A 57,671-nucleotide genomic window follows, 5' to 3' on the forward strand; every position below is an offset into this window, starting at 1 on the left:
TTGTATCGTGATCTTATCAAAATTATCAGCTATTACTGAATTATGAGTCGCTACTCCAGCAGTGACAGTATACGCTCCATTATGATCTGCATCATAAGCAGAATAGACTCCATAAATTGATGAAACTGGATTTAACGGTATTTGTGACTCGTAAAATCTTTTCCAAAGCGCAGGTAACTTTGCTGTTTCGGGATTAAATTCATTGGAATTTTTTGTGCGTTCACTCAATCCCATCACGGTAAATGCCTCTACTTTAACAAGTTGTGGTGTGTTGTCCATTATCATTCTCTCTTTTGGAGCTTATAGCCATGAGTCGGCATGGCAGCAGTTGTCATAAACGAGTTTTGAGTATAATCCGCTTTAGTGACAGTTTTTGTCAGCAGGAACTAGGTTTGCCCTTTATTAATTTCCTCTATGAGTTTTAATGAGTCTAATGAAAGTTCAAAAGAATCAACATCCAAATCTTCCTGCATATGTTGTTTATTACTTGTACCAGTCAATGGCAGCATGCCAATTTGCAATGCAAAACGGAAAATAATTTGTGGGATTGTTTTTTTATATTGCTTTGCAAGTTCATGCATCCTATCCGTATGTAAGTAGGATAAGTTTGCAGTCAGCAAAGAAAATCCTTGATAAATTATTCCATTTTTTTTACAAAACTCTCGAATTGAAAAATCCCATTGCTTGCTGGCGAAACAGCGATTTTGCACAAATGAAGGTTTCACATAAGCAATGTTAAAAAGCGCTTCGAGCTGCTCCAGAGTTACATTAGAAATACCAAGTGCTCTGATTTTTCCTTCATTATATATCTCTTCCATCGCCGACCAAATATCTAAATCATTTTGAACAAGGCCAGAAGTATAAGAAGGTCCGTGAAGAATATAGGAATCAAGATAGTCTGTTTGTAAGTGATTGAGAGAGCTTAAAAACGATTGTCTTACCTGGTTTTTATATGAATCAGATTCATCATAGGGTTTGCGATGATCCTGCCCAAAAGCAGATGTAAACTTTGTTTGTAAAAATAAGTCATCGCGACTTTTCCCCGTAGCTTTTAAAAATTGTTGAATCCCTTGCCCAACACCCTCTTCAAAATAGTGTTTACGCTGATTTGCGGTGTCAATCCCAACAAATCCGCTGTTTAATGCCTGAAAGGTTAATTCTTGAGTAGCCTCTTCTTTCCAGGCAGTACCGTATATAAAGGACGGGATATCAATCTGATGTAATTTTCGCTTAAATGCTCCAAGCATAATATGTCCATTAAATATATGATTATAAGTAGTGTTTTATAGTATCCTTTAAAAAATAAATCAATTAGTTAAGGAGTAACTTATGAACATTACGTTGATTGGCCTCGGCAAAATGGGATCCGTTTTAGCTCAAAGATTATTAGCAGCCAAATACAATCTAACCGTGTTCAATCGCACCCCTGAAAAAATGCAACCTTTAATTAATGCTGGTGCTAAAGGGGCCAATAGCCTTGAAGATGCAGTAAAAGATGCAACAATCATTATTACATGTCTTCTAGATGACCATGCTGTTTTAGAAACGGTGAATCATTTTGTGCATTTAATGCAACCTAAAGCCATTCATGTTGGTACATCAACCATACTACCTGAAACGTCAAAGAAATTGGCAGAACTTCATCAAAAGCATAACAGTACCTATATTGCAGCTAATGTTTTGGGCGTTCCTAAAGCGGCAGCACGAGGAGAACTCACAACACTTGTTGCAGGCCAAGAAGATGCAATCGCACAGTGCAAACCCATATTTTCTGCTTACTCTATAAAAATAATTCATGCCGGCTCACAACCATTTCAAGCCAATGTTATTAAAATATGCATGAACTACTTCCTAGTTACTGCCATTGAAGCTATGGGAGAGCTCTATGCATTTGCAGAGAAAAGTCAGGTTGATATCAGTATACTAAATACCCTTTTCCACTCTATTTTTGCACACCCTGCATTCCAGCTTTATGTCGATAAGATTAAAGAACGTGATTTTGATGACGTAAATTTTGATATGAAGGGTGGATTTAAAGATTTAAATCTATTCCAACAAGCTTTTGCTCAGGCGGGCGTAGTTCCAGATATAGCCAATATTATCAAGGATAAGTTCATAATCGCCTTGGCACACCATATGGAAAACAAGGATTGGAGCGCTGTCACAGAGATAACACGTTTAGAATCGAATCTAGATTAAATTATGAACAGACGTTATAAAATAAATTGATACTCTTGTAGTCCTGTCATGTGTTAGGTAATTCGTTGAAAAAAGCTAAATACCGTAGGCTGGCTGCTAAGCCCAGCATGTAACAAGACACTGAAGTATTTCTTTCTTAGAAATAGCATGGATAAGATACGTGTTAATTGGACTTTGGAGAGTACGAATGAACTCCGCAGATGCTGGGCTTACAGCCCAGCCTACACTGCCCATTTTTGTTAACGAATTACCCTAACATGCATAGGGATGAAGACAAAAAAACCAGATTTACCCTGCACTCATCCGCTTACAAATTACCTAAGCTTTCACGACTTATTCATGGCAAGCTTCTTCCATTTTTTCAAAAGAGCCTGGCGACGCTCAGGATAACCTATTTCAAGTAAACTTATTTCAACAATACGATCAGTGCGAAAATGTCGGAAATCTTGTCTTAACTCACACCAAGCAATAAGAATACGGACCTGATCAAAAAATCCCAGCGCTAATGGCCAAATCATTCGTTGTGATGCATGTTCATTGACATCTTGATAGCCTAATTGAAGTTTTTTTTCCAATCGCATCGCTTTTCTAATTAAAATCAAATCAGAATCTTTACTTTCCGCAACCTGGCCTGGTGCAATAAGTAGCCCTGGGAGCTCTAACTGCTCACGTAATTCATTTGGAAGCACCGCTGCGATTTTAGCCAAAGCATTTTGTGCAGCAAATTGAAGTTGGGTGTCAGCTCGGTCTATTACCCACCGCGACCCAAGTACGATTGCCTCAATTTCTTCGGCTGTAAACATCAGTGGCGGGAGAGTAAATCCAGGACGCAGTACAAATCCTATACCAGCCTCCCCTTCGATTGGAGCTCCTTGCCCTTTCAGCATAGAGATATCTCGATATAAAGTACGGAGACTAATTCCTAATTCTTGAGCAAGTGCTATGCCGCTTACGGGAAAACGGTGGCGTCTTAATATCTGAATTAAGTCTAATAATCGCTCAGTTCGTGACATAGCTAGTTAAGTCAGCAGAAAAATTTACTCATATCTTATTCAAGATGAGTTTTAAATGCCAACATTTTAAAAACCAATATTCCACCTGCATCACCAAGATTAGCCAGATACCCAAATAACTTATTAATTTGGCTATGTTAAAATCTAGTTTTTTCGCGTAGAAACGCTTTGCTGCCGTAACTAGGTATATACCTTATCTAAACCTCTAGTAGAAATTACTCTAAATAACGAATATGCTTAGTTTCTGTGGGGTAGTTTACAATTTGCTAGTTTGATTACATGCTCAGGATGGCGAGTGTGTCAGTACTCCAAAATCACAACATTTTGGCTCCAGCGAATAGAGTTTTAGATGCCCTAATAAAACTTAAGAAAATAGTCCTTAACCATTGAATGCATGATGCTAAAAAATATTTACAATTCTCAGTATAAAAAAAATCACCCACTTACTTTATTCTGTTTGATTTCATTTTTATTCTCATTTTCTACCTTTGCAGCACATAAAGTCGTCAATTTAGAAATTGCTTATAAAACAGTGCACTTCTCTAATAAATCAGCAAAAGCTATTGCGGTAAATAATCAAATTCCTGCACCCACATTACATTTTAAAGAAGGGGATCAGGTGACCATCAATGTGTACAACCATCTTGATAAAGGGACAGCCATACATTGGCATGGTGTTTTGGTTCCTTGGCAAATGGATGGTGTAGAAGGTGTTGCGCAAACGGAAATTCCACCAGGTGGTGTTTTTCATTACAAATTTACTTTAAAACAATCAGGTACCTATTGGTATCATGCACATTCCGGTTTAGAGGAACAGCAAGGTTTGTATGGTGCTTTTTTGATTGATCCTAAAAAGCCTGCTCATTACCCTTACACTAAAGATTATGTCGTCGTTTTATCAGATTGGATTAATACCAAACCAGAACAAGTTTTAGCTAATCTTAAAAAATCCGGGGATTTTTATGCACCTCGTTTCCCACTACAACCATCTTTGGCAAAATTTATCCATGATTACCAAAAGGCGTCAAAAAGTGAACGAAAAAGTCTTCTTACTGATTATAAGAGCATGCAACAAATGCGTATGAGCATTTACGATATAAGCGACGTCGCTTTTGATGCATTTTTAATGAATGGCCATCCTAATGACACCCCATGGACAGCTCCAGTCAAAGTGGGCGACATCGTTCGCTTACGATTTATTGATGCAGGAAGCAGTACGATTTTCCGCATTAAAATATCGGATGCTGCCATGAGCGTTATCCAGGCTGATGGCAACGACGTCAAACCTTACTCTGTTAAAGAGTTATCCATTTCCCCTGCAGAAACCTATGACGTTTTGGTAAAAATAGAAAGAGATCAACCTTATATCATTTATGCAGGCTCAAAAGATACTGTAGGTGTTGCCTACGGTGCGTTAAAAACAACACCCAATCAAACTGTCGATTACACACAAGTAAAACCACTTACTGAGCCCATCCCGGTGACTAGAGAAATGATGAACATCATGATGGGTGGCATGCATCAAGGCAGCCTACCTGTAAGCCAACAACAGCAAAGCACTTCGCAGCCTTCAATGAACATGCACTCAATGCAAATGGATCACAGCATGCATATGGACCACTCCATGAATATGCAAATGCCTACTGAGCCAACTCGACTTAAAGATACTATAGCCCCATCCAGCTCATCCTATAAAACCTCGTTGGAAACCAAGTATCGCGATTTAACCGCTGCGATTCCGACTAATGATCCCAATATACCTGTAGAGGGGTTAATTAATTTAGAGTTGTTTGGCTATATGGGGCAGTTTATTTGGTTTGTCAATGGAGTACCTGGTTATAAAGCGAAACCGATTCCTTTAAAACCAGGTAAACGTTATCGTTTTGTATTTACTAATCCATCAATGATGCATCATCCCATGCACATACACGGCCATTGGTTTATTTTACGTACAGGAAAAGATGCTTTTGATCCGCTGAAACATACGCTGGACATCCCCCCAGGAGGAACCATAACTGCAGATGTAGATACCGATGCGAGTGGTCAATGGTTTTTTCATTGTCATATGCTTTATCATATGATGACTGGAATGAACCGAGTATTTCAATACACAACCATCATCGAAATAGCGGAAGGCAAAACCAAACCAGAAGATATTGTTAAAAACACTCCTTATTACAATCGCCCCATAATGCGGGTCGACGAGGCAATTAAGCCGATTAACTTGCATTTAGTAAAGCACCCCATGGCTCATGGCGCAGGTTTTTGGTTAGCAACTTATCTAGATGTAGGCGCTGATCCTATCCACAATTCGCAACGCCTTACCTATAAAGGCCTATATGGTCCCGATTATAATAAACTAGAACTATTTACCAAGGATGCTGAAATTTATAAAGGCGTAGTAGAAAACGCAGATATTGATATCTTTTACTGGCATTTAATCAGTCAATTTTGGGCTATTAAAGGCGGAGCAAACTATTTTAACCGGCCTGCCAGTCAGCCGTATTGGCAGGCCGGTATTGGTCTGGAAGGATTAATGCCATTTTTTATTGATACCGATATCAGGACCTACTTTTATGGTGGTAATGTTAAATTTGATATCGAATTATCGCGAGATACACAAATTACCAATAATTTTTTAATCAGAACAGGAGTTCGCAGCATTTTAGCAACTAAAACCATCCTTAACGCGCAGATTGGTAGTGGTTTAAATCAAATGCGCTATACCATACGACCTTATTATCGCCTTATACCTGGAGTGAGTATGTATGTTGAATATGAAAACGAGCACAATTATGGGGCGTTTAGAATACTAGAGGATGAAAGTACTACGCCAGATATATCTAATACCGTTTCATTAGGCTTAACGTTACTTTTCTAATTTTAACCGTTAACGACAATACCCTAGGCTATGTATTGAACATATAGAGTAATCCCCTAAGCACCAACTTACCCTCTAATTAAAAAATAAGTTACACTACCCTAAAATTTAAACTAGGGAATGCTTAATTGAGCCATACACCAAGGACAATTGTACTTAGAAAAACAAATATGCTCTTTGATTTTCTAAGTAAGCTGATGCTGCTACTCATTATCATGTGTATGTTCATCCCTTTCTCTCCTAAAATGCCGGCACCAGGAATTGATCCTTCATGGGCTCTTGGTCTAAATCAAGCAGTGGCTCAAGGGTTAGCATTTGGTAAGGACATTATATTTACCCTAGGTCCCTATTCGTCTTTATACACAAAAGCGTATCATCCAGCTACGGATTTTTTAATGATTTCTGGCTGTCTTAGCCTAGCAATTTCTTACTGGATTTGCCTACTTTTTTTAATGAGAAGAAAACCATGGTACTGGTTTCTTATTTATTGCGTTCCGTTTCTGGGTATGATTTATGCTCGTGACTCTTTATTTTTTTCATACCCATTACTTGCAGGACTAATAAGTTATCAAATTATATTCATTGAAAATCGCGCTATGCTCGCCAATATTTATCTTTTATTGCTTGTTTTTTTTCTGTTCGCTCCATTCGGCTTACTTGTGCTCATCAAGGGCTCCATGCTCATTCTGTGTATGCTCATGCTCATTTTGTGTTTTATCTTTTTCCTCACCAATAATGAAAAAAAACTAGCATTCATTTGTCTCGCATCTCCTACAGTGTCAATCATTTTTTTTTGGCTTATGGCAGGACAACACCTCTCCTCCTTACCTGCCTACCTAATAAGCACAGTGTGGATAGCATCAGGTTTTACAGAAGCGATGTCTACTAATGGAAATGCGAATGAGGTCATTTTATATTTATTTACTTGCTTATTAATTCTCCTAGCCATTTCATGGCAAAAAAAAATAACAATTGGTGCGAAAATATTCTTACTGGGAATTTATTTTGTGTTTTTGTTTGTTTCTTTTAAAACCGGTTTTACCCGTCATGTGGGACATGCCTTTATACCTGGCACCTCTGCTTTGCTCGCAACGCTATTTTTACCCTTTATTTTTAACTCCCGGGTCAATGCGCTACTTATTCTTGTCTCATTAAATAGTTGGTATTACATTAATAGTCACTATACAGGTATATCACTTCGAGATAACTTCATCTCTTCTTATTCCTCAGCATGGCATGGTCTAAAAAGTAGAATACAGGATCCTGATTGGCTTAAAAAAAACTTTCTGTTTACGGTGAACTTCTTACGCGATCAAACAGCCTTTCCTCGGTTACAAGGTACTACTGACATTTACTCATATGATCAATCGTACTTAATCTCTTCGCAAAATATTTGGTCCCCACGTCCAATATTTCAGAGTTATTCTGTTTTTAATCCAGGCTTAGCTGAAAAAAATAAAAAGCATCTTCAAGGGACAAATAATCCGGATAACATTATTTTCAAAATCGAACCAATTGATCAACGCGTTCCTTCATTAGAGGATGGGGCAAGCTGGCCCTTATTACTGGTTAATTATAAGCCAACTCTGTTGACGAGTAATTTTCTGTTCCTTCATAAAAAGAAACATCCTCATCAAGTCAACTTAACGTTATTAAAAAAAGAATTTCACGTTTTAGGTGAGCATGTAAGACTACCGAAAAAACAACTGCTCTTTGTTGAGATTAATTTGAAACCAACTATATGGGGGGCTCTAGCAACTATTTTCTTTAGGCCACAACAATTACAAATTACTTTGCAACTAAAAAATGGAACTACAAAACAATATCGGCTCGTTGCAAATATGGCGAGATCTACTTTTCTTCTCACACCACTCATTGAAAATACTGATGAATTTTCAATGCTCTATGAGAAGGATAACAAATTAAATGATAAAACTGTGAGCTCTATTATCATCACAACAAGTCAGGAAATAAATTGGCATTGGAATAATACTTATACGATTAACTTTAAATATATTGATACTGGGAAAATATTTTCTTAATGAATAATGGGATCAATCAGGATGCATATGTAGTTGGTGCATTTGAAAGTCAAAATGGAGTTGTTTTAAAGGAATTAGGTAAGGAATTTATCGATGAATCATCATCGCTTTCTTCTAAAAGTCTAATAACTTCACTATCACTTGTAGAGTCCAATGGCCTAGGACTCTTGGGCTCTATGGGAGCTGGCGAAGAAGAATCCATCTCGCCGAATAAACCCAGTATTTTTGTATAGGAGCGTTTTGGTTGCGCTGATTCGGGAGCAATTTGCAGTTTGGGTAAAACTTTATAAAGACCATAAAGAAATGAAAGCTCCCCATCATTCAATGCTGATTGATAGAGCTTTAAATCCTGCTCATCGCCATTAAGATTGGCAAGAAAGGCTTTTGCTGCTGCAATTTTTTGGCTCCTGGGAACTCCTAAGCTTAATATATTTCCATATTCAGCCTGGCCTTCGCGCTCACGAATATAGATTGTCAGCGCCTTTTTAAGAAAATCAGTTTGCACATTACAGTCATAAGAGCTAATTAATTTTGCTAAGGGAGCGTTGGATTTAATATCATCACTTGTTAACTCCGTATGAGTAAGCAAGGTAGGAAGCAATTCGAGATGATTGTGCTTACAAATCAAATCCAAAGGCCTTAAACCTTCTTTTGTGCGAAGATTACAATCTGCCCCACTCTCAAGAAGCATTTCCACTAGTGCTTTATGGCCCTTCATGCAGGCAAGATGGAAAGGAGTTATACTATTCGCCAGTTGGTTGCAATCTGCACCTCTATTTAGCAATGCTCCTACTACTTCTTTATTTCCGTTGGCACAGGCAAAATGCAAAGGAGTTTCTTTACTTGTTGTCTGCTGATTAAAATTTGCCCCAGATTTGAGTAATAGTTCTACCACTTCGAATTGGCCGTTTACGCAAGCACTATGTAAAGGGGTTTCTTGCGAGGTCGACCGCTGATTGCAGTCCAATCCCTTTTCCAGAAATAATTGTACTAGTTCTATGTTACCGCTGCATGCTGCTGCATGGAGAACACTAAAGTTTTTTGCATTTAGCAAGTCTAAACGAGCATTATTCTTCAAAAATAGCTTAGCCAATTGCTTGTTTCCATTAATACAAGCTTCATAAAGAGGCGTATTTCCCTCTTTGTTTTGTTGATTGATATCAGCACCTTTGTCAATTAAGTATTGGGCAAATTCTACAATTTCAGGAGGAGGGTTTTTAGTTGCGGCTATGGCGTGCAGCACATTCCCTAATTCGATGGCATTATTTTTTATATTAAAACTTGGATGCTCAGCAATTTTATAGGCTAACTCATAATTTTTAACCCAAATAGCATGAAAAATTGGGCCAAAAATTTCAGGCCTGTTGACGTCTATCGATGGAATAGTTAATAAAAATTCTGCAGCCTCATTACTGCTCGATATAGCAGCCAGTGCTAAGGCAGTACCATTTGCTTGACCAGGTAAGTTCACATCGATTGTGCTAAAATCCATGCGCCGTAAAGTATCAACATCATTTCTTTCAGCCGCTATGTGTAACAGTGTAGGGCTAGATTTACTTGCTACTAATGCCTGTATTGGTTCTGTTTTCTTTAACCCCGTAAGATCTAGGGGATTATTTTGATGAGTAAATACAGAGGTTGTCATAACAATTGGCGTAGGCTCTCGAAACCAATCAAGAAAAGAAGAGTTTGAGAAATAAGAATTTAATTCATTTGCAAGTTCTTCACTGGTATAGATCTTATTTATTTCATCTAAATGATTCGTATCAATTATTTGAAACCGATTAGGTCCTATAACTCGAACATTTATTGCATGACCATTTGCACCAAATTCAATTGCTACATCAGGTATTCCTTGTAGTTTTTGGCTTATCTTTTGGAGATACTTAGTTAATTCCGTTAGCTTATATTGATCATTTGTATGGAAGGCACGCTCTAAACCGCCTAATTCCTCTAATGCCTCCGACTGAACATATTCGGAGATTTCAACTTCATGAAATTGGCGAAGAAATTTATTAAATACCTCTTTACTTTGTGGTGATAAATAAAGTGCCATACCTTCATAAAAAACAGGAACTTCTAGTAAAGCTTTTTGCGCATCGGTGAGCTCATTGAATGTTTTCTGATGGTACTTAGGATCTTCTTTTGCCCGTTGTTCGTCTTTAACTAATAATTTTTTTACATTGGTAATATCTTGTGCAAGTTTTTCAGGTTTATCTGCATATTGCTCAAGGAGCTTTAATCTTTGCATAAAAGTCTTTTCTTCTCCTGAACATACAGCCTGAATCCACATGCTGGAGAAACCTTTGCACAATCCCCTTTGAGATAGAGAGTAACCAAGATGTATCCCTATCATGATGAGCTGAGAATGACGCATATTCAGTACTCCTACGGCATATTTTTTAATTATAGGTTAAATTTTAGACTCCAGAACAAATAGTCCGTGGCAATGATGACTTGTACTCGGTAAAGTGGGTAAGTTGATCAAAACGATTTTTTATGTGCCAGAAACGTGCCACCAGTGTAAGAAGTGATTTAAAGCTGCAACAACTTACTTTACTATCCTTTGTTTCAAGATGGTCAACTTACTGACCGGGAGAAGTTGTCCATGAGATAGATCAGACCATTGATTAGGCTAATGCCCACTCCCCCTCTCCCACTCGTGGGAGAGGAGATTTCTTAATGGCAGTAAGAAAAAAGCTCAAAACAAATTTATTTTTGTAGAGAATACCCATCATCGAGCCAGCCTTGTAGCCCAGTTTCTAATGAATAAACATCGGTGTATCCCATTTTTTGTAAATTGTCGGCAACCAACGCAGATCGAAATCCCCCGCTGCAATAAACAATAACTTGCTCATCTAAATTAGGAATTGTTTTTTCAATATCTCGTTCAATAACGCCCTTACTCAAGTGTATTGCTGTTGCAATATACCCTGTTTCCCTTTCATTAAGTTCGCGTACATCAATAAGGGACATATGCTCTTTAGATTCAATTTTTTCTTTTAATATTTTAGGACTTATTTCTTTAATACGTTTTTTAGATTCAGTTACCAACGATAAAAATCCCGGTGCATGTTGCTTTTTCATCAAGTTCTCCCATGTTTTTATTGCATATTATTTTTTTTCACAAGGCACTTTCATATTTCATCGATGTCCGCAAATTCATTTTGTTTAAATTTAACTCCATATTTTGTAATTATGATCATATAATCCACTAAATCAACTTAACGCATCAAAAGTTTCCGGAGTGGTTGTAATGAAATCAAAAACGTTTTTTAACCATGTACCTAAACGTGAGCACGTAGGTCATAAGCATCAAAATGAATATTCTAGAAGAGTATTAGACTTTGTTTTAAAAGAAAAGTGGCATACTGAAATAACCTCTTCAATTCCAAAATACGTTCAAAACTTCAAAAAAATGTACTCAACGAAGTTTGATACATTTCCCAAAATTGCGGAATCAATAGAAAAACAGAATAAGGGACGATTTATTTACAGAGGCATGAGCCTTAGGGAGTTAGTAGATGTCCTAAGTCATACAAAATTCATATGCGCACCCAAGCAAAAACAAGACCACTATGATATTGCTGAGCACGTTGTAGCGAATAATACATCAAGATTTCTCTCTTTAACGCCATCATTAATCCTTGGTAGTCGATACGCCAGTATAAGCAGCATAATTCCCAGTAATGGGGCAATAATGCAAACCAATCTACCACCCTTTTTTATTGATCCTAAAGAGCTGCTAGGCACGCATCCAGAGTTATATCAGCGCTACCATCAACGTAAAGAAAATGATGAACGCGCAACTGACACCGCGAATTTTCAAGGAGTATCCGATGTGATGGAAACAACCTCAGGAAACTCAGAAATCACAATGATTAGGAATTTTGGCAAAACTTATGTCGGATTAGGAATGCACGATGTAAAATCAATTCATTTATTAACCGTTCCCGGTCAAATATTGTGGCAATGGACAAGCATAAAAACGCCTTTACATGAAATTACCTTTGAAAATCCAGAGTATAAGCCTAGAGTTTGTGTGATTAAAACTGGCTTTGTAGCCCATGATAATTATCTTAAAGATGAGTTTGATTTAGTTAACAAAAGAAATAGAGGTATGGGGCTCATTCCTCCTGAAGGTAGAGTGATTACATTGCATGAAGCAAAAAAAATAGCAGAATCAGGTTTATTGGAGCAAATTAACAAGGCATACGAGAGTGAGGATACCTATGTTTTTTCACATGTTCCAACATACATTCCAATTAATGATATAGACGCAATTATGGAATATATAAATCAAACCATTAGATCATTGCCTAACCTGAAAAAAATAATGCAAGGGCCTACAATAGAAGAAATCCCAGACTCAGAACCAGAAAGACCTAAAACAGTATAAATTACATCGATAAAAATCAGACTGTCAATTTATTGACATGGTAAATGCAGGCGATTTGGTACAGCAGCTATCAAATCGCCCTTTTTTAGTGATGACCTTTTCTAATGCGCTTATACCAACCTTTTAACTCAGGCCAAAATGCAATGATGAAGATTATAAGGGTAAACAAAATCACTGAAATGACCATTTGCACAATAGGAAACTTCAGCTCATCATGTGCAACAAACCAACTTGTAATCGATCCTGAGACCACAAAAAGTAATCTTAAAAGCCAAAAAAACATAAATAACACTCCAGATAATTTATGTGCTTACATGCTATTTGAGTATGGTTAAAATTAAGCCTGAAATAGACTACGTCCATGACCGGAACTGTTCACCAGATTTTCTTAATTCCATTATTATTTTCTGCGTACGTACAATAAAGCCATAACACATGAAGCTTTGCGCGATAACTCATCACTACCGCGGCTAGTAAGGATAATAGGCACATGAGCTCCTAATACTATTCCCGCCGCTTCAATACCGGATAAATAAGTCATTTGCTTGTAAAGCATATTACCCGACTCAACATCAGGAACAACCAAAATATCCGCATTACCAGCAACTGGAGAACAAATACCCTTTTCACGCGCTGACTCCATGGATACAGCATTATCAAATGCCAAAGGGCCATCTAAAACTCCACCAGTTATCTGTCCACGCTCAGCCATTTTACACAAAGCGGTTGCATCGAGAGTCGATGGAATTTTTTCATTTACAGTTTCAACTGCAGAAAGAATAGCAACATTAGGAGTACCTAGTTTAAGCGCATGGAATAAATCAATGGCATTTTGCACAATGTCACATTTTTCTTTTAAATTAGGAAAAAGATTAATTGCTGCGTCAGTTAAAAAAATTGGCTTTGGATATCCAGGTACATCCAAAGCGAATACATGACTCATCCGACGCCCTGTTCGCAAGCCATTTTCTTTAACAACAACAGGCTTCATCAGCTCCTCAGTATGAATTTTCCCCTTCATAATCGCTTCAACTTTTTTTGTTGCAGCGAGTTTCACTGCTATTTCAGCGGCTTCGTTGCTGTGTTCTGTAGCAATAAGTTCATAAGCAGAAATATCAACTAAGGCCTCCTTTGCGGCATCAAGAATTTTTTGTTTCGGTCCAACAAGAATAGGAGTAATTAAACCTGCTTCAGCAGAGGCAACAGCACCTTTTAGAGACAGCACATCAACTGGATGCACTACTGCAGTTTTAAGGGGTTTTAAGGAGTTTTTTGCTGTAATTAAGCGCTGATACCAATGTTCTTGCTTCGGCTTCAACTCTACTGCAGGAAGTTCAACACGTTTCCTTCTCACCTTTGCTGTTGGGGCGATAACCGTTGCAAGGCCACTAATGACCGTTTTTCCTAACTGATTCACACACTTACAATCAAGTTCAACAATGTGTTGTTCGGGTATTTTATTGACTACTACAAGTGTAACGGTGACTGTATCACCTAAAGCAACTGGATGTTCAAACTTTAAAGTTTGATCTAAATAAATAGTTCCAGGACCAGGCAGCTCTGTTCCTAGGACTGTAGATAAAAGAGACGCACCCCACATCCCATGAGCAATGATTTTATGAAACATATCATTTTGAGCATACTCTGCATCAACATGTGCGGGATTTACATCTCCAGACATAACCGCAAAAAGCTCAATGTCTTCCTTGGTTAATGTTCGTATTAAACTTGCTGACTCACCGATTGCTAATTCATCAAAGACATGGTTTTCAATATAACTCATTTGTATGCCTATTATTATAAAGGTTTATGTAAATCTGCCAAAATAAGTTTGATATACAAAAGTAATTTGTCAAGCAAAATAGTTTTCGCTATATAGTCTACAGTTTAATAAATACCCATCATTATGTAACGTAAAACATTTAGGAATAATGATTATGATGCATGCTATGGTTTTGGAAAAGCCAGGACACAAACTAATCTACAAACAGGTAAAAAAGCCAACTCCTAAAGAAGAAGAAGTACTCATCAAAGTGCATGCCTGTGGTATTTGTCGAACCGATTTACATGTTGTAGACGGGGAATTAAAAAATCCCACGCTTCCACTGATTCCAGGTCACCAAATTGTTGGTACCATCGAAAAAATCGGCTCTTCAGTCCCCCATTTTGAGATCGGTCAACGAATTGGAGTTCCTTGGTTAGGCGGAAGTTGTGGGACGTGCTCATTTTGCTTGTCTGGGCGCGAAAATCTTTGTGATAACGCTCGTTTTACTGGCTATCAAATAGACGGTGGATTCGCAGAATATTGTGTTGCGAACCACCGGTTTTGCTTTCCCATACCCGATGGATATTCTGATTATCAAGCTGCACCACTCTTTTGTGCCGGGTTAATTGGCTATCGTGCTTTATTAAAAACCAATAATGCCGAGCACTTAGGATTATATGGTTTTGGCGCTGCAGCGCATATTCTTATTCAAGTAGCACAAAAGCAAAAACGAAAAGTATATGCTTTCACTAGCCCCGGCGACACCCATGCTCAGGAGTTTGCTTATAAGCTAGGAGCTACATGGGCTGGAGACTCAGATAAATCGCCACCACATCTTCTTGATGCTGCAATCATTTTTGCACCTGTTGGCACGCTTGTCCCACTTGCACTTCGCAATACAACAAAAGGTGGTATTGTTGTTTGTGCAGGAATCCACATGAGTGACATCCCCAGTTTTCCTTATAATATTCTCTGGGGTGAACGAACTCTTTGCTCTGTTGCCAACCTCACGCGCAAAGATGGAGAAGATTTTTTATCATTAGCACCAAATGTACCCGTTAAAACAGAAACTCATACTTATCCATTGACCGAAGTCAATCAGGCGCTTGAGGATCTTCGTCATGGAAGGTTTACAGGTGCTGCAGTTATCACTATCTAAAGTCTGAGTAACCAAATCTGTGGTATATCCCCTCCCCTAACCCACTCCCCAAAGGGACGCAGGAGAGGGCATTAAATAATTTTCCGTAATCAGGAGTCAATACAAGCCCTGGGTTCCGCTAACGTCGCACTCATGTTACAAAAACGAGACAACTTTTTATTGTTAATGCCTCTTGATTTGGTGCATGAGATTTGGGAGTATCGGCATATGACATCTGTGCCATTTTATTTATCAAAGGGAATTATTATGTTTCAACAAGCAATAGTACGTACACCATCACCCAACCTAATTCATGGCTTAACATCAACTACGGGATTAGGTCGTCCAGATTATGTCAAAGCCCTTGAGCAACATCAAAATTACATTAAAGCATTATCCAGCTGTGGTGTGGAAGTTACTGTCTTACCTGCTACAAACGATTTCCCTGATTCATGTTTTGTCGAAGATCCAGCCCTTCTTACAGATAAAGTTGCAATTCTGACTCGACCAGGAGCTCTATCAAGACAAGGCGAAGTTGATTTAATTGAACCATGCATTCAATCTTTTTATAAAGGACGCACCTATAGAATAGAAGCCCCAGGAACGTTAGAAGCGGGGGATGTCATGCAAGTAGAGGATGTTTTTTACATAGGAATTTCACAGCGCACCAATCTTGATGGCGCGCAACAATTGACTTCAATATTGGCACAATTTGGCTATAAAAGTACGTTAATCGAACTTAAAAAATTCCTTCATTTAAAAACAGGCATTTCCTATCTTGGGAATGGTCACGTGCTAGTCAATGGTGAATTAGTGAATCATCCTGCCTTGATGTCATTGAAACAATTAATTGTTGATGATAACGAAGCTTATGCAGCAAATTGTATTAGGGTGAATAATGCAGTCATTATGCCTCAAGGTTTTCACCACACCACAGAAATGGTACGTAATTCAGGTTGTGACGTCATTTCTGTGGATGTAAGTGAATTTCGTAAAATTGATGGTGGTTTAAGCTGTTTATCATTGAGATTTTAATGAATAAAAAGCTAACTGTTTTTAGTTTAACATTGATGACCGTTGGTTCAGTTGATAGCATACGCAATTTACCTGCTGCGGCATTAGTTGGCACAGATATTTTCTGGTATTTTGGACTGGCGTTATGCTTCTTTTTGCTGCCCAGCGCAATTATTGCAGGATGGTTTTCTTCTCAGTCTCATGAGGGAATCTACGGATGGGTCAAAAAAAGTCTAGGCCCAAAAGCAGGCTTTATCGCCATTTGGTTCCAATGGATGCAAAACATCCTTATTTATCCCACATTTTTCAGCTTTATCGCGGGAACACTTTTATATTGTATCAATCCGAATTACATTGAGAATAAAGTACTTCTTTTTATCCTAATCAATCTTTTTATTTGGTGTTTGACTTGGGTTAACATAAAAGGCATTTACTTGTCTCATCGAGTGACTGTTTTTTGCTCCATATTTGGATTATTGCTTCCATTTATCTTAATTTTGGCTATAGGGACTATTTGGATGATCTTTTATCCTCAATCCCTAAACCATATTTCCCCATCCAATCAGGATTCATGGGCATCTCTAACCGCGATTATTCTTTCTTTTTGTGGGATTGAGATTGCTGGTGTTTATACCCAGGAAAGTAAGCCAGGCGCTTTACCTGTTGCCATTGTGCTTTCAGTAATTATTATTTTTGTTACGATGCTCTTTGGTTCACTGACTTTAGCATTCATCCTTTCTCCAAAACAATTGAATCTTATTGGTGGCATTCCCGAACTATTTCAAGTATTTTTTACGCAAATTCAATTTGCTAACCTAAGTTTGGTTGTCAATATTTTAATTGTTTTGGGCTGTGTTGGTTGCGCTAATAATTGGCTTATCTCTCCACTGAAAGGCCTTTTGTTTGCGAGCAATGATCTCCACCATTCAGCACATCAATCCCCATCCAAATTCTTGCTGATCCAAGCATGTGGCGTGTCGTTTATAAGCACCCTTTTTTTATTATTTCCAAGCATTAACGCCTCATACTGGTTTATGATTACTTTAGCAACGCAAATGTATTTATTCATGTATGCGTTTATGTTTGCAGGGGCAATACGATTAGCATGGCAAGAAAAAAAACGCTTTTATTGGTTAATTACCACATGCTCTATTTTTGGATTCATAGGTATTACCATTTCTCTTGTAGTTAGTTTTACACCACCTAGTTCGTTAAAATATGGATCGTTATTACGCTATGATTTATTGATTATTGCATGTTTGTTACTCATTGGTTTTTCATCTATTTTATGGAAAAAAGTGCTAAAAGGGTCCGCAAACAATGCACAGCAATTTGGGCTATTGATAGATCAACAACCTCAAGATTAACATATTGATTTATCTGTTTATTAGGAAACTAGCTACTTTACTTTAAACCTTAAAAAGTTTATAATTTGAACAGATGTTTAATATTGGAGTCTCTTCCGTGCCTACTACTTCATTGCCCACCCGATCTGTACCAATGACTTTAAGTGAAAGTCAACTAGAACGATTGTTTGCATCCATAGAACGAAATGGCAATCCTCATACCGCACAAACAGATTCTTATTTAGCAATTCAGCTTCTTTCTCGTTTTGGACTACAGAATGCGAAACAAGTAGCTGAGTTTCTTAAAACAGCTGGTGGTCACGAAACCATCAACATGATAGTTCAAGAGCTTGTGAAAGAAGAGGCACAAATTCAATATATCAGAGAGCAAACCGCAGAAGAAATGCTCAAGCAAGAAGGCTTGCTTCTTCGCCTTCTTGCATTCATTGCAAAAGATAAAGAGCTTGCGAAACACGTCAATCAAATTATTCAACAACAAATCGATCAAAAACTTAAAGAAACAAAAACTGTTGAAGGAAGTAGTGCTAACTCTATTGCGATACAAATCTTGGACGCTAATATTCGAGCCTATAGCAACGTACTTAACGCTCTTAATGAAGAACAAGAAGCTCTGGAAGAAGAATTAGAGGAAATAGAAGAAGCGCTGAATGCTCTTGAAGAAGAAGCCTTATTAATGGAAGAAGAGCATGCCCATATGACTGACCATTTGGATGCGCTTAATGCGTTTCTTCAAGCACCCCTGTTCAACAATCAACCAATTACTCAATTTGCTAGTTATTCAAGCCAACAAATAGCTTCTTTAAGTGCACAACTTGCAGCGCTTAGAGCGCAACATACTGCACAGGTTGTCCCCTCAATTGATGTCAGTAGAGCACAAACCATTGAATCACCTATCGACAGAAAAATTCGCATGCTGCAAGAGCGACTTGACTTTTATCAAAATCAATTTGCACAACCTCCACATAGTCATGAACAAGTAGTTCAACGATTAATCGATCAGGTACGTGCTCGATTAGCCGAAATGCAACATCACGATGAAATGCAAGTGCCTCTGATGTCCCGTCAACGTGAATTGGATGGATTAAGATTACAAGAACGTGGATTCCTGCAAGCACAGCAGTTTTTGAAAAAAGAAAAAATTCTCCTTAATGCCCATTTGGAACCTGTTAATGATTTTAATCAGGCTTACTTAATTATTGATCCGAGTCATAAAGCACGTTATCAAAAACACGGTGATTCCTATGTCGTTCTTTCTGAGGGCCTTGATCCACAGCGTTTGAGCGAAGATGACTGGTTGCAAGCAAAACTAAACTATGAGCGCGCAAAAGCCGATGTTTGTTGTGTTAATGCCGATTACCATGCGAGAAGACAGCAACGATTTGACTCACTGAATCAACGTATGGAACCTCTTCAACTTAAGAAAAACAATTTCATTGATCGTCTTGATCAAGTTAAGGCAAATAAGGTTGAGATACTTCATGCATTATCCAGTGCTAAAGCACAACGTGCGTTACTAAACCAACCTCGTGAGGAAGTTACGCCTTTGGCAATGTCTCCCAGACCAACTCCCAAAGCAACGCCTAAACCCGCTCCCAAATGCAGCTACTCACTGATGATGCGCAATTTAGAGTGCTTGGTACCAACCCATGCACCTGCGCCACGCCCTACAGACATTAGAAATGTGAGAGATGTACTTGAAGCAGTGGTTTCACCTGCTCGAAAAAATGAATTGGATGAACTCATCAATGAAGTCAGACCTGGTGAAATTATGCAGCCAGAAGTAAGACTTGGTTGGCTCTATAGAATCAAAAAACTCATACCGGATATCCCTGTACCCGAGTTGGACTCTCAATTAAAATTTAAAAAATAACAATACACTCACGTACTCGTGAGTGTCATAGAAGATAAGTGTAGGCAGGGCATAGCAGCCCAGTCTACGTTTGTCACGAAAAGCTAAGGCAATGAGGCAGTAGAAATGAGCACAGAGCCTAATTCTTTTGATAATCTATTTGACAAGATCGAAGACAAATTGGTACCATCAAAAAATAAATAATTTATTCCACACTCTGTAATATATATGAACAACAACGCGCATCATCAATGTTATTTAAGCAACTCTTTTGGGTTGGTGCGTGCTATTGCTTCTGTCGCGTCTGTGGTGGTGGTCGTCGTGGTCTTTCTCTCCTCACCCTAGAGTTGCGTTTTCGATTATTTAGCCTCTCTAGGGAGAAGGCAAAATAATCAAACGATACGACTAACTATCTTGAGGAAATTCACTATGGGAAACACACTCGATGCAGAGGCATCGCAGAAACAAATCACTTATCGCGCCATCTTTATCATTAGTTTATGTGCTGCATTTTTATTTTATAAATATATCCTCCAAAATTTTCCAAGCGTAATGCCTCAACAATTGATGGATACATTTAACCTACAAGGACTAGGTCTTGGTGTTTTATCAGGAGTATATTTCTGGACCTATCTGATTGTGCCTTTATTTGTAGGAATTATTCTCGATCATTATGGAACACGCTGGGTTACAACAGGGGCCATTTTTTGCTGCGCTATCGGAATTTATATTTTCTCCCAAGCCCAGGAGTTAAATACCGCGATTTTAGGGCGTGCTTTAACAGGAGTTGGTGTTTCCTTTGCTTCCATCGCTTATTTCAAATTAGCAGCAGTATGGTTTCCAAACAAATATTATGCATTGCTTACCTCGTTCCTTGTTACCGCTGCCATGGTTGGTGCAATATTTGGACAAATGCCGCTAGCATGGTTAGTCAGTCAGATCGGATGGAGAGCCAGTTTAGTTGATGTAGCTTGGATGGGGATCATTTTAGCCTTCTTGTTCCTGTTTGTTGTTCAAGACAAACCATCCTATTCCATTGAATCATCAAAATCTGAAACTCATGCTTCTAAAAACCCGCATTTATGGCAAGATATTTTGTTAATAGTAAAAAATAAACAAAACTGGCTATTAACCGGATACAGTGGTTTAGCATTCTCTCCCATAGTTATTTTTTGTGGCTTATGGGGAAATCCTTTTTTGCAACAAGCATATCATTTAGACAAATTAGTTGCCCCATCTCTCATTTCTCTGGTTTTTGTAGGATTAGCTCTTGCATGTCCTGTATTTGCTTTATTTACTAACCGCATACAAAATCGTTGTGCTTTTATGTTTTACAGTACTTTAGTGTCTGCTTTATCCATTAGTTTGGTAATCTACGCACATCCTATGCCACTCTGGTTACTGAGCATATTGCTCTTCCTTTTTGGGTTTAGTTTAGGGGCATTTCCAATCGTATTTGTAATTGGAAAAGAATCAAATCCATTATACCTGGCAGGTACAGTAACCTCTTTAATCAATGCCAGCGATGCATTTCTGGATGCAGTTACTGAGCCAGCAATAGGAAAACTTCTTGATGTCTTTAGTAATGCCAGTACTTCTCATGAGTTTTCACTATTTAGTTATCATATCGCTCTCGCTATTTTGCCGTTATACCAGATAATCGGAGCATTTTTGATGCGATGGGTTAAAGATGAGCATCGTGCGGTACATTAAGGAGCATGTTGTACGTCGTAGACTCCTCAGCAAGGTAGGCTGGGCTGTTAAGTCCAGCACTTTAATATTTCGCTAAAATTCCCTTAAAAATAAGATCAATGCTAAACGCTGGGCTTAACAGCCTAGCCGACAATCACTACTATTCCTTTTCCTGCTTCATGATAACAACTCAATACTCTCAACATGAACATATACCCAGGCAAATATGCCCGAAGTAAGTTTCACTTGAATCCGTTTGTAATCTTCCACCTCATAAGAATCAGCTTTTTTTAACTCTTCGGGACTTATCTCAAACACCATCCCATCCACACTATCCGTTGATTTTCCAGTATATGTAATAATTGGATGTTCATCTTCACCGCTTGCAGCAATGACGCTGGAATCTTTTATCTTAACTTTAGACATGCCAAAACCAGGAAGGCTATCTACTGCTCCATGTAACTTTCTTCCAAAATTACTTAATTGAACCGATTCATAACGTAATGTTCCATAAGAAAATAGCTTTTCAGTATTCACAACAATCTACCTCTAAATAATCGAATTGTGGCCGATTATCCAGGTTTTTTTATCAATCACAAGATTGCTGGCTTTAGAATAGTTTAAATATTTATGATCAAATAAATAACTCATTTTTTAATTGAAAGCTTTGTTATACTGTAATTATGTGCACATACTTTTAGGGACAAAATAAATGCGCTTATTACCAATTTTTTGTATTCTATATGTATGTACTAATTCATCTGTTTTGGCAGCAAAACAACACACTTATCGTGATGCGGTAGGTCTTCGTCATAGTTTGTCAAAGCAAGAACTTTCTATTTATATCGATCAAAACAAAATATTAAAAAATATCCCCTACTTACAAAAAACAGGTATCGTTGATACAAATCTTTCCAATACAGAGGCGGGTTTCTATGCCACTGAACTCGCAGCACAAGTATCCATACCGTATGTCACTAAAATTATTCAAAAACTGTATTCTTCGAATGTAAAAGCAGATCAAATTTATATTAAGTCCTACCTTCTTGCTACGGACTCATATGGTAATAACACGCCATCCTTTTGTTATTCATTTACTTTTAACCGTCAGCTGTATCAAAAAATTAATTGGAAAAATTTTCAAGCAAATAATATTGTAAAAATTGTCCCTGATTTCAAAGTATCAGACATGTGCAAAGCACTTGCTGAAACAAGTCCTCTTAGTATTTGAAAGTATTAACGATTTATTCGAATGCATGCTTGAACTTGCTACGACTTTATTACGACCCATCTTTTTGGCTTCCTAAAGTGCTTCGTCAGCTTGGGATATTAAAGCATCTATTCTTTCGCCGTCATAAGGATAAAAAGATATCCCAATGGAGATAGTCACTGAAAAACGATAAGTGGCGGTACGTAAACGATTATGAATTAAGTCTGACTACCTTCTAAGCTGTATTTATCTAAAGCCAATAATATCTTTTCTTCAAGTGACTTGGCTTTTTCTAAGGGTTGATTCACCCCATTGATAATAATAGAAAAAATAAATGTTTTTTCATTTGGATTAATCATAAAACCCGATAGTGAAGAAATATCATGCATTGAACCCGTTTTTGCGTATACTTTTTTCTCAAGTATTGTTTTCTTCATTCTATCTTTGAGTGTTCCTGAAACACCTGCTTGTGGTAAGGCCTTGAAGAAAATCGTATTCATGTCTTTATCATGATAAAGATCGCTAAGTAGGTTGACCATTTGTTCCGCCGTCACCAAATTATAACGAGTGCCTTCACCATCCACGATCTCCATTTGCGTCATATTAAGATGTGTATGCTCAGATAATATTTTTTTAATCGCAAAAGCACCTTCTTTATGAGTTCCCTTTCCGGTGAGTGAATAACCTAATTTTTTAGTTAAACTGTTTGCATAAAGATTATCAGATTGCTGTAACATATGTGTTATTAATTTACTAAGGGGTTTAGATTGGAAACTGGCAACAAAAGCAGTATCTGATGGAGATACTCCCGTAGTGATCGTTCCTTTCACGGCAATATTGCTTTGATTAAGGGTCTTTTTGACTACTTGTTTTACTAATAAAATGGGATCAGGAATAGCAAGTTCGATTAATTTTGGGTTTTTATCCTGAATCATGCAACCATATAAGCGCACAGTATTATTGGGTTTCGTTTCAAGATTCAGACTACAATGATTTTTTTCCTCTTCTTTACTCACTGTCACTACTTCATTAATAAGAGTTAAAGCTTTGGGAAGAGTTTTGGGCTTCGCCTTGGCGAGTTGGCCTAATTCATTTGCACTAATTAATTCATAAACCACTTTATTATCATTCAAAATTGCTGCGGTATCTGGTGCCGCGTAATACCATCCTAAATCGTCATAAGAGGTTCCACTTGGATAATATGGGGATTGATATTGTGAGCTATCAATTATCACATTGCCGTTTACTGTGTTTACATTATTTTTTTGCAAACTCAGTACTAAAGAAGTCAAATTATCTACAGTAAAAGACGGTGACCCAGTAAATTGAAGATAGTAATCCTGATTTTTTCGTGACAGTGTGGTTATAAAACGGTAGTCTGGTTTTAATTGATAAAGCGCAGCTGCTGCTGTAAGCACTTTCATACCACTGGCTGGAGACAATAGTTTATCCGCATTTCTGCTGTAAACAACTTGCCCGGTCTGAGCATCTTTAATCAATACGCCAACGGTTGCATGGGGCAATTGTTGTGCAATAATCCCATCTATTTTTTCTGAAAGCGTTTGAGAATTGCCAAGTTGGCTGACGAATAAAGCTGCGAAAGCCCATAAATAATTAGAATAGCGCACGACAAATACCCTAATAAGATACGTAGAGTATAGCTTTACCCATTCAGAGACGAAGTGCAACCCCTAATCTAAGTATTTTGCAGCTGCATCAGTCCCAGACACATCTCTTTCATAATGACACCGAACTTGATATGTATATAAAAGGATGTTGTTTCTTATCCAGCCAATAAAGTAGTTTTAACAAATGAGGTTTATCCAGAGCAAGACATCCATGTGTTCCTACATTAATCGATTGCCAAAGATGTATGAAAATAGCACTACCGGCTCCAGGGACCACTGGATTCATATTGTAATTGATGACTGCACCCATTTTATATGCGTCAATAAGCATCAATTCATAGCTTTTGGCGTTTGTATCGCCGCTGACCCACGTGTTATAACGCTCATGAGAAACATCATCTATAAATTTATCATCCGCAGTGATGTATTTAAAATCCATTTTAAGCGCTAAAGGTTCTGATCCAAATGCAGTACCCAGGGAATATAAACCAGCTGGGGTTTTCATATCCCCTTCCTTCTTTTTCCCTATAGGCGCTATACCCTCTTTCCCCACAACGGCAGGAAAAGAATCCAATGCCTGTATCCATGAATTTTTTCGTTTCTTACATGCTGTCACTTTTACTTCAAAGCCCTTGATGAGCTGTACTACAATCACTTGTAATGATGAGTTTGGAACATCTTGTAACGCGGCTACATCACAAGGCTCAGCAGCTTGTTTAGTCATTGGCATAAAGAGACAAACTAAAATGAGTAAAAGTACCAAAAAAACATATGTAATTTTTGATTTTACCATTTTAGAAGCTCAAATTAGGGCTAGCTGGTTTCATAAAGGTATGTGAAAACGCTTCTGGTGTTGGGCCCTTTGTGTTTAACTCATCAAGATAAATCATTTTAAAGTAAGATTTATTAGCCAATGAACTTATGTCTGGATTTTCAGGGTAATATTTAAGCAAGGGAAAAAACAATGCTTGCCCAATAACATAACGTTTGTCTCTGCTTGCGGGGCTAAGCCCCCAAATGTTTTGATAGGTCATTGCCGCTTCTTCATGATTTATAGATCTGTTTCCTAAATAAAGCATCACGTGGCCGCCTATATAAATCAGTGTCATGAGTGGATGACCTTGTGTTTTCAAAGTACGAATACGTTCATCAACTGTGTTTTTAGTTAAATCAACTCCTGAACTTATTTTTGCCTGTTGTGCCGAATTACGTGGTAACCAAATACCAAACGGAGTAAATAGACTCTTTAATTCTTGTGAGCAATCATTAAAAAAGAAAGCTCCGCCCCATCCATAAGGACGATTTTGTAATTGTTTCAGGATCTTGGCCATATTTTTTTTTGAAGCCTCAAGCGGCATCACACTTGCAGAATGCGACGACACAACCCCAATCTGAGTCACTGCTTGATGATGCTCATTTTTTACTGGAATCAAGATAGATATATCATTATCATCTCGACCAACAAATGGAAATACAGCGCCAATATAGCCTGTCAATTCGAAGTGATGATGTTGATTCATAACGCTTGTTTCTGTTTCCGTAATTGCAACAAGTCCCTTCTTCGCTGCGTTTTTCCATTGCTCAATAAATTGAGTTGAGGCATAAGCAATATCCGAGCTTTTTACCCAAGCAAAATAAGCATCAGGTGTTAAGACCAAAGACCACGATTTATCCTGTGACATAGTAAAAACATAGAGCGGTGTTCCTGCCCAAATCACTGACTCTTGCAGGTTATCAAATGGAAATCCTTGGCCAGGTATTGTGAAATGATAAAAATCTGGAGCATGCTCAGGAAGCGCACGCGCAAATGTATTATTTACGGCAATAGCCTTATTTTTTTCGTTAAAAGCTAGTGTTTCAATAGCTGGCAAATCCATATTGCGTTGGATGCGATTAAGCCATAGTGCATCATGCTCTTTAAAATTTTCCGCGTAGTGTCGCTCTTCATTGGCTTTATTTTGATTGTCGTATTCTTTTAATATCTCCAATTCAATTTTCTTTACTGTAGGAAGAGTAGCAACAACCATCCTCTCACTCCAAGGAGAGAGGCCTTCGGGGCTGTCAGCATAGTAATGATTATAAAACTGCAGCAGTTGTGCCGCTTGATATTCAGGTTTTAATAAAGGAAGCTCATAGTCATCGCTGTCTGAGGGGAAATAATCATTAATATTTTGGGAATAAGGTTTTATCGAAAAATCATAAATAGGGACTTCTGTTGCACAAGCAGCTGATAAAAAGAAAATTCCTAATAATAAAAATCGCCTGCTCATGTACTTAAGAGTAACTAATCCAAACCGCATATAACAGACCCACGCCAATAAAATTTGAGCAATTGTATCATAATTTGATCTTTAGGTAAGAATTTTATCCTCTAAAACTACAGGTGATTCTTCCGACATGGAGGCAACATGCTCATGACGTGCGGGACTTAACAATCTTTGCGACGAATACAGAATAAAGATACTTAAGGGCAATAAACTCAATAAATCAAAGGGAAACTTTAAAATACCTATTCCTTCAAAACTTCCTAAGTAGGAAATAACAAGGATGGTAACCATATAAAATAAAAACCAATATAAAAGTGCACTATTATCCCAAGTGTTTTTGCGGTGATAGACACAATAAATCAAAATACCAAAAAGTAAGGCAATATCTAACTTCCAAATGACTGAGAACCCACACCAATACAGCATTAAATTACAAAAATAAAATGCTGCGTAAGAACAAACTAAAGCCCCAGCAAGTCTAAAAGGTCTTGGTGTTTGTGGCTGTAGTTTACGCATGGCTAAAAGACATATAGGTCCAATGCTGTATGACAAAATACTCGCAGAAGAAAGAAAAGCCACCAACTTTTGCCATCCAGGAAATGGAAGGAAGGAAAATATTCCCACTAATAAATTTGCATAAAGCGTCACGTAAGGAATTTTATGGCGATTCACCTTTAAAAAGATTTTGGGCAAATGATCATTTAATGCCATTCCATATAAAATTCTCGAAGTTGCTGCGGTATAAACCAATGTTGTTCCAAAGGGAGAAAACGCCGCATCAATTAATAGCAAGGTGGCCACAACACCTAACCCTAAAACTAAGGTTAACCCCACTAAAGGTCCACTATCGCCAGGATAACTCAAGGCATGCCAGCCATTAGCCAGATATTTCTGAGGAACTGCAGCAATAAAACTCAATTCCAACATGAAATACAAAATAAATCCGATCAGTACAGCCCCTAAAATAGCAATAGGAATACTTCTCTGGGGATTTTTTACTTCTCCTGCCAATATCAAGCCGTTTTGGAATCCAGTAAATGCAAAGGCAACCCCCCCTGCAGAAAGGGCCGTGAAAATACCTATCCAACTTTCTTTAGTAGACAAATCAATTGCGACATTGCCCATGGACGGTGCAGCATGTAATAAAGAAACGATGGCAATGCTTGGTAATATAAATTTAATAATACTTGCATATTTATTGCATTCAACAAGCAATTTAATTCCATACGAATTCAATACAACGACAAAAAGCATGATGCACATTGCTGCAACATAGCCATATCCAGAAAGCGCGAACGTTGCTGAATCTTTGACAATTAATACCGGAAAAAAGTGACTTGAATACTGCAGAATTGCCTGAATTTCTATAGGGGTCATAACGACATAAGACAACCACGAGGTCCATGCGAATAAAAATCCGACTTCCTTCCCATGAGTGAAGGTTGGATAATTAGACATTCCTCCAGAAATTGGAAACATGGTTCCAAGTTCGCACAGAGGCAGTGCGATAAATAGCATAAATACAGTAGCAATAATCCATGAGATCAATGAATTACTACCGGCCATTTGGGCGCTAATGAATGGACTAAACAACCATCCTGAGCCAATCATTCCACCTGCGGAGACAATTAGGATGTTCGTTGTTGAAATATCACGTTTTAACATAATAAACCTTATGGTGCAGGCAATATTCTAATTTAGCCCAGAAGGTACTGATTATACAAGTTTTTAATCACTCTCAATCACTGGACTTTGAGCATTTTATATTTCTAGTTGCTAGGCACCTAAGAGTTTATTTTTCTACTGAGCTTGTCATCTTAAGCAGCTGGTGCAACCGGTGCATTTTTTGCGGGTGCAGCAGTTAAATCATATGCGAGTAAATGATTGCGTGATTGCAAATCTTTAAAGAAGCGATCACGGCATGTGGTCACAGATAATTTATTGGAAAGATCGACCATTTCAGGTATTGAATTAGATGTTAAATAAGTCGATACAGATAAAAACATTGCTGCAGCTAATTTTTTATTTTTAATCAGTTGAGGTCCTTGTAAAAGCCATAGTTGCATTTCTGGCTGCAACCAACCCATAGCTTGATTAAAATTAAGTTTTTGGGTCTTCATTAGCGCATGTAGTTTTGTTGCTTTGGGAACTAAGTGGACTATATCTATTTTTGCTGCGGATTTTTTTAACTCAGAAGCAATAACAGATTGGAAATCTGGATTAAATGTTGCAAGGAGCTGTAATAAATCGCGCTCAGTAGAGAATGCCTTTTGAGATAACTGAGCGACAATTGTTTTTGACAATGCAAGTCGCTCGTCGGTATTCTGAGCCAAGGCTAAAACATTGTTGGCTTCCGTCATATATCCGCATTGTACATAGCCATGTGCCATTTTCTGCAACAATGCGAATCGCTCAGCAGGACTCTGCGCTAACGCGAAAACTTTATTTGCTTCCACCACATATCCGTCTCGAGCATAGCCCAATGCCATAGACTGCAACACAGCAAGTCGGCCAGCAGAATTCTGAACTGACGCAAGGGCTTTGTTGGCCTCCGCCACATATCCACCTTGAGCATAGCCACATACCAGTTGTTGCAGCACTGCCAGTCGTTCAGCAGGACTATCGGCTAACGCTAAGACTTTATTTGCTTCAGCCACATGTCCGTTTAGAGCATAACCATATGCCATGTACACCAACAATGCACGTCGCTCAATTGAATTCTGAGCTAACTCTAAGGCGTTGTTTGCTTCCACTACATATCCGCCTTGAACATAGCCTAATGCCATATGCTGTAACAGTGAAAGTCGGTCAGCCGAATTTTCAGCTAAGGCGAAGACTTTATTGACCTCTGACACATGTCCACCACAAGCAAAACCAAATGCCATTTGCTGCAGCACTGCAAATCGGTCATCAGAATTCTCGGCTAACGCTAAAACATTGTTTGCTGCCGCCACATGTCCGCCGCGAGTATAGCCATACGCCATTTCCATCCACAATTTGAGTTGGTCAGCAGGATTCTTCACCAACATTAGGACTTTGTTTGCCTCCGCCACATGTCCGCCTTGGGCATAAGCTAACGCCATGTATTGCAACACCACAAATCGGTCAGCAGAATTCTGTACTAACCGATAAGACTTTGTTTGCTTCTGCCGCATGCCCTCTTAGTGCATAGCCAAATGCCATATGCTGCAACACCGCGAATCGGTCGGCAGAATTCTGCACTAACGCTAAGATTTTTTTTGCTTCTGACACATGCCCGCCTTGAGCATGGCCTGATGCCATTTGCTTCAACAATTTGAGTCGGTCTACAGAATCCTGTGCTAGTACAAACACTTTATCTGCTTCCACTACATGCCCGCCGCGAGCATAGCCATATGCTGCCCACAATAATGAAGCATTGAATTCTTTAATTAAAAAATTAACTGACTCTATATTACCTTCAGCTGCTAATTTACTAACTGCCACATCATTTGTTGTAGCATGTTGTACATCAATAGTGGCGAAAAGAAGTATTTTATTAATTGCTATTTTGGCTTCATTTCTATTCAGATTTTTTGCCGCCTTGTAAATCAGTTCACAAAAACAGATATCATCGGAATTGGGCTTCTTTTGTGGTATCTCTTTTGAATCACTTTTAAAATCTAACTGACTGACAACTGTTGGCATGAACTATACTCCGCTACCTGATGGCCTTACACCCTCTAATTTCAGCATATTTTAGTACATGTTAATTGGGCGAGCCATAAATATTCGCCATGCTGGCTATTTTTCGGTCATTATTATACTGCAATTCTGGTTTCCTAGAATCGCTTGCATGTGCTCACGGTTTTGAAAGGTATTCGAAAAAAAAACGCTTTCTATTCGTGATATCCACGTTCTATTGCTTCAATTTCTTTGATGACTTGTTCGCCATTTCCATCAGTTTTAGTATTAAACCAAGAATCTAAAATCTCTGTCGCTAAATCCTGAGTTAAGAGACGATTGGAGAGGGCCAAAACATTTGCCTGATTCCATATCCTTGCTCCCTTCGCTGTTTGAGCATCAGTGCAAAGTGCTGCCCGTATACCTGGAATTTTATTAGCAACAATCGAAATACCCGTTCCTGTCCAGCAAAAGAAAATACCCTCATCACAAGTACCCTGCCGAATTGCCTCAGCAGCAACCTGCGCAGTTTTGATCCATGATTCACTGTGTCCTGTTTTGATTGCACCAAATGCAACAACCTGATGTCCCAAACGTTCAAGCTCTTGAACAACAAACTCATTAACTGGATAAAACTCATCACTACACACTGCTATTTTCATTAGTTTATTACTCCTTCATAGCCTGGGTGCAACCCGGGATAATTCACCCATCCGACATCAACGCACCAAAGTTATCAAAAATTACTGAATGCCAAACCAGCCACCGGTATCGCCTCCAGCCCAACAAGTATTGTTTCTACATGTATTAATTTTTTGAGAACAGAGGAATTTGAATTTATTTTCTTTACTGATATCCATTCCTTTATATCCCTGAGGCTGGCAAATTCGATCCTCATACTTGCCCCAGACGCGAATTTGTCCCATTACATAAATATCTGCTGCCACAGGGTAAACACCTTGATTATGTGAATAACACGCAATATAACAACCAGGCGCCATAGTATAACTGTTATCTGTTGGTAAAAGTGCCTGTTCTGCTCCAGGATAAGGATGATTAATCACTCCATTATTTCCAAGAGTATAAACTGGAAAAGGTGACGGCAATAAAGACTTATTGGGATCCATAGGCTCACCTAGAGCAAAACATGTTGTAATAAATAAAAAGCCAATACTACTCAATAATATTTTTTTCATTTTATTTCCTTAAAGAGAGACTTATCTAAGTATAGGCAAATAAAAAAAACAGGTTTTGTAGGCATACCTTTATAAATGATTGGACTGGTAGTCATGTAACCTTGGTGCAGTGGAATCCCGGATTTTTTTTGGCGTCATCCAGTATCGACCATCGTAATAAAGTACTACCGTGGTGCTCACTCTCTTCTATGAGGAGAGAGAACCTTTGGGAGGGAAGGTGCAGATCCCGGGTTACGGCTTCGCCTTCACCCAGGCTACAAAGTACTACAGAGCGAATAAACTCTATCTTGGTTGGTTTTCAACTCCATTAAAATCAATGTCATAAGTTGAGGCAGGATAAAACCCTTTCCTCACCCTGATCACTCTGCAAAGCACATTGAGCATGATTAGTGTACTTTTCAATCTGAACCATGGATATGCTTTATTTTTTAATACGTCATGTGCTCTTCGGTAATCCTTAACAAAACGGAGCGGATTTTTTAGAAAATACTTGAGGCTGTGAAGCATCATTCCCTGCCCCAGCATATAGGGCTGCATATGCTGCATATTAGGTACATCATACTGGCGTTGCCCACTTAAAATAGAATGCCAGTCAATCTTATCAGTTAGAAGATGAAAACCGCTGGTTACTCGTGGATTACATTCTAAGACGTAAGCATTACCATTCATTAAAATAAAATCAAAAGCAATTTGACCGCTAAATTGGAAGCGTTTGCAAAATGTTTTAATAAACTCAGTAATTGGTTTAATTTCTGCAGGCTCGAAATAAATTCCCGTGGAACGCCCCGCCTGATATTTAGAGTAATAACACGATTGAATTAAAACCTCTCCTTTTTGGGCAATGGCATAAGTACTATACTCTTTTCCTTGAACAAAGTGCTGTGCAATATACGGTTCACTGATTGATAAATTTGCAAGAGTTTTTGGCGCGGGTTTAATGAGCGTGCGCGAGCCAAAACGAGAAAAAACCGGTTTTAAAACAAGCGGGATATCTTTGGGAAGATTTTGTTTGTCCTTATCTGTGTTAATTAACCAACTTTGTGGCGCAGCCAAACCATATTCACTCACAAGTTGGTTAAATTCATATTTATTATGCAGTTGATTCAAACGCTCAAAGGGTTCACAGAATACTTTGGTATGCTTTGATAACTCTTCATGACCTTGGCTGATATGAAAAATCTCTTCGCATGTAGGAATTAAAAGATCAATTTTATATTGAATCACTATGTCTTTTATTGCTTTCAAAAATGCCGCAAGATCATGATTGGGCTTAGGGGTAACAAAATGCTTTTTGACTCCTTTAACACATCGCGCAAGCGGGAACAGCATGCTTTCGGCACTGTAAACCTGGTATCCCTGATTCATGAGGCTACGCATAATATCCATGGTAGCTGGTGCCCTGCCACCAGTAATTAAAATGTTCATCTACATCATTCCTTAAAACCAATTACAATTTCCATTCATTTGCTCTTCATATGGTTCCCGCGCATAAAGTGCGAGGCGTAGGCGCTCTAAGCTAGATTATCAACAACCCTAAGTTTTGAGAGACAGTCATAAAAATGATATGGCGTTGGACTCATTAATAGTTGTTCTAATCTTTTGCCAAAGGCAACATGATGTTCAGATAAAATCATGTTTATCAGCATTTCATTAATCATATAAGCCATTTGTATGGAGTCACCTCCCATGTCGCCAAAAGTAGCATGATTATCAATAACTTCAAGAGGTAAAGACAAGGTATTCGCAAATAGTTGACGAATTTTTGCTAATAAATTGTCGTCTTCATCGTGCCTGGAAGAGCTCGATACAGAAACAGGTTTCGGCAATTTTTTATAATCTACTTTTCCCTGTACGGTTAAAGGCAGCTCAGCTAAAAAAAAGAAATATTTTGGAACCATGTAAGACGGAAGAACAACTGACAACACACTACCTAAATTAGCTAACTGATTCTTTGAGTTAGCCACTATATATGCAGCAAGTTCATTGTCCACGCACATCACAATCGCTTGCGCTATTCCATCAAACGCTAATAAGGCATGTTCAATTGTAGATAACTCAATACGGTGGCCTCGAATTTTTATTTGCTGATCCTTTCTTCCTAAATAAACAAGTAAGCCATCTCCTCGGTGTTTCGCTAAATCACCACTTCGGTACATACGTTGTCCTGGAAAAAAAGGATCATCCATAAATAGCTGCTGACTCAGTTCAGGTTGATTCAAATACCCTATCCCAACAGAAACTCCTGCAATATAAATTTCTCCCTCCTCTTCAATCTTTACTGGTTTTAATTGGTTATCCAAGCAATAGATACGTGTATTCGCTGTAGGAATACCGATAGGCACACTGCCTTGAAGATCGCTTCCTGCATTATATTGATGAACCATGCAACCTACAGTAGTTTCCGTAGGGCCGTATTCATTAAATATGCGTGCAACAGGTAATTTTTCATTAATTGTTTGAGCCAATATACAAGGTAAGTCTTCACCGCCAACAACCAAAGTTACTTGATGCTCTGACTTCATAGGCAAATTACTTATCATTCTTAGGTGCGATGGAGTGAGCTTTAAAAAATTAATCCTTTGATTGGTTAGAATGTCTTTTAATATCAATGAAGTGATGAGCTCAGGCATGAGCCTCATGCTGCCGCCGGTAAGTAATGGCAAATAGACTGTGGTCACGGTTAAATCAAAAGCAATACTAGTAAATAGAGCAGTATGATAAGGTTTATTATTATTTCGGTATGCATCAACTGCCCAAGATAAATAGTTCAGTAATTGCCCATGGTTTATCATAACTCCCTTAGGTGCTCCTGTAGAACCTGAGGTATAGATAATATATGCTAACTGGCTTAAAGAGCTCGTGCATGGCTTGGGTATATTTGTACTCATGATGTCTACTGGAATATGGGTACATAAACCTGAATAATTTAATTCGGCATGCTGCTCATGAACAACTAAATCAGGTTTAGCATCTTCTAATAATGCTAAAACCCAAGCAACAGGTGATTTGATATCAATTGGAATATAAGCAGCACCTAAGTACCAACAAGCCAGCATAGAGCAAATCATATCTTCATTGCGTGGTAAATAAATAGCAACTTTATTCCCACACTGCATACCTAATTCAGAAAAATGACTGGCGATATTCAAAATACGATGTGTCAATTGTTTATAAGTTAGAGTTTGAGTCTTTGAAATTAGAGCATGATCGTTGGGATGTTCTATAGAACGCTCCCATATCTTCGTGAACGTATTTTTTTCTTGAGGATAAGCAATTTGTGTATTGTTATATACAGGCCATAGCGAAGCACTGGATCGCTTTTCATTTGTAGTAATCTTAGACACATCAATCAACTTCTTAAATTGATTCGCCAAATGGATGCATTCTGTACGTGTAGCATGTTTATTTGATACAGAGAAGCATATTGTTGTTGCGTTATGATGTTCTGTGACAATAAGCACAATTGGTGCAATTGGAACATTAATCGGTAAAAAGTAACCATCGATGGCTTTACTGCCCTGTTTTGAATCAAAATCCGCTAAATTAATCGACAATTTAGATACAATCCCAGACATCATGTAGCGATTTTTTTTGTTTTGGTAATAAATCAATGATCTAAGTAATCCCTTTAATAAAGATAAAGGTAAAAAACGCACAAATGCATCATACTTTCCAATCTGCAATTCGTTTTGACTACCAAGTTGTCTCATCATATCACTGAAAATGGTCGACCATGTCGCGCCCTTTGCTGCTTCAACAAAAATAGGGTTTGCAAAATTAGCGGTTGTATTTGCATGAGCAACATGATGGCGCAAATCTACGGGAATCATAAAGCGAGCCTTTTCAGCCCCTAAATTAGCACTAGCAGCTAATAATATTTGACAAATTTTGGCGGTTATTGCATTGATTTTTCCAGGAAGAGTTACTTTATGCCATAGATAATGAGCATGAGTAAGCCCCGTGTTACCTGTTGGCGCGATGCAATCCAATGGGAAATTAGGACGATACTCATTTTTTCTATTTTGTTTAAGAAAGTCATAATCACTCATCAACTGATGTGTGCCAACTAAAGACTCCTTCCTCCATGCCCGAAAAATCTCACTCACCCAGTGATATAAGCCCATACCGTCCATGACACCATGAAAAGCACGGAATACTAAAAAATGGCGTATTCCTTTTATATAGGTAACTTGCGTGGCAGAATGCATAGGATCAAATTTATTGCCATGGAGAAATGGGGCGTATTGTATCTCTTGACCATCCCACTCGTCCTCAATAACACAAACTAGATCAGCATCTTTTGGCACTTCTGAAGCAACATTCCATATCGAATTGCGCCATCTTAAATTTGCTCGCAAATGTATATATGGATTAGCAATGCTTGCTTGAATAATAGCCTGGTTAAGAGAGGAAACATCTACTTCTGAATCCATTTCAAACACTAATTGCAATGAAAAGGAATGATGCATTGCATCGCCAGCAAGATACAATTTCTCACTCGGTGTTATTATACGCTCAAACGTATTTTTATATTGATGTGCCATAAAAGCGAGCTAAAAAATGAGCTGTTTTGCTTATAATTACATAAAATAGAGTGATAACTATACATTAAAAATTGTTTTAATACCAAATGATAATCCTCTGAGATCAGCGCTTATTGTACAAGGATAAGTCATGGTAGATTTATCTCTCGATCATCACGTTCATCTTTTTCTGTTTCATGTGGAATAATTTGATGTATTCTTTCCTTAAACTCTAGGAAGTCTTTTTTAAAAGTTGTCAATTGCTTTGCAACATTACTTTGTGTTATCCCAAGCCAACCAAAAAATGTTTTGTTCTGAGCTTTATTAATTGCTTTTTCTATAGAGGGTTTCAGTTCTTCAATTGCTTCTTGATAATTCATATCTCCTGACGCAACATGTTGCCTTAAAGTATAAACCATATTGCTTAACTGCATTATTGCTATCGTTTTCTCATCATGTTTTTTAAAATCAATGGCATTATATTTATCGCTTATAAGGTCGCGCCATTTATTACCTTTTTTTTCATGTACCAATGCTTCTTTCAATTTTCCAACGAGTTGTTCAAATTCATAACATCGCGACTCTGTCGTTATTTGTCTTAATGTACTCATAGGATCACTGCTTTTGGGATAGTCATCCTGGCAACATGTTTTTATAAGTGAGTCATATTGCCCCTGAGGAATTGTATAGCCAGCGCTTCCAACCTGACGTTCAAATGATCCAAACTCTGTTATGCGCTGTGCGTATAGTATCTTTTTTTGAGCATCATAAGGTTCAGAGAGCTCCTGAGGTAATGTTATATTGCGAACATTATTAGCCATAACACCATTAATTTCTTTACAGAATGAGGATAGTTCTTCAATTGTTTCAATTTGGTCTAACTGAGTCATTAATGGCATGTTTTGAAGAATTTTTTTAGCCTTCTCAATTTCAGGTTGTGTTTTTTCATCTAATTGTTGTTCTTTCGTCAAATCTACTAACAAACTCATATCGGCGAGTATAATTTCAACTGCAGATTTTATTCGCTCTTTTGTATTGCGAATATAAGAGTCGTCACTAGGCGTCTTATTACTTATACGAATTGATAAATCTCGTTGAATCCCAATTAGCTCTGCAATTGGGTTATATTCTTCATAATGTAGAAAAGATGCTTTCTTTAAATTTGTAGGCAGCATCCCACCAGTTTCTTGATTTGCGTACGTGTTGGCTGAAACCCTTACAATATCATCTCTATCATCTGCATGAACATAAGTCACATCGCTATTGGGATGACTGGCGCAAACATCATGTATTTGAAAGTAGGCTAAACGAAACTTCATGTCTCCTGACATTAAATAGGGCTGCCTTACATCGTCCTCCAAAGTTTGCTTTTCTTTTAAGTCAAAGTTATATCCTGGTTTTTGGCCTAAAACACTATCAAAAACAACCCTCTTATTTATTTCAACTGGGGGCGTTATATTTTTTCTTAACGCATTAGCAAAATGCTCAATAGCTCGAAATGCAGATCCATTTTTATTTTTAGGACCATCATCTTGATCTTTTTCTGCAGATGTTCTATTCGATCCAACCATAATAACCACTTTATCGTATCCGTCTGCTCCTTTTTTTACAGAGTCAAAGAGTACTTGATTGGCTTCTACAACTGCTTTTTCATATTCATCTGGGGGAATGTTTTCAGGAGTTTTATATTGTTGCAGAAGTTTTTGATATCGCTCGACGAACAAATGACTCCCTAAACAACCATCAAAATCAATGGAAACGACGAGCACCTTCTCTCTGGGGGTTTCTATTCTTTGCTCCACAACAGACACCTTTTAATATTATGCTTTATTTAATTATAGATATATTTATCATCTATCAAATCAAAAATGCACAAAAAGATTTAATTAAGTATTGAGCTGAATCACCGCTCTGCAGCAATATTATAAAAAATCTTTTACCTGGTTTCGTTGTGCTACTCCCAGGCTATAAAGATAATAAAACTCTGTTGTAGATTTTAAACACTTATGATGATTTTCTGCGTTGCATAATTTGCGAAAAGAATTCAGGCTTATTCAAACCCATCGATGCAAAAATTTGAGGCACCCTATCCCAAGAACCCTCTTCCTCAATGCTTGCGACAATTAACTCAAAACCAGCCTTTTTGTCAGGTTCTAAGCCCCAACCATTAATATAACAGAGTCCTCTTAATCGTTTTGCAGCGATATGATTTAATGCTATTGCCGCTGATAAATATGCATGCGCCTCTTCAAAAAGTTGATTGCATTTCTTCAGATTTGTTTCACTTTTAAAAACGCCCTCTTTTTCCAAATTTTGTCTGAATTTTGCTTCTTCAAGGGTCATTTGTCCTATTTGAAAATTAGCCTCCGCATCATCCAATCCGGCAGCAGCCCTATAGCATTCCTGATACATTAAACTCGCATAAGGAAACTTTTTATTTCCTTTTAACTTGCTGTAAATGGATGCTAATTCAAAATAGTAGCCAATTTCTTTTTTTAGCATTTCATCTCCGGGTTGATTATTTACCCGATTCGCCTGCATCACTTTTATTTTCTTATTAAGTTTTTTAATTTTCCAACGTTTTAAATAGGCCATAACCTCTCCTGCCATTTGCTATGATGTTGCTTGGATGAGATATTGCAATAAAAAAATCACAAGCACAATGAGAATCATTAAACCAAGAATCTTTAACCCCAAACCAGCGGATTCTTTTATTTCTTTGCCAATTTGTTTGGTGGGAGGATTTTCTTCTTCCTCTTCAACTTTCAACTCTGATTTATAAAGATTGTTATCTATATGATTAGATACAAAATAGGAAATTAATCCAGTGATCATGCTCGGTACAAAAAATATAAGCCAAACAATAAGCTTACTGGCTCCAACAGTATAGTTATATTCATCCTGTAATGAACCCAAAAGATCTAAAACAATAGCGGGGACATTATAGTTTAATCCCCAAGCAAGATAGGGCAAAATATATAAGCTAAAGAAAAACAAGCCCAGGCAAAGAACCAAACAAATCATGCCTAAAATATAGAGTTTACTATTACTGCCAAATCGATCTTGTTCCATATTAACCCTAAAAGTATCCTTTTATTAAATTTAAGATAGCAGATGGATCTAAATAAGTACACTTACTGGTGATATTAACTAATTCATTTTAAAATATAATATAGATAAATTATTTTTTAAGGCAACACATGAAACGTTATGTTTTTATGATTTCCGATGGTACAGGGATTACAGCTGAAACCTTTGGCCACAGTTTAATTACCCAATTTGAAAATATAAAATTTGAAAAGCTCACCATCCCCTATATTGACTCTTTAAAAAAAGCGGAAAATGCAGTGCAACAAATTAACCATGCATTTGAGGAACAAGGAATCAAACCCTTAGTATTTATGACGCTGATTGACCCAGAGATCAGAAATTACATTAAAAATGCAAATGCCCGTGTATTTGATTTATTTAATACATTTATTGGTCCTATGGAAGAAGAGCTTAATGAAAAATCTTCTTACACCGTTGGGAGAACCCATGGAGTGGGTAACAGCAAATTGTACTTGCACCGACTCGAGGCAATCGATTTTGCGCTCTCTCATGATGATGGCGTCAAAACTCGTGGATATGACAAGGCAGATATTATTCTTATTGGCGTTTCGCGATGTGGTAAAACACCCAGTTGTTTGTATATGGCGCTCCAATATGGAATTTTAGCCGCTAATTACCCATTTACTGAAGAAGAAATTTTCGGCTTTAAGTTACCTGATGTACTAAAACCATATAAAAATAAACTTTTTGGATTAACTATTGATCCACAACGTTTACAACACATCAGAGCAGAGCGCAGACCAAACAGCAAATACGCCTCATCTGAGCAATGTCGTCTCGAAGTACATGAAGTGGAAGCGATGTATCAAAAAGAAAAAATTCCTTACATTAACTCGACGAAATACTCTATAGAAGAAATATCAACCAAAATACTTGCTGCCTCAGGCTTACAACGAAAAATATAGTTAAGAGTAGCCTAGATGAAAGTCTCAATGATCAAAATCCAGGCTACAGTACATTATTTCGGAACGCTCGGAAAATCCGCATCACAATCATACCGATTATCATTTGCTAAGAAAGTTTTGCAACTTTGACTAATAGTATATTTCACCGTAGTAGCGTCTGGTACGGCAGTATTTTGCTTCGAGTACATTTGCCAAATAATAACGCCTCCACTGTCTTTTTGCTGGTCAAGAATTTTGTTAACTAATTGATTGGTTAGCTGTAATTGGCCGTTTACATTTTTAGGATAGGCTGGTTGATTTACTTGAAATCCAAATTGTATTTTTGTATTAATATTATATTTAGCAGGTAAAAAGGTTACTTTTCCAATATTATCAATTGTTAGACTAGGTTTACTCTCACTCTCCGCTTTTAACCAATTCGTATAATCTTTCATATATGCACTGACTTGACCTGGCAAATCCAAAGGTCCATCGGCGTAAGGTGCGCATACAACTGGATTATCACCGCACAAGTCATAAGTCATTACGCCCATACTATCAAAACGTGACGCGAGCGCTTCATCTTTATTTATAAGGTTATACCATAGTCCTTTCAAATTTCCTTTCCACCAAAGGCCACCCTTAGTATAAATATCAGGAAATTTGTCTCCATATACGAAGCCCGTAATTGGCCGAGCCCCACCAGGAGCTGCTGCTACAGCAAATTTAAGGTATTTAGCCCCAGGATCATCCATTATTTCGTGCAAAATTGCATCAACTTTATCAATTGTTTTAGGCATAACATAAGAAGAACCAGAGTTTATCCCATATTTCATGAGATTATTATAAGTTGCTCCCCCTGCATTAAGTATCCTTTGAGCTATATCAGTTGACCATTCACCACCTGAGCTTGGTCCCCAATTTAGCGCATATTGATCCGCATGCCAAAACTCCTCATAGTCAAAATCAATACCGTCTACCCCTAAATCATTAGCCAATTTTACTATATTTGCATATGATGTTTTTGCCTTAGAAGCCTGATCTGGATCAGTCGGGTCAGGAAACCAATCATAAAGGAACTGGTTTCCAGCTGCAGGACGAGGCCCGCAACTTTCTTGTACTTCATCAAAATTACAACTGTAATTCCAACCACCAACAGAGAGAAAGGTTTGAATTTTTTTTTCTTTGGATAACTTGATCGCTGCTTTTAATGCATTAAAAGCTTGAGCACCTTTTCCATCGTGATCTGTAAAATAGCCCAGTATTCCAGTATCAGCAAGGCTACCAGTCTGATAATCAATTAATGTTGGCCGAACAAATGAAAAGATAACACGATTAAAATTTGCTTTTCGAAGTTTAGTCAAATCATCAACGTATTGTTGAAGCTGTTCGGCATTATCTATAAGCAAATATACGGATACAATTTTTTCATTGCCTGCTTCATGAGGGTTAATTAAAGATGCATGTGCAACAAAAGTAGAAGCTCCCAACATCAATGTTGTATATAAAACAGAGATATATATCTGTTTTAATCTCATAACCTCTCCCTGAATATTCACGAGATACCTGATTAAATTATATACATTTAATTGGGATAAGCAAAAACAGGAAAATTGCACTAAATAATTGAGGTTGATTACCACGCATTTTTGCCTCGAGAAATCATCCCGAGGACATAAGTATACTACTTAAAACGAACTAAGATACAACCCATAGTTGCATAAAGTCTTCTACTTTCATTGCGGCAAGTGCATTTGTATCACTCATTGCATGCATAATACGTTCAACATGATCTGTAGAAAACTGTGTGTTTAAGTTCTTCTTAAATTTAGATAATAAAACAGGGATCCCTTCCTCACGTCTGCGTTTGTGGCCAATTGGGTATTCCACTGTGATTAAATCACTTTCAGTTCCATCTTTAAAAATTATTTTAATGCTGTTTGCAATAGAGCGCTTCTCGGGATCATGGTAATCACGAGAAAAACGTTCATTTTCAGTGACATGCATTTTCTCACGCAATGCATCAATGCGCGGGTCAGCAGCAACATCATCTTCATAATGTTCAGCCTTTAAGTCGCCAAATAATAAACCTATGGCAACCATATATTGTAAACAATGATCTCTATCTGCCGGGTTATGCAAAGCGCCCTGCTTACTAATGATGCGAATCGCTGATTCATGTGTGACCAAATCAATTCGAGCAATATCATCAAATCGGTGCTTCACTATAGGATGTAACATTACAGCACACTCAACAGCAGTTTGTGCATGAAATTCAGCAGGATACGATAATTTAAATAAAACGTTTTCCATAACATAGCTGTTATACTGACGTTGGAATTTAAACACTTTATTTTCAAAAAGAACATCATAAAAACCCCATTTGGGGGCACTTAAAGCACTTGGATAACCCATTTCTCCTGCTTGAGCAATTAACGCCAATCGCACAGCTCGCGAAGTAGCATCCCCTGCCGCCCATGATTTTCTTGACCCAGCATTCGGAGCATGTCTGTAGGTTCTCAAACTTTGGCCATCCACAAAAACCTGAGACAAAGTTCGTAACATCGTGTCTCTGTCCGCGCCAAACAATTGAGCAGCAACGGCCGCGCTAGCGATCTTAACTAGAAAAACGTGATCCAATCCAACTCGATTAAAACTGTTTTCAAGAGCGAGACAACCTTGAATTTCATGTGCCTTAATCATTGCGGTAAGTACATCTTGCATTAAAATGGGCGCTTTACCTTTGGCACAATTTTGCCGACACATATAATCTGCAACAGCAAGGATAGCACCTAAATTATCAGAAGGATGTCCCCATTCCGCTGCAAGCCAGGTATCATTAAAGTCGAGCCAACGTATCATAGCCCCAATATTAAAAGCAGCCTGTACAGGGTCTAACTCATATGATGTTCCAGGAACTCGTGCTCCACCAGAAAGCGTAGCGCCGGGAACAACTGGGCCTAAAAGTTTAGTACATTCAGAGAAATTTAACGCAAGAATGCCACAACCCAACGTATCCATAAGACATAAACGTGCTGTTTCATATGCTAAAGCGCTATCAATTTTTTTATTTAATACATAATCTGCTATATCAATCATAACCTGATCGTAATCAGGTTTAATATTATCTTCTACATAACTGTGCATAATAACCTCTTGTGTGCGTTGTTTATTAGACGATATTTTCTTATCGATTAAAAATCCCTGCGCTCACTCATTTGAGGGCGGGCTTATTAATTATAATCAACACCTCATCCATCTAAGCTCCTTCTCCCACTGAAGGAGAAGGACAATTATAGATTAAGTATTACCCTCTCGTTTCAATAGCTGGGAATTTTTGAGGCTCAGGTCCAGTATATTCAGAAGTAGGTCTTATCAACTTATTATTTGCTCTTTGCTCAAACACATGAGCAGACCATCCTGTAATACGCGACATAACAAAAATCGGAGTGAATAAAAACGTAGGGATGCCACAATAGTGGTATGCTGAAGCACTATAAAAGTCCAGATTTGGGAATAGTTTTTTCTCATTCCACATCACTTCTTCAATACGTTCTGAAATGTGATACAACTGAAGGTCTCCTTTCTCCTCGCCTAAGCGAAATGACCATTTTTTTATAATGTCAGAACGGGGATCACTCGTTGTATACACACGATGGCCAAAACCCATGATGAGTGCTTTATTACTCAACATTTTTTTCAACTCAGTTTCTGCTTGGTCAGGGCTATTAAAACGTTCTATAAGCTCCATTGCTGCTTCATTAGCCCCTCCGTGTAAAGGACCACGTAATGTGCCGATTGCACTTGTAATTGCAGAATAGAAATCAGCAAGTGTTGCCGCAGTGACACGCGCAGCAAAGGTGGATGCATTGAACTCATGCTCCGCATATAAAATTAAGGATACATTCATCATCTGCGCTTCTAATTTACTAGGCTTGCGGCCATGTAATAAAGCAAGAAAATGCGCGCCAGTGGTTTCTTCATCACTTAAGCCAGATATCTCTTTATTATGGAAATGCCATGCATACCAGTAACACATCATTCCTGGAAATATAGCCAGCAAACGATCTGCAACATGCTTTTCCTGAGAAAAATTATCTTCAGGCTCAATGGTTCCCAAGAAAGAACACCCTGTTCGCAACACATCCATAGGATGAGTGTTTTTAGGAATTAGTTTAAGAACAGTCTTTAAACTTTCTGGTAATGCTCTCAAACCAGTCAATTTTTTTGTATATGCATCTAGTTCTTTTTGAGTGGGTAGTTTCCCATAGAGCAGTAAATAAGCTACTTCTTCAAACGTGGCATACTCTGCTAAATCATCAATTGAATAGCCTCTATAATTTAAACCCTTACCTGCTAGCCCAACTGTACAAATTGCGGACTGTCCCGCAACAACACCGGCTAAACCGCCGCTTTTAACACTCATTGTCTTCCTCCATCAATTGGTCTAGTTTTTGTTCGTATTGATAATAACCAAGTACCTCATATAATTCTTCGCGGGATTGCATTGTATCCAACAAGGATTTTTGTGTTCCATCCTGAAGAATTGTCCTATATGTATTTAAAGCAGCTTGTGACATTGCTCTGAATGCACTTAATGGGTATAAAATTAGTGATACGCCAACGTGTTTCAGCTCATCCCGGCTAAACAAAGGGGTTTTACCAAATTCAGTGATGTTCGCCAACACCGGCACCTTCACTGCTTGTGTAAACGTTTGATACTCATCAAGACGAGTCATCGCCTCAGGAAATATCATATCTGCCCCCAATTCAACACAAAGCAATGCTCTTTCGATCGCAGCGTCCATACCCTCAACAGCATAAGCATCTGTTCTTGCCATAATGACAAAATCAGGATCTCGGCGTGCATCCACTGCGGATTTAATTCGATCCCCCATTTCTTTCATAGAAACAATAGCTTTATTAGGCCTGTGCCCACAGCGTTTTGCCAATACTTGATCTTCAATATGTATGGCTGCAACCCCTGTTTTCTCCATGAGTTCCACTGTTCGGGCTATATTAAATGCATGGCCCCATCCAGTGTCCACATCAACAAGTAGTGGTAGAGAACAGGCTTCTGTAATTCTGCGTGCATCTTCAAGCACCTGCGATAGATTAGTCATTCCCAAATCAGGTAGGCCATAAGAGGCATTTGCAACCCCTGCTCCAGAAAGATATATTGCTTTAGCACCCGCAAATTGCGCAAGCATAGCGGAATAAGCGTTGATAGTACCCAATATGGGCAATGGTTTATTTTCTTTGATTATCTGTTTGAAGACTTTGCCCATGGAACTTGCCATTAGCTCTCACTCCTTGATCTTAATATGATAAGTAAACCAACGTAACTGGATCAGCGGAAACGCAACCCGAGTTTCTCATATGAACTCATGTCCTCTGCTTCGTCCCAGCCACAGGTTTAGTATTATGCTCCAATGAGAATTTCATCTCAATCGATTTTAATAGCACCACGAATTATATTTTTACGCAAGAAGCGCGCAGGTGATAAAGCCTGTTGTAAATTTCTTGGTAAGCAGCCTATTTCATTATTAATCATCGATGCGAGCCACTCTGCACATAAAGGAATGGTCGTAAGGCCTCGAGAACCAAAACCAGCACAAGCATAAAGACCAGGATAATAAGGCCCTGCCTGGGCAATCCAACGTTTTGCATTCGTTTCCAATGATGCAAATTGCTGCATAAATTGTTCAGCCATAGCAATTTTACCTACTAAAGGAAGATAATCAGGTGTTGAAGCTCTCACACCAGCCCAATGATTTTTTACCTCCTCAGACCATAGAATCTCAGGCACTAGTTGCCTAAGCTTTGCTAAATTAATTTGATCATCATGTGATTTAATTTGTGACTCTGCTGTTTTTAACTCATATGTGGCACCTAATTGATGCATTCCGTTAAGAGACGGAAGAACATGACCATCACCACATAGGGGTAATTTTAAGCGAGCACTTTGCTCTGTTGATAAAATCGCTGTCATTTGACCACGAATAGGCTTAACAGGTAGATGCTCCGTTTCTTTAAATGAATTAATTTTATAGCCATTAGCCAAAATGAGTACTTCAGCTTCTAAATTATTCACTATCCAGCGCTTATCAAAAACCAGGTGGTTTACTGAACTATTTGTTACTAAAGAAATACCTTCTCTATTTACTAAAAACTGACATAATTCTGGAGAATTAATCCATCCTGATAAAGGAATATATAATCCAGGCTTGTCTAGCAAAAATCCAGCCAAATCAGAGGCTTGTTGTGTATCGACGAGAGAGCCCAGCTCTGGATAATGGGCTAACCAGGAATGTAAACTAGACTGCGCTAACTTTTCCTTGTCAGAGTATGCAAGTAATAGAGAACCACACAACTCACCAATCTTTGTTTGCTTTAAAATGCGTTGATAAACTTGCGTGGCATACAAGAATGCTGCGAGCATAAATTGGGTTAATGGTGAATGATATGCAGAAAGCTTGGGGAATAAAACTGCTTGCTGATTTGCTGATCCACTCTTACCTACCTGCCCCAGTTCATCAATAAGAGTAACATTCCAGCCTCGTTTATTAAGTGCATATGCAGTAAAACAACCCGCCAAGCCAGCGCCTAAAATAACAGCAGACTTGCTGGAGTGTTTTTCAGGTATACTCACATGCCAAGGTGTATGTCGTTTTGCTGTTTTTTGTTTTGAGCCTTGTACAAAATACGCACAAATCATGTGGCGTTTTTGTCCAAACCCTTTTCTTTTTTCGACGGCAAATCCATTTTGGTTTAAGTTGGTTTTAACAGAACCAGCAGCTGTATAGGTTGCTAGAGTGGTATGCTCTTTAGACAGCATAGCAATTATTTTAATTAAAGCATCTGACCACATACTTTTATTTTTAGAAGGAGCAAAGCCATCTAGAAACCATGCATCGACAAAAGTTGTTCTGAGCTGCTTTTCAAGTGAGGGTTCACCACAAATTAATAGCTGTTCGTAGCACTCCAGCGCATCTCCTAACATTAATGTTAAAGTTACCCTGCCCTCGCAAAATGACAAGTGATGATATCCTGGAGTCAATACAGGGTAACTTGCTATAAGTTGCTGAGCTTGTATTGCTAATTGTGGCCAGAATGCAAGCCCTTTTGTTAAATCAGTAAGAGATAAAGGATGCTTTTCACATGAAATGAAATGTAATTGGCAGGATTTAGGAGCATATTGTTCCCATAAACTCCAACTTACAAGAAAATTTAAACCGATTCCAAAACCTGTCTCTGCAATAGTAAATGTTTGTGGTTTGTCATTAGAAAACAATTGCCAACGCTTAATAAGATCATTGCCATCAATAAACACATGAAGTGCTTGATTTATTCCTCCATCAGAAGAATGGTACACATCATCATATCGCTTAGAGAAAGGCAGAGCCCCATGCCAATCCAGCTCGGCCTTATTAATAGGTACAAAAAAATTACTCACATACAACCACTCGATTCGTAGCCATCCCTTTAGCCTGTTGTAATTCAGTTAGCTTTTTTTCCCGAATTAGCTCTCGTAACTTAGGCACTAGAATAAAAAGTACAATTGAAGAAGCAATTGCAAATAATCCTAGCATTAAAAACACATGGCTATAGCCACTATTAGTTACTAACGGTGAAACACTGTCTTGCCCTTCTATCATCAAGTTCGAGCTATAGCTCGACAAAGTTGCTCCAACACCTGAGTTGAGCATCCACATTCCCATCATCACACCCTGCAATGATGAAGGAGCCAAAAATCCTATCATAGCATAACCAATTGGAGATATTAAAAGCTCACCAATACTCTGTAGAATATAACTAATAATAATCCAGCTGGGATTCACTAATCCTTCATAATTAGCGTACGTTATGCCAATGGGCAGTATCACAAAAGCAATTCCAATAAAGAGTAATGCCAGTGCAAACTGAGTAGGAATATTAATTTGTACTCCATTTCTGCGCATTCTTTGCAACAGTATCCCTAATAATGGACCACCAATGACTATGGCTACCGTATTAATATTTTGGAACCATTGTGGTGGAATAATCCAACTCGCATACTCTCGTTGCACATTATGATCAATAAAGAAAGTAAGTCCCATAGGCGCTATTTGGTAGAGCATCCAAAAAACAGTCCCTACAATCATAAGCACGGCAAAAGCAACCATTTTATCTCTGGCTTCTTTAGCTGATTGTTGTTTTGCCAAATACAATATTAGTCCGAGCATGGCCACACCGGTCACTAGGACGAGTTTTTTAGCCCACTCAGCATATTGCAACAGTTCACTTAACAAGAAAGGGAGTACTATAATCAGCACACACCCTAAAAGAACAGCTCTTTTTTGAGAAGGCTTATCTTTTTTAGAAAAAAATGTTTCTTTATCTGCTAATTGATTCCAGCAATACAAACAAATGATCAAAGCAATTAAATTCCCTAAGCTGCTCAGTAAAAAAAGTCGCTCATAATTCTGGGTGAGTTGAAACACGCCACTCAAGCTAAAGCCAACAAAAAAGCCAATATTCATTCCCGCATAATTCATCAGAAAAGCGGTCTCTCGGCGCGTGTCCTCTGGGGCAAAACGTTGGGTTAGCATACAATTTAAACAGGTTACATTTAAACCCGATCCAGTTAAAAAAGCGGCCAAACCATAATAAAGAAACGAAATATCCCCAAACGATAATAAGACACAGCCTATAATTTGTGCCACCATTCCCGCACAAAATAACGCCCGATTAGAGAGCAAACGCCCACCCCAAAAACCGCCAAGTAAATGTAAGCCATAATTAAATGCAATAAAGACACCCATGATGTTGTTGGCAGTGCTAATTTGCAGTCCCAGCTTTCCTTTCATGTACAAAACAAGCGTAGAATAAAGAACACTAAAACTTAAAGTAGAAACAATCTGAATAAAAAAAAGAGGAACAATTCCTTGTGGCATTGATTTAATGAATTCCTTTTTATTTGTCATTACCGACATCATATGACTTCCTTGTTAATTCAAGACCGTCTTTGAATATGACATGTGAAAAAATTACTGTCTAGTACCTTTAAATATTTATTTTTTTACCGTTTTATACGCCATAATTGTAGTTTAGATCGCATGACTGTAGCCTTGACGCAGCGCAGCGGATCGCAGTTTTTTGGGCTCTAAATTGCCACCTTAATATCGGTTTCCGCTATACTGTAGCCAGGCTACGAAATGCTCAGTCTATCCTTGTTCTTTTTTCAATTGTCTCAGAACTTCCTCTGCAGCGATTTGAGTTTTAGCAATTTCATTTGCCCCATGTGCGCTGGAAACAAATCCTGCCTCATACATAGAAGGAGCGAAATAAACGCCTTTTTCTAACATCCCATGATAGAATTTTTTAAATAAAACCTCATCGGATGCAGCAATATCAGCATAATCTGCAATGTGGGTTTTCTCTGTAAAACAAAAACCAAACATGCCACCTAATGAAGCGGTAAAAAATGGAATATTTAATGTTTCAGCAACAGAAGCTAAGGCTTGCGTTAACGCTTGTGTCGTTTGGCTTAGCTTGTCAAAAAATCCAGTTTTTTCAATTTCAGATAACGTTGCAAGACCAGCAGCCATAGCTAGAGGGTTTCCAGAAAGTGTTCCTGCTTGATAAACAGGGCCTTCAGGCGCTAAAAAGGACATTACATCTGCTCTGCCACCTAAGGCACCTACAGGCATACCACCACCAATAACTTTACCAAGAGTCGTAATATCAGGAGTGATTCCGAATATACCTTGAGCTCCAGTTAATCCGACTCTAAAACCAGTCATTACTTCGTCAAAAATCAATAAGGCATTATATTGATCACATAATTGTCGTAACCCTTGCAAAAACTTTAGATCTGGCAAAACAAACCCCATATTCCCTGCAACTGGCTCTAATATTACCGCAGCAATATCATCAGGGAATTTTGCAAATAGTTGTGCAGTTTGCTCTAAATCATTGAAATTTGCAGTTAGAGTATGCTCTGTAATACTTTGTGGAATTCCTGGGGTTGAAGGGATACCTAAGGTAAGAAGACCTGAACCTGCCTTAACAAGCAAGCTATCACTATGTCCATGATAACAGCCATTAAATTTTATAAATTTATTTTTCTTAGTGACGCCACGGGCCAAACGAATAGCAGTCATTGTTGCTTCGGTCCCAGAATTCACCATTCGTACTTTTTCAATTGAAGGGATTAACGAGATAATTTTTTCGGCCAATTGCACCTCAAGCTCCGTAGGTGCACCAAAACTCATACCACTGTGAAGCACTTTATTTACAGCTTCAATCACAACAGGATGACAATGTCCAAGGATTAATGGCCCCCAAGACCCAACATAATCAATGTACTCTTTATCATCTACATCCACAAGATAAGCACCCTTACCTTGCTTGAAAAAGATAGGATCACCACCAACACCTTTAAAAGCTCTAACGGGCGAATTAACCCCTCCAGGAATGAGTGTCTGGGCTTGATGAAATAAATCTGTTGAACGCGTCATAAAAATCTCCGTAATTTTGCGATATAATATCACAGACATTCCTAAAAATTGGCAAAATAAAGCGGTTTATCTTTACATCGAAGCTTACAATAGCTAAATTACGCCATTTTTATAACGAGTATTATTATGCAAGAATATAAAAAATTTATTTGTGTCATTTGTGGCTTTATTTATGATGAAGCTGAAGGATGGCCTGAGGATGGAATTGAACCCGGTACACGTTGGGAAGATGTCCCAGAGAATTGGTTTTGTCCAGATTGTGGTGCCGGTAAAGAAGATTTTGACATGGTAGAAATGGAATAAGATTCTACCTATTATCATGCATTGAGCATCGTAGCCTGGGTGCAACGCAGGCTACGCTTCTACAAAACCATCTACGGTTTTGCCACAACTAAGATCACAATCCCTATCAACAACACAGTGGGGATTTCATTATAAATGCGGAAAAAACGAGAGCTTTTTTGATTTTTATTCCGCGCAAACGCTTTTAAATACTGTCCGCACAATAAGTGATACAGCCATAAAACAACAACCAGACTCAATTTAGCGTGCATCCACCCAGCCTTGAGATAATAGGTTGGATTATAACTAAGAAGCCATAATCCCAATAAGGTTGTCAGTATTGCAGCAGGCCAGGTAATTCCATAGTACAATCTTTTTTCCATTATTTTAAAACGAATGATACTCGTCTCATCATGGGTATCCGCATGATAAACAAATAATCTCGGTAAATAAAATAATCCCGCAAACCATGCAACCATTGCAATAATGTGAAACGCTTTGACATATAACATAATTAATTTCCTGATTTACGCTTATTTTTTTTTCGTGAATGCTTCAATAAATTAAGTGATTCGACTGATAATGAAAAACCCATGGCGAAATAGATGTATCCTCGAGGAATATGAAAAGAAAGTCCATCGGCAACCAATACCATACCAATTAGAATTAAATAGCTCAGGGCAAGCATTTTTATCGTCGGATGTTCTTTAATAAATGCACTCACCACTTCACTAGCAAAAATCATAATTAAAATGGCACATGTAATTGCCAAAGCCATAACCCAAAATCGAGAGGTCAAGCCTACAGCAGTTAAAACACTGTCGAGCGAAAAAATAATATCCATTATCACAATTTGAAAAATAACCATCCCAAATGTTGCTTTAAATGATATTTTTTTCTTGTCATCCTCTAATATGCTTTCTGCAACATCCTGGTGAATTTCATCTGTAGCTTTCCAAATTAAAAATGCACCACCTAATATGAGAAAAAAATCACGTGCAGAAAACGACATTTGATTTATTGTAAGTAATGGCTTGGTTAATTTAATCAAATCCACCGCAACTGCAAGTAAAAGCAAGCGCATCACCCAAGAGAGAGTGAGTCCTAAACGTCGTGCTTTTTTTCTCTGCTCTAGCGGTAGTTTTTCAGATAAAATGGACAGAATAACCAGATTATCAATTCCTAAAACAATTTCTAGTATAAGTAAAACGACTAAGCTCGCAGTAATATCAATAAAATCCATCAAATCCTCAGATGTCAGACATTGAAAAAAATATATGATATACTCTTAATCTAATTTTTACCTAAGTTTTTCTGTAACATTTACAATCTAAATTTTACATTAAATTGAGGTTTATCAAGGCAAATATTCACTTTATCCTTTTACTTCGATATAATATTCGCGTTTCGTTAATCTTGTGAGATATAGAGATCATCAAATTTATCAAAAAGCTGTTAAAAAGAAACAGGGCTCATGTAGCGCCTGTTGCTTCAGCTTATATAATCCCAAGGAATAAACATTCCATATCTAAAGCGGACATTAGTAGCAATGCGCTCAAAGTACTGAACCGCCTAATTGGTGCTGGCTTTCAGGCATATATAGTTGGAGGAAGCGTCAGAGATTTATTAGTGCATAAAGCGCCTAAAGACTTTGATGTTGCAACTGACGCCACCCCGAATCAAGTCAAAAACTTGTTCAGAAATGGACGCATTATTGGTCGACGATTTAAACTGGTACATATACTTTTTCACCGAGAAATTATTGAAGTTGCTACATTCCGAGGACACGTGGCTGTTGATGAGAGTCAACAAACAAATGAACGCGGCATGCTGGTTCGTGATAATGCCTATGGCTCACTTGATGAAGATGCCTGGAGGCGCGATTTTACAATTAATTCGCTGTATTACAATATTAATGACTCTACCATCATTGATTTTACTGGTGGCGTAAAAGACGTTGAAGAGAAGCTTATTCGGATGATTGGTGACCCAGTCAAGCGTTACCAAGAAGATCCCGTGAGAATGTTACGCGCAATTCGATTTAGTGCAAAATTAAATTTTAAGCTTGCACCAGAAACAGAAGCCCCTTTTCCTGAAATTAGCCATCTTATCACTCATGTTTCCAATTCACGTTTGTTCGATGAAATAACCAAATTATACCAATGTGGGAATGCGGAAATGGTTCAAAAATTGCTTATGCAATATGGTTTATTTCAATATTTATGCCCACAAACCAATGCCTTATTAAACAGTACCTATCCAGTAAACGCATTATTAGCCATAGCACTAGAAAATACTGATACGCGTATACGTGAAGACAAACCAGTCACCCCAGCGTTTTTATTTGCAGTTCTTTTATGGTTCCCTATGATTGAATGTGCAAAGGAGTTACAACAAACTGGAATTGATCCATTGCCATCTATAGAAAAGGCGATGTCACTTGTCATTGCTGAACAAAACAAAATCATTTCTATTCCTAAACGCTATACGCAGATTATTCGTGAAATTTGGCTATTACAATATCGTTTTTCAAAAAGATTAGGTGGAAGAGCCTTTAATCTCTTACAACATCCACGCTTTAGAGCAGCATATGACTTTATGGCATTGCGTGCCCTTGCAAGTGATGAATCCATGGAGTTAGCACAATGGTGGACTGCTTTCCAGGATGCTGATGAAGCAGAGCAAGCTGATATGATTACACAATTGACACCTGATGCTCCAAAACGTAAACGTCGTCGCAAGCCTAAAAGTAAAAAAACAAGTGATGCACAATGAATGTTTGTTATTTAGGCTTGGGCTCAAATCAGCAAGTGCCCGAACGCCAACTCCGAAGAGCAATTAAATCAATAAAAAACTTACGTCATACAGTCGTTACTAAAGTGTCCTCATTTTATTGGACTAAAGCGTGGGGACTACACGGTCAACAAGATTTTTGTAATGCAGTGATTGCACTCTCTACGCTCTTATCCCCTTTACAGCTACTGGATGCATGTCAAAAAATTGAAAAAAAACAGGGACGAATTCGAAAAAAACGCTGGGGCCCTAGAATTATTGATATTGATCTTCTGTTTTATGAAAATCGAGTTATTCAATCGAAGAAACTCATAGTGCCCCATCCACATATAGAGTCTCGAGATTTTGTTTTGAATCCACTCGTAGAAATAAACCCTGACTACAAAAAAGCAAAGCATCACGTAGATGCTGTAGTAGTGTAATGTTGCAATCTGGGTACAAGGTTCGAAATATGAATACAACCTCTTAATCCCTGCTTACCGCTTAAGTCTTCGAGACTAGGTTTATTGAGCTATTTTTATCAATGAATTACCTAAAACATACAATCCCAAGCTCCAACAGAATTATTTTATATTTTGTGATGTGAAATAGGTACTTATATCAAAGAATCTACTATTATTTACAATAACAAACTCAATTGTGAGGCTACTATGTATAATAATATTTTATTTGCTACGGATTTGCTCAAAGAACATAATCATCTCACAGAAAAAGCCATCTCCATTGCACAACAATTTCATGCTAAATTATTTTTACTACATGTCATAGAACTTCCCGCGAGTTTTCAGCTTGCACAAGGTTTAGGATTTACTGAAATAGCAAATCCGGCCAAAGATGATGCACAAACCGTTTTAGCCTTGTTGGGTGATAACTTTAATATCCCACAAGAGCAACAATTTGTTGAAGTAGGCTCAGTTAAAGAACATATTTTTACTAAAGTCAAAGAGTTAAATTGTCAGCTTATTATCATTGGTAGCCACTCATCCGTTGGCTTGCATACATTTTTAGGAAGTACGGCGCATGCTACGGTTAATCATGCCCCATGTGATGTTTTAACGTTACGACTATAATAAGCCGAAACGTAGGCTGGGCTGATAAGTCCAGCATGTAATTAAGCTAATATATTCTTAACAAACACTGTAACTGAACATACGGTGCAGGGCTTCATGATAAACATTTTGGAGAGTACGAATTAATTCAGCAGATGCTGGCTTAACAGCCCAGCCTACACTTTATACGAAAAAAAATTACTATTTTTTACTTCGTACTTTCTTTTTAACATGCTTCATTAATCTTCTTTTCTTATTCACTTGTCGCTGTGATAACTTAACTTTTTTATCTGCAAAAGGATTTGTACCGCCTTTAAACTCCAGTTTTAAAGGAGTACCAACCAATCCCAAATGCTTAATAAATTCATTACTAAGATAACGCCTATAGCTATCCGGTAAATCAGCCAATTGATTTCCATGAATTACAATCACGGGAGGATTGTGACCACCAATATGAGCATACCTCAATTTTATCCTGCGTCCGTTCACGCACGGAGGGGTATGTTTCGTGCTAATATCTTGAAGTAAACGCGTTAATCTCGGGGTTGAAAAAGATTGGGTAGCTGAAGCATACGCCTCATTAATGTCTTTAAATAAACTGCCTACCCCACTACCATGTAGCGCGGATATAAAACGAATTTTTGCAAAATTTGCAAAATGTAATCTACGGGATAATTCACTTTTTACTTTTTCTTTATGCTCTTCATCCTTGCCGTCCCATTTATTCACTGCAATAACTAAAGCTTTGCCTGATTCAATAATAAAACCAAGCAAATTCATATCTTGATCAGTAATTCCTTCATCCGCATCAAGAAGTTGTAAACAGACATTAGATTCTTCAATAGCCTGTAATGTCTTAATTACAGAAAATTTTTCTATCTTTTCACCAATCCGAGATTTTCTTCGCACACCGGCTGTATCTATCAGAATATATTTCTGCTCATCTCGAACAAACGGAATCGCGATACTGTCTCTAGTCGTACCAGGCATATCATATACAACGACCCTTTCTTCGCCTAAGATTCGGTTAATTAAAGTTGATTTTCCAACATTAGGACGACCAGCAAAGGCAATTTTAATCGCATTGTCTTCTTCGACTTCATCAACATGAGGCACAAATGGTGATAAAATCTCATCAAGCAACGTTCTAATACCAGTACCATGCGATGAAGAAATGGAATGAATATCAACAATACCTAAAGCATGGAAATCAGCACAAGCCACATCATCATCAAGTTCTTCTGTTTTATTAACAACAAGATGTACTTTTTTACTTAATTTGCGCAAATTATTGGCAATTTTCTCATCGATTCCAGTTAGTCCAGAACGGCCATCAACTATGAAAAGAACTATATCCGCTTCATTCAGTGCTATTTCTGATTGTTTAGACATTAAATTATCAACAGCCACATCATCGACACCGATACCTCCAGTATCAACAACGATATACTGTTTATCATTATGCTGAGCTTGGCCATACTGTCTATCTCGAGTTAAGCCAGGGAAATCAGCAACAAGAGCATCTTGTGTCTTGGTAAGTCTATTGAATAAAGTAGACTTACCCACATTAGGACGTCCAACAAGTGCAATCACAGGGATCATTTATTAACTCACAGATAATTGATTAAGCATTCCATTGTCTGTTAATACATATAACTTTCTTCCTACTACACTTGGAGAAATACTAACGCCACCTGAAACTTTTGAACGAGCTATAATTTCGCCTGTTTGAGCATCAACAAAATGTAGATAACCGGTTTTATCACCTACAACCAAATCATTTTTTATCAGTGCCGGTTCAGTTAATCCTCTTGCTTTCAAACCAGTTTGCTTCCAATTAACCTGGCCATTGCGCTTATCAATAGACCATAAAACATCATGGCTATCAGTTATATACAAAGTATTACCGCTTAATACCATATTTTTATAAACAGAGCCTGGTTTTCTCCAAATGAATTGTCCATCTGCTAAAGAAAGAGCACCAATATATCCTTGATAACTTGCAAGATAAACCACATTATTCTCTACAATTGGATCAGCATCGATATCAACTAATCGCTCTACATCACTGGATCCGGACGCATATGCGATGCTTCGCTGCCACATTACACGTCCCGTTTCTCGATCCAATGCATCCAATTTGCCATCTGAAAAACCGATCAATATCAAATGTCCCAAAGCAACAGGCGATGAACTTGCTTTCAGAACTAAACTAGGTGAACCATGCTCTGCCATCCATAGCTGTTTGCCATCTGCTGCATTAAATGCATAAACCCTACCATCGATTGTCTTTACGATTACTTTTTTAGCCATAATAGTTGGTGGCGACAAAATTTCTCCAGTAACCTTTTTTTGCCACAATTTTTTACCATTACTTTGATTCAGCACAACTAATGAAGAATTATTAGTGCCGACAGCAACATACCCACTAGCTACAGCCGGACCGCTAACTAAACCATGCTTTACTTCTGTAGTCCATTTCGCTTCACCATTGTGTTTATTAATTGCTTGGACCAAACCACTGGCATCAGCAGTATAAATAACCCCACGCTGAACCACAGGCTTCAATCTTAAATATTCTTTATTTTTAGAAGACTTGCCTGCAGCAGCGGTCCAGTTTTGTTCCACTTTAATTTTGTCTTTAACCTGCTTAAGCTCTTTAGGTTTTGGGGTGTTATCTTTACCTAACATGTAGTCATCAAGCTTTGAACATCCTTGACTCAAGGCACAGAGAATTAAAATAAATAATTTCATTTTCATGAAAGTTAAACCTCAATTTTTGCTATACAAATATATCAATAGTTTCATTATGTCTGCATTAGTTTGAAACCTAGGAAAGCCTTAAGGTACAGGCTCTATACGGCTCCCAGGCTTATATTAAAATAGTTATGCAGACGCTACTTTTTTATTCTCAGAAATCATCGAATGCGATTTGCTTGCTATTGCATTAGTTTTCATTTCTAAAAATAAATTTCCCATACCATTATTTTTTACTTCATCTAAAGCTTGTTTGTAGGAGTTCATGGCTTCCTGGTATTGTCCCGTGGCGCCGTAAATGTCGCCTTTCAACTCATTAATGACTGGCAAATAAGTATTATCATGAACACTGCTCAATTCTTTAAGAGCATTTGTGTAAGACTTTTCTGCAGCAAAAATTCGTGCGATGCGAATCTTAGCAATTTGCTTTAAAGTCGACATCTTACTGTCCGTAGCAACAGCTTGCAG

48 protein-coding genes (2 of these 48 only partly in view) are annotated in these 57,671 nt (G+C 38.0%); 15 read left to right on the forward strand and 33 right to left on the reverse strand.

What is annotated here, in order from left to right; translation table 11 throughout:
- Positions 1 to 279: the 5' portion of a GyrI-like domain-containing protein gene (locus tag BGO44_RS08300; protein ID WP_273197937.1), read on the reverse strand. Its footprint begins 180 nt before the window's first position; 279 of the gene's 459 nt are visible here — the first part of the coding sequence; the start codon lies at positions 277 to 279; its stop codon lies off the left edge, out of view.
- Between the two features lie 107 nt (positions 280 to 386).
- Positions 387 to 1,247, reverse strand: a complete 861-nt coding sequence (locus tag BGO44_RS08305) for an aldo/keto reductase family protein (RefSeq protein WP_273197938.1) — start codon at positions 1,245 to 1,247, stop codon at positions 387 to 389.
- Between the two features lie 82 nt (positions 1,248 to 1,329).
- On the opposite strand from BGO44_RS08305, the gene BGO44_RS08310 reads away from it, so the two are divergent.
- On the forward strand, positions 1,330 to 2,199 hold the full coding sequence (locus tag BGO44_RS08310) for an NAD(P)-dependent oxidoreductase (RefSeq protein ID WP_058510389.1): 870 nt from the start codon (positions 1,330 to 1,332) through the stop codon (positions 2,197 to 2,199).
- 326 nt (positions 2,200 to 2,525) lie between these two features.
- Here the strand turns inward: BGO44_RS08310 and BGO44_RS08315 are convergent, their stop codons facing one another.
- The gene (locus BGO44_RS08315) at positions 2,526 to 3,212 is read right to left on the reverse strand and encodes a helix-turn-helix transcriptional regulator (RefSeq protein ID WP_058510390.1); all 687 of its coding nucleotides are present in this window, start codon (positions 3,210 to 3,212) and stop codon (positions 2,526 to 2,528) included.
- 397 nt (positions 3,213 to 3,609) lie between these two features.
- Here BGO44_RS08315 and BGO44_RS08320 point away from each other — a divergent pair, with 397 nt between their 5' ends.
- Together BGO44_RS08320 and BGO44_RS08325 are read left to right on the forward strand one after the other, a co-directional pair.
- Positions 3,610 to 6,093, forward strand: a complete 2,484-nt coding sequence (locus BGO44_RS08320; RefSeq protein WP_058510391.1) for a multicopper oxidase domain-containing protein — start codon at positions 3,610 to 3,612, stop codon at positions 6,091 to 6,093.
- Positions 6,094 to 6,221: 128 nt separating this feature from the next.
- A complete protein-coding gene (locus BGO44_RS08325; protein ID WP_273197939.1) occupies positions 6,222 to 8,135 on the forward strand; it encodes a hypothetical protein in 1,914 nt (637 codons plus the stop codon).
- Positions 8,136 to 8,184: 49 nt separating this feature from the next.
- Here the strand turns inward: BGO44_RS08325 and BGO44_RS08330 are convergent, their stop codons facing one another.
- Both BGO44_RS08330 and BGO44_RS08335 read right to left on the reverse strand, forming a co-directional pair.
- Positions 8,185 to 10,512: an ankyrin repeat domain-containing protein gene (locus tag BGO44_RS08330; protein WP_273197940.1), complete on the reverse strand. Its 2,328-nt coding sequence runs from the start codon at positions 10,510 to 10,512 to the stop codon at positions 8,185 to 8,187.
- 335 nt (positions 10,513 to 10,847) lie between these two features.
- Entirely contained in the window at positions 10,848 to 11,222 is a 375-nt protein-coding gene (locus BGO44_RS08335; RefSeq protein ID WP_058510394.1) for a rhodanese-like domain-containing protein, read from the reverse strand.
- Between the two features lie 169 nt (positions 11,223 to 11,391).
- On the opposite strand from BGO44_RS08335, the gene BGO44_RS08340 reads away from it, so the two are divergent.
- Entirely contained in the window at positions 11,392 to 12,534 is a 1,143-nt protein-coding gene (locus tag BGO44_RS08340) for a hypothetical protein (RefSeq protein WP_058510395.1), read from the forward strand.
- Positions 12,535 to 12,934: 400 nt separating this feature from the next.
- Here BGO44_RS08340 and BGO44_RS08345 read toward each other — a convergent pair whose 3' ends face one another.
- Complete coding sequence (locus BGO44_RS08345) at positions 12,935 to 14,317, reverse strand: bifunctional enoyl-CoA hydratase/phosphate acetyltransferase (protein WP_273197942.1); 1,383 nt, start codon at positions 14,315 to 14,317, stop codon at positions 12,935 to 12,937.
- A gap of 157 nt (positions 14,318 to 14,474) precedes the next feature.
- Here BGO44_RS08345 and BGO44_RS08350 point away from each other — a divergent pair, with 157 nt between their 5' ends.
- From BGO44_RS08350 to BGO44_RS08370, 5 genes are all read left to right on the forward strand, one after another.
- Entirely contained in the window at positions 14,475 to 15,458 is a 984-nt protein-coding gene (locus BGO44_RS08350) for a zinc-dependent alcohol dehydrogenase family protein (protein ID WP_058511678.1), read from the forward strand.
- A 132-nt stretch (positions 15,459 to 15,590) separates the two neighbouring features.
- Positions 15,591 to 16,472: a dimethylarginine dimethylaminohydrolase family protein gene (locus BGO44_RS08355; protein WP_273197944.1), complete on the forward strand. Its 882-nt coding sequence runs from the start codon at positions 15,591 to 15,593 to the stop codon at positions 16,470 to 16,472.
- On the forward strand, positions 16,472 to 17,818 hold the full coding sequence (locus BGO44_RS08360; protein WP_273197945.1) for an APC family permease: 1,347 nt from the start codon (positions 16,472 to 16,474) through the stop codon (positions 17,816 to 17,818). The genes BGO44_RS08355 and BGO44_RS08360 overlap by 1 nt, the downstream gene beginning before the upstream one ends.
- A 97-nt stretch (positions 17,819 to 17,915) precedes the next feature.
- The gene (locus BGO44_RS08365) at positions 17,916 to 19,688 is read left to right on the forward strand and encodes a hypothetical protein (RefSeq protein ID WP_273197946.1); all 1,773 of its coding nucleotides are present in this window, start codon (positions 17,916 to 17,918) and stop codon (positions 19,686 to 19,688) included.
- Between the two features lie 408 nt (positions 19,689 to 20,096).
- Positions 20,097 to 21,380: an MFS transporter gene (locus tag BGO44_RS08370; RefSeq protein ID WP_273197948.1), complete on the forward strand. Its 1,284-nt coding sequence runs from the start codon at positions 20,097 to 20,099 to the stop codon at positions 21,378 to 21,380.
- A gap of 156 nt (positions 21,381 to 21,536) precedes the next feature.
- Here BGO44_RS08370 and BGO44_RS08375 read toward each other — a convergent pair whose 3' ends face one another.
- Positions 21,537 to 21,896 carry a gamma-glutamylcyclotransferase family protein gene (locus BGO44_RS08375; RefSeq protein ID WP_273197949.1) on the reverse strand — a complete coding sequence of 120 codons (360 nt, stop codon included), beginning with the start codon at positions 21,894 to 21,896 and terminating at the stop codon, positions 21,537 to 21,539.
- 175 nt (positions 21,897 to 22,071) lie between these two features.
- Here BGO44_RS08375 and BGO44_RS08380 point away from each other — a divergent pair, with 175 nt between their 5' ends.
- Positions 22,072 to 22,590, forward strand: coding sequence for a hypothetical protein (locus tag BGO44_RS08380; RefSeq protein WP_058510401.1), 519 nt, complete (start codon positions 22,072 to 22,074; stop codon positions 22,588 to 22,590).
- 72 nt (positions 22,591 to 22,662) lie between these two features.
- Here BGO44_RS08380 and BGO44_RS08385 read toward each other — a convergent pair whose 3' ends face one another.
- The 14 genes from BGO44_RS08385 to BGO44_RS08450 form a co-directional block, all read right to left on the reverse strand.
- The gene (locus BGO44_RS08385) at positions 22,663 to 22,788 is read right to left on the reverse strand and encodes a diguanylate cyclase domain-containing protein (RefSeq protein ID WP_273198022.1); all 126 of its coding nucleotides are present in this window, start codon (positions 22,786 to 22,788) and stop codon (positions 22,663 to 22,665) included.
- Positions 22,788 to 24,197 (reverse strand): D-alanyl-D-alanine carboxypeptidase/D-alanyl-D-alanine endopeptidase, encoded by a 1,410-nt coding sequence (dacB, locus tag BGO44_RS08390; RefSeq protein ID WP_273197951.1) that lies wholly within the window; start codon positions 24,195 to 24,197, stop codon positions 22,788 to 22,790. The genes BGO44_RS08385 and dacB overlap by 1 nt, the downstream gene beginning before the upstream one ends.
- Before the next feature lie 109 nt (positions 24,198 to 24,306).
- Positions 24,307 to 24,990: a L,D-transpeptidase family protein gene (locus BGO44_RS08395; RefSeq protein ID WP_273197953.1), complete on the reverse strand. Its 684-nt coding sequence runs from the start codon at positions 24,988 to 24,990 to the stop codon at positions 24,307 to 24,309.
- A gap of 1 nt (position 24,991) precedes the next feature.
- The gene (locus BGO44_RS08400) at positions 24,992 to 26,497 is read right to left on the reverse strand and encodes an SH3 domain-containing C40 family peptidase (protein WP_273197954.1); all 1,506 of its coding nucleotides are present in this window, start codon (positions 26,495 to 26,497) and stop codon (positions 24,992 to 24,994) included.
- A 51-nt stretch (positions 26,498 to 26,548) separates the two neighbouring features.
- On the reverse strand, positions 26,549 to 28,129 hold the full coding sequence (locus tag BGO44_RS08405) for an APC family permease (RefSeq protein WP_058510404.1): 1,581 nt from the start codon (positions 28,127 to 28,129) through the stop codon (positions 26,549 to 26,551).
- A gap of 152 nt (positions 28,130 to 28,281) precedes the next feature.
- Positions 28,282 to 29,619 carry a hypothetical protein gene (locus tag BGO44_RS08410; RefSeq protein WP_273197956.1) on the reverse strand — a complete coding sequence of 446 codons (1,338 nt, stop codon included), beginning with the start codon at positions 29,617 to 29,619 and terminating at the stop codon, positions 28,282 to 28,284.
- A complete protein-coding gene (locus BGO44_RS08415) occupies positions 29,570 to 30,130 on the reverse strand; it encodes a hypothetical protein (protein ID WP_273197958.1) in 561 nt (186 codons plus the stop codon). Before BGO44_RS08415 ends, BGO44_RS08410 begins: the two co-directional genes overlap by 50 nt.
- A 191-nt stretch (positions 30,131 to 30,321) precedes the next feature.
- Entirely contained in the window at positions 30,322 to 30,768 is a 447-nt protein-coding gene (locus BGO44_RS08420; RefSeq protein WP_058510406.1) for an RpiB/LacA/LacB family sugar-phosphate isomerase, read from the reverse strand.
- Between the two features lie 81 nt (positions 30,769 to 30,849).
- Positions 30,850 to 31,302 (reverse strand): hypothetical protein, encoded by a 453-nt coding sequence (locus tag BGO44_RS08425; protein WP_058510407.1) that lies wholly within the window; start codon positions 31,300 to 31,302, stop codon positions 30,850 to 30,852.
- Between the two features lie 282 nt (positions 31,303 to 31,584).
- On the reverse strand, positions 31,585 to 32,727 hold the full coding sequence (locus BGO44_RS08430) for an ATP-grasp domain-containing protein (protein ID WP_058510408.1): 1,143 nt from the start codon (positions 32,725 to 32,727) through the stop codon (positions 31,585 to 31,587).
- Between the two features lie 86 nt (positions 32,728 to 32,813).
- Positions 32,814 to 35,846: a non-ribosomal peptide synthetase gene (locus tag BGO44_RS08435; RefSeq protein WP_273197959.1), complete on the reverse strand. Its 3,033-nt coding sequence runs from the start codon at positions 35,844 to 35,846 to the stop codon at positions 32,814 to 32,816.
- Between the two features lie 128 nt (positions 35,847 to 35,974).
- On the reverse strand, positions 35,975 to 37,627 hold the full coding sequence (locus BGO44_RS08440) for a hypothetical protein (RefSeq protein ID WP_273197960.1): 1,653 nt from the start codon (positions 37,625 to 37,627) through the stop codon (positions 35,975 to 35,977).
- 202 nt (positions 37,628 to 37,829) lie between these two features.
- Entirely contained in the window at positions 37,830 to 38,420 is a 591-nt protein-coding gene (locus BGO44_RS08445) for an SEL1-like repeat protein (protein WP_058510411.1), read from the reverse strand.
- Positions 38,421 to 38,438: 18 nt separating this feature from the next.
- The gene (locus BGO44_RS08450; protein ID WP_058510412.1) at positions 38,439 to 38,897 is read right to left on the reverse strand and encodes a hypothetical protein; all 459 of its coding nucleotides are present in this window, start codon (positions 38,895 to 38,897) and stop codon (positions 38,439 to 38,441) included.
- Between the two features lie 128 nt (positions 38,898 to 39,025).
- On the opposite strand from BGO44_RS08450, the gene ppsR reads away from it, so the two are divergent.
- Positions 39,026 to 39,841 (forward strand): posphoenolpyruvate synthetase regulatory kinase/phosphorylase PpsR, encoded by an 816-nt coding sequence (ppsR, locus tag BGO44_RS08455; protein WP_273197961.1) that lies wholly within the window; start codon positions 39,026 to 39,028, stop codon positions 39,839 to 39,841.
- 53 nt (positions 39,842 to 39,894) lie between these two features.
- Here the strand turns inward: ppsR and BGO44_RS08460 are convergent, their stop codons facing one another.
- The 7 genes from BGO44_RS08460 to hemL form a co-directional block, all read right to left on the reverse strand.
- Complete coding sequence (locus tag BGO44_RS08460) at positions 39,895 to 41,358, reverse strand: glycoside hydrolase family 18 protein (RefSeq protein ID WP_273197962.1); 1,464 nt, start codon at positions 41,356 to 41,358, stop codon at positions 39,895 to 39,897.
- Between the two features lie 160 nt (positions 41,359 to 41,518).
- On the reverse strand, positions 41,519 to 42,967 hold the full coding sequence (locus tag BGO44_RS08465; protein ID WP_273197963.1) for a bifunctional 2-methylcitrate dehydratase/aconitate hydratase: 1,449 nt from the start codon (positions 42,965 to 42,967) through the stop codon (positions 41,519 to 41,521).
- Between the two features lie 160 nt (positions 42,968 to 43,127).
- Positions 43,128 to 44,246, reverse strand: a complete 1,119-nt coding sequence (gene prpC, locus BGO44_RS08470; protein ID WP_058510416.1) for a bifunctional 2-methylcitrate synthase/citrate synthase — start codon at positions 44,244 to 44,246, stop codon at positions 43,128 to 43,130.
- Positions 44,236 to 45,120: a methylisocitrate lyase gene (prpB, locus tag BGO44_RS08475; RefSeq protein WP_058510417.1), complete on the reverse strand. Its 885-nt coding sequence runs from the start codon at positions 45,118 to 45,120 to the stop codon at positions 44,236 to 44,238. Before prpB ends, prpC begins: the two co-directional genes overlap by 11 nt.
- 146 nt (positions 45,121 to 45,266) lie before the next feature.
- On the reverse strand, positions 45,267 to 47,276 hold the full coding sequence (gene mnmC, locus BGO44_RS08480) for a bifunctional tRNA (5-methylaminomethyl-2-thiouridine)(34)-methyltransferase MnmC2/FAD-dependent 5-carboxymethylaminomethyl-2-thiouridine(34) oxidoreductase MnmC1 (protein ID WP_273197964.1): 2,010 nt from the start codon (positions 47,274 to 47,276) through the stop codon (positions 45,267 to 45,269).
- Positions 47,269 to 48,795: a peptide MFS transporter gene (locus BGO44_RS08485; RefSeq protein ID WP_058511681.1), complete on the reverse strand. Its 1,527-nt coding sequence runs from the start codon at positions 48,793 to 48,795 to the stop codon at positions 47,269 to 47,271. Before BGO44_RS08485 ends, mnmC begins: the two co-directional genes overlap by 8 nt.
- Before the next feature lie 231 nt (positions 48,796 to 49,026).
- Positions 49,027 to 50,322 (reverse strand): glutamate-1-semialdehyde 2,1-aminomutase, encoded by a 1,296-nt coding sequence (gene hemL, locus BGO44_RS08490; RefSeq protein ID WP_273197965.1) that lies wholly within the window; start codon positions 50,320 to 50,322, stop codon positions 49,027 to 49,029.
- Positions 50,323 to 50,448: 126 nt separating this feature from the next.
- Here hemL and BGO44_RS08495 point away from each other — a divergent pair, with 126 nt between their 5' ends.
- Complete coding sequence (locus BGO44_RS08495; protein WP_058510420.1) at positions 50,449 to 50,625, forward strand: rubredoxin; 177 nt, start codon at positions 50,449 to 50,451, stop codon at positions 50,623 to 50,625.
- Between the two features lie 71 nt (positions 50,626 to 50,696).
- Here BGO44_RS08495 and hemJ read toward each other — a convergent pair whose 3' ends face one another.
- Complete coding sequence (gene hemJ, locus BGO44_RS08500) at positions 50,697 to 51,116, reverse strand: protoporphyrinogen oxidase HemJ (protein ID WP_273197966.1); 420 nt, start codon at positions 51,114 to 51,116, stop codon at positions 50,697 to 50,699.
- A 2-nt stretch (positions 51,117 to 51,118) separates the two neighbouring features.
- Positions 51,119 to 51,847, reverse strand: coding sequence for a TerC family protein (locus BGO44_RS08505; RefSeq protein WP_058510422.1), 729 nt, complete (start codon positions 51,845 to 51,847; stop codon positions 51,119 to 51,121).
- A gap of 209 nt (positions 51,848 to 52,056) precedes the next feature.
- On the opposite strand from BGO44_RS08505, the gene pcnB reads away from it, so the two are divergent.
- From pcnB to BGO44_RS08520, 3 genes are all read left to right on the forward strand, one after another.
- Positions 52,057 to 53,379: a polynucleotide adenylyltransferase PcnB gene (gene pcnB, locus BGO44_RS08510; RefSeq protein ID WP_058510423.1), complete on the forward strand. Its 1,323-nt coding sequence runs from the start codon at positions 52,057 to 52,059 to the stop codon at positions 53,377 to 53,379.
- Positions 53,376 to 53,819 (forward strand): 2-amino-4-hydroxy-6-hydroxymethyldihydropteridine diphosphokinase, encoded by a 444-nt coding sequence (gene folK / locus BGO44_RS08515; RefSeq protein WP_058510424.1) that lies wholly within the window; start codon positions 53,376 to 53,378, stop codon positions 53,817 to 53,819. Before pcnB ends, folK begins: the two co-directional genes overlap by 4 nt.
- Before the next feature lie 228 nt (positions 53,820 to 54,047).
- Entirely contained in the window at positions 54,048 to 54,467 is a 420-nt protein-coding gene (locus BGO44_RS08520; protein WP_058510425.1) for a universal stress protein, read from the forward strand.
- A 180-nt stretch (positions 54,468 to 54,647) separates the two neighbouring features.
- Here the strand turns inward: BGO44_RS08520 and der are convergent, their stop codons facing one another.
- The 3 genes from der to BGO44_RS08535 form a co-directional block, all read right to left on the reverse strand.
- Entirely contained in the window at positions 54,648 to 56,048 is a 1,401-nt protein-coding gene (der, locus tag BGO44_RS08525) for a ribosome biogenesis GTPase Der (RefSeq protein ID WP_058510426.1), read from the reverse strand.
- A 3-nt stretch (positions 56,049 to 56,051) separates the two neighbouring features.
- Positions 56,052 to 57,206 carry an outer membrane protein assembly factor BamB gene (gene bamB / locus BGO44_RS08530; RefSeq protein ID WP_058510427.1) on the reverse strand — a complete coding sequence of 385 codons (1,155 nt, stop codon included), beginning with the start codon at positions 57,204 to 57,206 and terminating at the stop codon, positions 56,052 to 56,054.
- Positions 57,207 to 57,332: 126 nt separating this feature from the next.
- On the reverse strand, positions 57,333 to 57,671 hold the 3' portion of the coding sequence (locus BGO44_RS08535) for a YfgM family protein (protein ID WP_058510428.1). 336 nt of this gene lie beyond the right edge of the window; the window shows 339 of its 675 coding nt (coding positions 337–675); the start codon falls outside the window, past its right edge; it ends in the stop codon at positions 57,333 to 57,335.

The organism is Legionella sp. 39-23, assembly GCF_001897665.1.
Classification (GTDB): domain Bacteria; phylum Pseudomonadota; class Gammaproteobacteria; order Legionellales; family Legionellaceae; genus Legionella; species Legionella steelei.

Coding starts and splice junctions, on each gene's coding strand:
- BGO44_RS08305 (WP_273197938.1), bottom strand. CDS start 1,247: ATGCTTGGAGCATTTAAGCGAAAATTACATCAGATTGATATCCCGTCC.
- BGO44_RS08310 (WP_058510389.1), top strand. CDS start 1,330: ATGAACATTACGTTGATTGGCCTCGGCAAAATGGGATCCGTTTTAGCT.
- BGO44_RS08315 (WP_058510390.1), bottom strand. CDS start 3,212: ATGTCACGAACTGAGCGATTATTAGACTTAATTCAGATATTAAGACGC.
- BGO44_RS08320 (WP_058510391.1), top strand. CDS start 3,610: ATGCTAAAAAATATTTACAATTCTCAGTATAAAAAAAATCACCCACTT.
- BGO44_RS08330 (WP_273197940.1), bottom strand. CDS start 10,512: ATGCGTCATTCTCAGCTCATCATGATAGGGATACATCTTGGTTACTCT.
- BGO44_RS08335 (WP_058510394.1), bottom strand. CDS start 11,222: ATGAAAAAGCAACATGCACCGGGATTTTTATCGTTGGTAACTGAATCT.
- BGO44_RS08340 (WP_058510395.1), top strand. CDS start 11,392: ATGAAATCAAAAACGTTTTTTAACCATGTACCTAAACGTGAGCACGTA.
- BGO44_RS08345 (WP_273197942.1), bottom strand. CDS start 14,317: ATGAGTTATATTGAAAACCATGTCTTTGATGAATTAGCAATCGGTGAG.
- BGO44_RS08350 (WP_058511678.1), top strand. CDS start 14,475: ATGCATGCTATGGTTTTGGAAAAGCCAGGACACAAACTAATCTACAAA.
- BGO44_RS08355 (WP_273197944.1), top strand. CDS start 15,591: ATGTTACAAAAACGAGACAACTTTTTATTGTTAATGCCTCTTGATTTG.
- BGO44_RS08360 (WP_273197945.1), top strand. CDS start 16,472: ATGAATAAAAAGCTAACTGTTTTTAGTTTAACATTGATGACCGTTGGT.
- BGO44_RS08370 (WP_273197948.1), top strand. CDS start 20,097: ATGGGAAACACACTCGATGCAGAGGCATCGCAGAAACAAATCACTTAT.
- BGO44_RS08380 (WP_058510401.1), top strand. CDS start 22,072: ATGCGCTTATTACCAATTTTTTGTATTCTATATGTATGTACTAATTCA.
- BGO44_RS08395 (WP_273197953.1), bottom strand. CDS start 24,990: ATGGTAAAATCAAAAATTACATATGTTTTTTTGGTACTTTTACTCATT.
- BGO44_RS08400 (WP_273197954.1), bottom strand. CDS start 26,497: ATGCGGTTTGGATTAGTTACTCTTAAGTACATGAGCAGGCGATTTTTA.
- BGO44_RS08405 (WP_058510404.1), bottom strand. CDS start 28,129: ATGTTAAAACGTGATATTTCAACAACGAACATCCTAATTGTCTCCGCA.
- BGO44_RS08410 (WP_273197956.1), bottom strand. CDS start 29,619: ATGCGGCAGAAGCAAACAAAGTCTTATCGGTTAGTACAGAATTCTGCT.
- BGO44_RS08415 (WP_273197958.1), bottom strand. CDS start 30,130: ATGCCAACAGTTGTCAGTCAGTTAGATTTTAAAAGTGATTCAAAAGAG.
- BGO44_RS08420 (WP_058510406.1), bottom strand. CDS start 30,768: ATGAAAATAGCAGTGTGTAGTGATGAGTTTTATCCAGTTAATGAGTTT.
- BGO44_RS08425 (WP_058510407.1), bottom strand. CDS start 31,302: ATGAAAAAAATATTATTGAGTAGTATTGGCTTTTTATTTATTACAACA.
- BGO44_RS08430 (WP_058510408.1), bottom strand. CDS start 32,727: ATGAACATTTTAATTACTGGTGGCAGGGCACCAGCTACCATGGATATT.
- BGO44_RS08435 (WP_273197959.1), bottom strand. CDS start 35,846: ATGGCACATCAATATAAAAATACGTTTGAGCGTATAATAACACCGAGT.
- BGO44_RS08445 (WP_058510411.1), bottom strand. CDS start 38,420: ATGGCCTATTTAAAACGTTGGAAAATTAAAAAACTTAATAAGAAAATA.
- BGO44_RS08450 (WP_058510412.1), bottom strand. CDS start 38,897: ATGGAACAAGATCGATTTGGCAGTAATAGTAAACTCTATATTTTAGGC.
- ppsR (WP_273197961.1), top strand. CDS start 39,026: ATGAAACGTTATGTTTTTATGATTTCCGATGGTACAGGGATTACAGCT.
- BGO44_RS08460 (WP_273197962.1), bottom strand. CDS start 41,358: ATGAGATTAAAACAGATATATATCTCTGTTTTATATACAACATTGATG.
- BGO44_RS08465 (WP_273197963.1), bottom strand. CDS start 42,967: ATGCACAGTTATGTAGAAGATAATATTAAACCTGATTACGATCAGGTT.
- prpC (WP_058510416.1), bottom strand. CDS start 44,246: ATGAGTGTTAAAAGCGGCGGTTTAGCCGGTGTTGTTGCGGGACAGTCC.
- prpB (WP_058510417.1), bottom strand. CDS start 45,120: ATGGCAAGTTCCATGGGCAAAGTCTTCAAACAGATAATCAAAGAAAAT.
- BGO44_RS08485 (WP_058511681.1), bottom strand. CDS start 48,795: ATGTCGGTAATGACAAATAAAAAGGAATTCATTAAATCAATGCCACAA.
- hemL (WP_273197965.1), bottom strand. CDS start 50,322: ATGACGCGTTCAACAGATTTATTTCATCAAGCCCAGACACTCATTCCT.
- BGO44_RS08495 (WP_058510420.1), top strand. CDS start 50,449: ATGCAAGAATATAAAAAATTTATTTGTGTCATTTGTGGCTTTATTTAT.
- hemJ (WP_273197966.1), bottom strand. CDS start 51,116: ATGTTATATGTCAAAGCGTTTCACATTATTGCAATGGTTGCATGGTTT.
- BGO44_RS08505 (WP_058510422.1), bottom strand. CDS start 51,847: ATGGATTTTATTGATATTACTGCGAGCTTAGTCGTTTTACTTATACTA.
- folK (WP_058510424.1), top strand. CDS start 53,376: ATGAATGTTTGTTATTTAGGCTTGGGCTCAAATCAGCAAGTGCCCGAA.
- BGO44_RS08520 (WP_058510425.1), top strand. CDS start 54,048: ATGTATAATAATATTTTATTTGCTACGGATTTGCTCAAAGAACATAAT.
- der (WP_058510426.1), bottom strand. CDS start 56,048: ATGATCCCTGTGATTGCACTTGTTGGACGTCCTAATGTGGGTAAGTCT.
- bamB (WP_058510427.1), bottom strand. CDS start 57,206: ATGAAAATGAAATTATTTATTTTAATTCTCTGTGCCTTGAGTCAAGGA.